Here is a 55,896-nt window from a genome sequence, read left to right on the forward strand (position 1 = left end):
AGCGAGCGACGGCGGCTCCGAGGGGATGGCTTGGCCGGACCCCATGATCAATTTTGCTGAACTTGACGCACAGAACTGCCGCGAGAACGCGGACTCACATCCGTTACTTGAATCGGACGTAGGATGGGTAGAGCGAGGCGAAACCCATCATTCGCGCGGCTTGCTCCATCGCGATGGGTTTCGCTTCGCTCTACCCATCCTACGGGTCCGCTGTTTGAAATTTGAATCAGAACCCATCCCCATGCGCGCATGACGACTGTGGAGAGAGTGTGCGACACACCGCTTTTCCGGCGCCGATTGATGCGCCCTCTCCCCTTGTGGGAGAGGGCTACTCCGGCGCCCGCAACGAACTCACTTGGGTGAGGGGTCTCTCTCCACGCGCACCGTCGCCCGCGGAGACGACCCCTCATCCGTCGCGCATTTCATGCGCGACACCTTCTCCCACAAGGGGAGAAGGGAAGAACGCGCGTCACCCACGCAACCTAAATCGGCTTGCCCGTATACGGCATCGATGCCGTGAGACCGCCGTCGACCGGGATCGCCTGGCCGTTGACGTAGGATGCCTCATCGCTCGCAAGGAACAATCCCATCGCGGCGAGCTCGTGCGGCTGGCCGGGGCGCTTGAGTGGATTGAGCTGGCCGATCTTGTCGGAGGTGCCGCGCTCCTTGGCGCGGTCGAACACCGGCTTGGTCATGCCGGTCTCGATCAGGCCGGGGCAGACCGCGTTGATGCGCACGCCGGTGCCGGACAGCGAATAGGCGGTGGTCTGCACCAGGCTGATGACGCCGGCCTTGCTCGCGCCGTATGGATGGCCGCTGGCACCGGCCTTCAGTCCTGCCACCGATGCGGTGCAGATGATCGAACCATAACCCTGCTTGGTCATATGCGGGATCGAATGCTTGATCGCGAGGAACGGTCCGATCAGATTGATGCGCAGCACCTCCTGCCAGTGCTCGACTGTCTGGTCGGCGAGCGGCACCAGGCCGCCGCTGATGCCCGCATTGGCCCAGATCGCGTCGAGCTTGCCGTATTTCGAAAGCGCCTTGTCGATGAAACCCTTCACGTCGGATTCGGAGCCTGCATCCGCTGTCACCGCTTCGACAGCGCCGCCGGCATCGCGGACCAGCTTTGCGGTCTCGTTCACGCCCTCGGTGCGGTCGACGGCGATCAGCTTGGCGCCTTCCTTCGTGAACAACAGGGAGGCAGCGCGCCCGATGCCGCTTCCGGCGCCAGTAATGATGACGGATTTGCCTTCGAGGCGGCCCATATGTTTCTCCCTGATAGCTTTGCGTGTCGGCGCCTGCCGCTTCGCGGAATTCAAACAAGATTTCAAACGCCAGAGTCACTTCAGACAAGTCGCTTGAGACGTTATGTACTCTGACGTACGACACACGCACACTATTCAAGGGGTCTTGTGATGTCCAATGCCGACAAGTCAAAGGTGGCCACGACACGGTGGTGGTGGGTGCGGCATGCGCCGGTGCGCAGCGACGGCGGCAATATCTACGGTCAGAAGGACATTGAATGCGACACCAGCGATCGCGAAGTGTTCGATGCGGTCGCGAAGATCCTGCCGCGCACCGCAGTCTGGTACGCAAGCAACCTCATGCGCACGCATCAGACCGCGGAGGCGATCTGGGCTGCCGGCTTTCCGAAGCCGGTTAGCATGACGAAGGAAGCCGCCTTCGCCGAACAGCATCTCGGCCGGTGGCAGGGCATGAACCGCGCCGCGTTCCTCGCCAGCCGCCCGGTCGGCAGCCATTGGTTCGCCGACATCAACGAACCCGCGCCCGACGGCGAGAGTTTCATGGATCTCTACACCCGTGTCTGCCGTGCGATCGTGCGGATCAATGTCGCGGAAGCCGGCAAGGACGTGATCGCGGTCGGTCATGGTGGCACGATCAAGGCCGCCGTCGGTCTGGCACTCGGCGGCCAGCCGGAGAGGGGGCTTGCCTTCGACATCGACAATTGTTCGGTGACGCGGCTCGATCATATCGCAAGCGCGGACACCAGCCTCTGGCGGTTGCCGATGGTGAACCAGCAGCCGTGGATCGCGGACGCAAAGCATGCCGCGATGCATCAGCCGGCCGGCCCGGAAGTCGTGCCGGAGAACAAGCTCGCCTGACCCGATGATATCGGTGACGGTGAACGCTGCTTAGCTCGAGACCAATATCAAGACTTCACATCTGGGAGAGAAACATGAGCTTGTTCGACATGAAGGGAAAAGTCGCCGTCATCACCGGCTCGACGCGCGGTATCGGCCGCGCCATTGCCGAGCGCATGGCCGAGCATGGCGCCAAGGTGGTGATCTCCTCGCGCAAGGCCGATGTCTGCGACGACGTGGCGAAGGAGATCAACGGCAAGTTCGGCAAGGGCACCGCAGTCGCGGTCGCGGCGAACATCTCGAGCAAGGAGAACCTTCAGAACCTTGTCGACGAAAGCAACCGCGCCTTCGGCAAGATCGATGTGCTGGTCTGCAACGCGGCGTCGAATCCCTATTACGGTCCGCTGGCCGGCATCTCCGACGACCAGTTCCGCAAGATCCTCGAGAACAACATCGTCGCCAACAACTGGCTGATCTCGATGGTGGTGCCGCAGATGATCGAGCGAAGGACGGCTCGATCATCATCGTGTCCTCGATCGGCGGCCTGAAGGGCTCGACCATCCTTGGCGCCTACGCGATCTCGAAGGCGGCCGACATGCAGCTCGCGCGCAATCTCGCCTGCGAATACGGCAAGCACAATATCCGCGTGAACTGCATCGCTCCCGGCCTGATCAAGACCGACTTTGCGAAAGCGTTGTGGGACAATCCGGAGAACCTGAAGGCCTCGACCGCGCGCTCGCCGCTGCAGCGCATCGGTATCCCCGACGAGATCGCCGGCTGCGCGGTGCTGATGGGATCGAAGGCCGGTGACTTCATGACCGGCCAGACGGTCGTGATCGACGGCGGCGCGACGATCAGTTGAGGCCTTCTTCGTCATTCTGGGGCGCGCGCAAGCGCGAACCCGGAATCCAGAAGTTGCGGATCGAGATTCCGGGTTCAGCCCTCGCGGGCTGCCCCGGAATGACGGCGTCAATCCAGCGCCGCGTACACGCCGTTCCTGACCAGCGTGCGGGTATAGTCGCGCTGGCCTGGGCCCTGCGACATGAACACCGCAAACAGCTCCTCGACCGGATCGATCCAGAAGAAGGTGCCGGCGACGCCGCTCCAAAAGAACTGCCCGACCGAGCCCGGAAATGGCGCGATGCCCTGATGGGTGCGCACCGCAAAGCCGAGACCGAAGCCGTGCCCGGGCGGCACCAGCGTGCCCTGGATCTTCACGTGCGGACCGAGGTGGTCCGACGCCATCAGCTGCAACGTCTTGCGGCCGATGATCCTGTTGCCGTCGAGCGAGCCGCCGCTCAGCAGCATCTGCGAGAAGCGGGCATAGTCCATCGTGGTCGACACCAGCCCGCCGCCGCCGGATTCCATCGCCGGCTGCTCCAGCATGTTGAAGAGCTGCACCTTCTCGCCGCTCCAGGGATCGCTCGGGAACGCCTCGGCAAGCCGGGTTGCATTCTCCTCGCCGGTGTAGAAGCCGGTCTCGGTCATCTGCAGCGGCGCCAGGATGCGCTCGGTCAGGAAGGAGCCCAGCGTCTTGCCGCTGACGACTTCGATGATGCGGCCGAGGATGTCGGTGGAGCGGCTGTAGTTGAACTCGGCGCCGGGCTGGCAGATCAGCGGCATGCTGGCGAGCAAGGTCGCGTGCTCGGCGTTGGTGATCTTGCGGCTGCGCAGCCGCGACTGCTGGTAGAGCTGCTGCACCAGGCCGTTGCCGGTGTGGTCGTAAGTGAGACCGGAGGTGTGGCGGAGCAGGTCCTGGATCGTCATCTGGCGGCTCGCCGGCACCAGCTCGAGCTTGCCGCCACTCTCGACGCCGACCTTGGTCTCGGCGAATTCCGGGATGAATTTCGAGACGGGATCGCTGAGCAGGAAGTGGCCGTCCTCCAGCAGCATCATGATGCCGACCGAGACGATCGGCTTGGTCATCGAGAAGATGCGGAAGAGGGTGTCATGCGCCATCGGCGCCCCCTCGGGGGCCTGCTGGCCGATGGTGTCGAACCAGCCGATCTGGCCGCGGCGGGCCACCAGCACGGTGGCGCCGGGGATGGTTCCCTTGTCGACCTCGCGCTTGAAGGTGTCGGACATCCGCTGCAGCCGGACGCTGGAGAGGCCGAGCTGCTCGGGCTTGGCGGAGGGCAGGGGTGGCGTCTGCGGGGCGGATGTCGGCCTGGTGGCGGTTTGCGCGGTCATGGTCTCTCCCGTTGCTTCTTGTTGTCGCGGCGACGGGGCGAAGTCTGGCCGAGAAGTGCAATCTTGAACAGGGCGTTTACCGCTTCACCCTTGCATTCGGGGCATGCCCTGTGCTTCAAACGGCGCGAACCGGCGGCGACGCTTCGGTTCCTTAGGAGTGTAGCTCAATTGGTAGAGCACCGGTCTCCAAAACCGGGGGTCGCAGGTTCGAGCCCTGCCACTCCTGCCAGCGTGCGCATATCTTGACCTTTCACCACTGCCGCAGTACATACCCGCCACCTGCAGCCGGCCCGCGATTAAAAGGCGGATATCCGGCGCGGCTTTGATATCCCCCGAACAACCGAGCCTGTTAACCGGCTCATCCTTCGCGAGAGGGCTGGGCACTCAAGGACTGTTCGGATTCCTGAAACACTTGAATCGTCTGACGACGGACGCGGACTTTAAAGAATGGCTTTCAGCCCGTTCAAATTCCTGCAGGAAGTGCGCTCGGAGACCGCCAAGGTCACCTGGCCGACCCGTCGTGAGACGACGATCACCACGATCATGGTGTTCGTGATGGTCGCGCTGGCGTCGATCTTCTTCTTCGCCGCGGACCAGATCATCCGCTATCTTATTACCCTCATCCTGGGTATCCACTGATGAGCACGTTAACGCAATCCATGGACAAGCGCTGGTACATCGTCCACGCCTACTCGAACTTCGAGAAGAAGGTGGCGGAATCGATCCGCGAACAGGCTAAGCAACGTGGGCTGGAGGAACTGTTCGAGCAGGTGCTGGTGCCGACCGAGAAGGTCACCGAGGTTCGCCGCGGCCGCAAGATCGACGCCGAGCGCAAGTTCTTCCCCGGCTACGTGCTGGTGAAGATGAAGCTTACCGACGAAGCCTTCCACCTGATCAAGAACACGCCGAAGGTGACGGGCTTCCTGGGCGCCGAAAACAAGCCGATGCCGATCTCGGAATCCGAGGCCATGCGGATCCTGCACCAGGTGCAGGAGGGCGTGGAACGGCCGAAGGCGTCGGTGTCGTTCGAGATCGGCGAGAATGTGCGGGTGGCCGACGGGCCGTTCGCCTCGTTCTCGGGCGTGGTGGAAGAAATCGACGAGGCGCGCTCGCGCGTGAAGGTCGCGGTCTCGATCTTCGGCCGCGCCACCCCGGTCGAACTGGAATTCGGTCAGGTCGAGAAGGTCTGATTGTGTCGTCATTGCCGGGCTTGACCCGGCAATCCATCTGCCTTTGAAGGAAGGCTTCTTGCGAAGATGGATGGATGCCCGGGTCGAGCCCGGGCACGACAAGAATGGAGGCGGAGACGCTTCCGAAAGGACGTGGGAGGACGGGCGCGGTCGCCAGCCGCACCGGGTCCGAACCACGGAACCTGAACCCGCCGGACAATGTCCGGCACAACAGGAGTGATACATGGCAAAGAAAGTGACCGGATACCTGAAGCTTCAGGTCCCGGCCGGTGCGGCGAACCCGTCGCCACCGATCGGTCCCGCGCTTGGTCAGCGCGGTCTCAACATCATGGAATTCTGCAAGGCCTTCAACGCCCAGACGCAGAAGGAAGAAAAGAACACCCCGATCCCGGTGGTCATCACCATCTATGCGGATCGTTCCTTCACCTTCGAGATGAAGACGCCGCCGATGTCTTACTTCTTGAAGCAGGCTGCCAAGATCCAGTCCGGCTCGAAGGCGCCGGGCCGCGACAAGGCCGGCCAGGTGACCAAAGCGCAGGTGCGCGAGATCGCCGAGAAGAAGATGAAGGATCTCAATTGCGGCACTGTCGAAGCGGCCATGAAGATGGTCGAGGGCTCCGCCCGTTCGATGGGCTTGGAAGTTGCGGGGTAAGGCGCCATGGCAATCGGAAAGCGTTTGAAGAAGGCCCGCGAAGGTATTGACCGCGAAAAGCTTTACCCGCTCGCGGACGCCATCAAGCTGGTCAAGGAGCGGGCCAAGTCGAAGTTCGACGAAACCATCGAGGTCGCGATCAATCTCGGCGTCGATCCGCGTCACGCCGACCAGATGGTGCGCGGCGTGGTGACCCTGCCGAACGGCACCGGCCGTACGCTCCGCGTCGGCGTGTTCGCTCGCGGCGCCAAGGCGGATGAGGCCAAGGCGGCGGGTGCCGACGTCGTCGGCGCCGAGGACCTGGTCGAGAAGGTGCAGGCCGGCAATATCGACTTCGACCGCTGCATCGCCACCCCCGACATGATGCCGCTGGTCGGCCGTCTCGGTAAGGTGCTCGGTCCGCGCGGCATGATGCCGAACCCGAAGATCGGCACCGTGACCATGGACGTCACCGGCGCCGTGAAGGGCGCCAAGGGCGGCTCGGTCGAGTTCCGCGTCGAGAAGGCCGGTATCATCCAGGCCGGCGTCGGCAAGGCCTCGTTCGCCGAGGACAAGCTGGTCGAGAACATCAAGGCGCTCGCGGACGCCGTGGTCAAGGCCAAGCCGGCCGGCGCCAAGGGCACTTACGTCCAGCGCGTGGCGGTATCCTCCACCATGGGCCCGGGCGTGAAGGTCGAGCCGGGCACGCTGCTCGGCTAACCACCGGCAAGGCCTACTAATATAGAGAGGGCGGGATCGGGCAGCCGGTTCCGCCTTTTGCTTATGCGGCGTGGCGCAGCTTTCCAGGGAAGAACAACAATGCCGGATAAAGTCCTGATCTATTCGCGCTTTCCCAAAGCCCAGCTCCAGCGCTTCGGTGAGCGCTATGAACTGCTGAACGCGGCCGGCAAGCGGCCGAACGAGGCGTTCTCGGCCGCGGAACTCGCCGACATCCGGGCGCTAATCACCGCGGGCGGCAGCGGGCGGCTCGGGGCCGACGCCATGGACATGATGCCGAAGCTGGGCGCGATCATCTGCTACGGCACCGGTTATGACGGCATCGATCTTGCTGCCGCGGCGAAGCGCAACATCGCGGTCGGCAACAGCCCCGGCGCGAATGCGGCCTCGGTGGCCGACATCGCGATGACGCTGATGCTGGCGGCGGTCCGCCGGCTGCCGGTCGCCGACAATTACGTGCGGAGCGGCGACTGGGCGGAGGCAAAACCATCGCCGATGATGCGGCCGCAGGCGGGCATGCGCGGCCGCAAGGTCGGCGTCTACGGCATGGGCGAGATCGGCCGCAAGATTGCCGCGCGCGTCGCCGCCTTCGAGACCGAGGTCGGCTATTTCAGCCGAAGCCGGCACGACGTGCCGTATCGGTATTTTTCGAGCCTCGAGGCGCTGGCCGACTGGTGCAGCGTCCTGATGATTGCGGTGCGAGCCGGGGCGGACAACAACCACGCCGTCAATGCCGACATCCTGCGTCGGCTCGGCAGCGACGGTCTGGTCGTCAACATCTCGCGCGGCTCCGTGATCGACGAGGCCGCGCTGGTTGCGGCACTGTCGGACCAGATCATCGCCGGCGCCGGCCTCGACGTCTACGCGATCGAGCCGCATGCGCCGGACGCGCTCACTGCGCTACCGAACATCGTGCTGACCCCACATATCGGCGGCCACACCCTGGAATCGCATGTGGCGATGCAGGACTGCGTGCTGGCCAATCTCGAGGCATTTTTCGCCGGCAAACCGCTGCCTTATCAGGTTCAGCTCGCCTGATCTGTCCGCGGCCCGAATTTTGCTCTTGGCAAGTGAGGGCGGAGCCGCTAAGAAACTGTTTCCGGGCGTGCTGGCGGTTGCTGGCGTGCCTGTGCTCGCATTCCGAAAACTTGGCTCAATAGGAGAGTTTTCCTTCCAGGCGTCCACTTGGATTGCTCGAAAGGAAGCGAACCCGTCGGCCCGGTTGGGATGAGGGCAGGGGCTTTGGCTTGAGCCTTAGCCTTGATCCTGTCCGAGACTGCAGGCGCCCGCGACAAACTTCGGTTTTTCAACGGCTTAATCGTATGGCCTGCATAGACGGGTGAAAACTGGATTTTGCTTCGCGCAGAGCCTTAAGCGGGCCTTGCGGAAGCTGGTTTGGTTCGAACCTCGACAGCCCGCGGTCGAAAGGCCGACGGGAGGGCAGGCTTCTAAGAATGTCGTCTTGCCCGGCGTGTCCCTCGGACTTCGGTCCCGAGGCATAAGGTTTGGGTGGGACGATGGGTGCAACCCGGCGGTCCCGCGCAAGCGAAGGCCGCCAACCGGAGAGAGCTTGCTGTGGAACGAGCGGCAAAGAAAGAGGCGGTCGAACAGCTCAACGAGGTCTTCAAGACCACGAGCGTTGCGATCGTTGCTCACTATTCCGGCCTCACCGTCGCCCAGATGCAGACCCTGCGCAAGCAGATGAAGCAGGCGGGCGCGTCGGTGAAGGTCTCGAAGAACCGTCTCGCCAAAATTGCTCTTGAAGGCACTGACGTCGCTGCCATCGGCACCCTCCTCAAGGGGCCGACCGTGATCGCTACCTCCAACGATCCGGTTGCGGCGCCAAAGGTTGCCATCGATTTCGCCAAGGCGAACGAGAAGTTCGTCATTCTTGGCGGCTCGATGGGTAAAACCGTCCTGAATGTCGATGGCGTCAAGGCGCTTGCCTCGCTGCCGTCGCTGGACGAACTGCGCGGCAAGATCGTCGGCCTCATCGTGGCCCCGGCGACCAAGCTCGCCCAGCTCTCCAATGCGCCCGCGGCCAAGCTCGCGCGCGTCATTCAGGCTCATGCCTCAAAGGGCGAAGCGGCCTGACCCTTCGCAAAACTCAAACCCTGGTTCGAACCAAACGTTTAAGGAAACAGATCAATGGCTGACTTGCAGAAAATCGTCGACGACCTCTCGAGCCTCACCGTGCTCGAAGCGGCCGAACTCGCAAAGCTCCTGGAAGAGAAGTGGGGCGTGTCCGCCGCTGCCGCCGTTGCGGTGGCCGGTCCCGCCGCTGGTGGCGCTGCCGCGGCTCCGGCTGAAGAGAAGACCGAGTTCACGGTCGTGCTCGCTGCCTCCGGTGACAAGAAGATCGAGGTCATCAAGGAAGTCCGCGCCATTACTGGCCTGGGCCTGAAGGAAGCCAAGGACCTCGTCGAAGGCGCTCCGAAGCCGGTCAAGGAAGGCGTCAACAAGGAAGAAGCCGACAAGATCAAGGCCCAGCTGGAGAAGGCTGGCGCGAAGGTCGAGCTCAAGTAACCCGAGGGTTACTGAGCGAAAATCCCGGGCGGCCGCGCGCAATCCGGGACAGGCCATGCAAAAGATGTGCGACGGGTTGTCGCGTTATGCGTGGTACACAAAAAAGTGTGGGGATTCGTGGGTTTAACCCTCGAATCTCCATGATCGCCGTCCCATATCGGGGTGGCAGCGGAAACACGGTTGGCGGCGGGGGCGGCAGGGCTTCCACGGGAACCGTTGGGAGACAGGCAGATTTCGGGCTTTTTCAGTCCGTGAAGCGACGAGTTTTGACGGGCGGGTGCGTCAAGCGCCCCGCGCGTTCTTTTGCGTTTTGTAAGGTCACAAGAACGAATTGAGGATTTGGTTCCTGAATTTGGCCCTTGTTCCTTCCAGGCGAATCGAAATTCAACCCGGGTGCGGTGGCAATCGCGGTCCGGAAGGTACGCCCCAAAAGGGCGGCGAAAATGAGAGGCCCCGATGGCGCAGCAGACATTCACCGGTCGCAAACGCGTACGCAAGTTCTTTGGTCACATCAAGGAAGTCGCGGAGATGCCGAACCTCATTGAGGTTCAGAAGGCGTCCTATGATCAGTTTCTGATGGTCGATGAGCCCCAGGGCGGGCGGCCGGACGAAGGCCTGCAGGCCGTGTTCCGTTCGGTGTTCCCGATCTCGGACTTCTCCGGCACCTCGATGCTGGAGTTCGTGCGCTACGAGTTCGAGCCGCCGAAATATGACGTCGACGAGTGCCGCCAGCGCGGCATGACCTTCGCTGCGCCGCTCAAGGTGACGCTGCGCCTCATCGTGTTCGATATCGATGAGGAGACCGGTGCCAAGTCGGTCAAGGACATCAAGGAGCAGGACGTCTACATGGGCGACATCCCGCTCATGACCATGAACGGCACCTTCGTCGTCAACGGCACCGAGCGCGTCATCGTCTCCCAGATGCACCGTTCGCCGGGCGTGTTCTTCGACCACGACAAGGGCAAGACCCACTCCTCGGGCAAGCTCCTGTTCGCGGCGCGCGTGATCCCCTATCGCGGCTCCTGGCTCGACATCGAGTTCGACGCCAAGGACATCGTGTTCGCGCGCATCGATCGCCGCCGCAAGATTCCCGTGACCTCGCTGATGTACGCGCTCGGTCTCGACGGGGAACAGATCCTTTCGACCTTCTACAAGAAGATCAGCTACAAGCGTACCAAGGAAGGTTGGCGCGTGCCGTTCGACGCCAACCGTTTCCGCGGCTATTCCACGGTCAACGACCTGATCGACGCCGATACCGGCAAGGTCGTGCTCGAGGCCGGCAAGAAGCTCACCGTTCGCCAGGCCCGCCTGCTGCAGGAGAAGGGCCTCAAGGCGTTGCGTCTGTCGGATGAGGAGTTGGTCGGCAATTACCTCGCCGAGGACCTCGTCAATCCGAAGACCGGCGAGATCTACGCCGAAGCCGGCGAGGAGATCACCGAGAAGCTCCTGAAGTCGCTCAACGAGCAGGGCTACAAGGACCTGCCGCTGCTCGACATCGACCACGTCAACGTCGGCGCCTATATCCGCAACACCCTGTCGGCTGACAAGAACATGACGCGCGAGGACGCGCTGTTCGACATCTACCGCGTGATGCGTCCGGGCGAGCCGCCGACGCTGGATTCGGCGCAGGCCATGTTCCAGTCGCTGTTCTTCGACTCCGAGCGCTACGACCTCTCCGCGGTCGGCCGCGTCAAGATGAACATGCGCCTCGAGCTCGATGCGCCCGACACCCATCGCACGCTGCGCAAGGAAGACATCCTTGCCGTCATCAAGACGCTCGTCGACCTGCGCGACGGCAAGGGCGAGATCGACGACATCGACCATCTCGGCAACCGTCGTGTGCGCTCGGTCGGCGAACTCATGGAGAACCAGTACCGCATCGGCCTGCTCCGCATGGAGCGCGCGATCAAGGAGCGCATGTCGAGCGTCGATATCGACACCGTCATGCCGCAGGACCTGATCAACGCGAAACCGGCGGCGGCCGCGGTGCGCGAATTCTTCGGCTCCTCGCAGCTCTCGCAGTTCATGGACCAGACCAACCCGCTCTCGGAGATCACCCACAAGCGGCGCCTGTCGGCGCTTGGCCCGGGCGGTCTGACCCGCGAGCGCGCCGGCTTCGAGGTGCGCGACGTGCACCCGACGCATTACGGTCGTATCTGCCCGATCGAGACGCCGGAAGGTCCGAACATCGGCCTGATCAACTCGCTCGCGACGTTTGCGCGCGTCAACAAGTACGGCTTCGTCGAGACGCCTTACCGGAAGATCAAGGAGGGTCGCGTCACCGACGAGGTGGTGTACCTGTCGGCGATGGAGGAGGGGCGCTACCGCGTCGCGCAAGCCAACGTGCCGCTGGATCCGAAGGGCCGCTTCACCGAGGACCTCGTGGTCTGCCGTCACGCCGGCGAAGTGTTGCCCGTGACCCCTGACAAGGTCGACTACATGGACGTGTCGCCGAAGCAGCTCGTTTCAGTGGCCGCCGCGCTGATTCCGTTCCTCGAGAACGACGACGCCAACCGCGCGCTGATGGGCTCGAACATGCAGCGCCAGGCGGTGCCGCTGGTTCGCGCCGAGGCGCCGTTCGTCGGCACCGGCATGGAAGGTGTGGTTGCCCGCGACTCCGGCGCCGCGATCGCGGCCCGCCGCTCGGGCGTGATCGACCAGATCGACGCCACCCGCGTCGTCATCCGCGCTACGGAAGATCTCGATCCGACCAAGTCGGGCGTCGATATCTACCGTCTGATGAAGTACCAGCGCTCCAACCAGTCGACCTGCATCAACCAGCGTCCGCTGGTGAAGGTCGGTGACATCGTCAAGAAGGGCGACATCATCGCTGACGGTCCGTCGACCGATCTCGGCGAGCTCGCGCTCGGCCGCAACGTGTTGGTCGCGTTCATGCCGTGGAACGGCTACAACTTCGAAGACTCGATCCTGCTCTCCGAGCGGATCGTGAAGGATGACGTCTTCACCTCGATCCACATCGAGGAGTTCGAGGTGATGGCGCGCGACACCAAGCTGGGTCCTGAGGAAATCACGCGCGACATTCCGAACGTTTCGGAAGAGGCGCTGAAGAACCTCGACGAAGCCGGCATCGTCTATATCGGCGCGGAAGTGCGCGCCGGCGACATCCTGGTCGGTAAGATCACGCCGAAGGGCGAAAGCCCGATGACGCCGGAAGAGAAGCTGCTCCGCGCCATCTTCGGCGAAAAGGCTTCCGACGTCCGCGACACCTCCCTCCGCGTGCCTCCGGGCGTGCAGGGCACGATCGTGGAAGTGCGCGTGTTCAACCGCCACGGCGTCGACAAGGACGAGCGTGCGCTGGCGATCGAGCGGGAGGAGATCGAGCGCCTCGCCAAGGACCGTGACGACGAGCAGGCGATCCTCGACCGCAACGTCTACAACCGTCTCGCCGAGCTGCTGGAGAACCGCCAGGGCATCTCCGGTCCGAAGGGCTTCAAGAAGGACACCAAGATCACCCGCGCGGTGCTCGATGAGTATCCGAAGTCGCAGTGGTGGCTGTTCGCCTCGCCTAACGACAAGCTGATGGCCGAGATCGAGGCGATGCGGAAGCAGTACGACGAGTCGAAGAAGGGGCTCGAGCAGCGCTTCCTCGACAAGGTCGAAAAGCTGCAGCGCGGCGACGAACTGCCGCCCGGCGTGATGAAGATGGTCAAGGTCTTCGTCGCGGTGAAGCGCAAGATCCAGCCCGGCGACAAGATGGCCGGCCGCCACGGCAACAAGGGCGTGGTGTCCAAGATCGTTCCGATCGAGGACATGCCGTTCCTTGAGGACGGTACGCATGCGGACATCGTGCTGAACCCGCTCGGCGTGCCCTCGCGCATGAACGTCGGCCAGATCCTCGAGACGCATCTCGGTTGGGCCTGCGCCGGCCTCGGCAGGCGCATCGGCCAGACCATCGACGCCTATTATCAGAAGCAGGATCTCAAGCCGCTGCGCGAGACCCTGAAGAGGATCTATGGCGACGATGAAACCATCCGCTCGCTGAACGACAACGAGTTGATCGAGCTCGGCCGCAATCTGAGTCACGGCGTGCCGATCGCGACTCCGGTGTTCGATGGCGCCAAGGAGGCCGACATCGAGGAGATGCTGAAGCTTGCCGGCTTCGACGCCTCCGGCCAGTCGACCGTCTATGACGGCCGCACCGGCGATCCCTTCGATCGCAAGGTGACGGTGGGCTACATCTACATGCTGAAGCTGCACCATCTGGTGGACGACAAGATCCACGCCCGCTCGATCGGCCCGTACTCGCTGGTTACCCAGCAGCCGCTGGGCGGCAAGGCGCAGTTCGGCGGCCAGCGCTTCGGCGAAATGGAGGTGTGGGCGCTGGAAGCCTATGGCGCGGCCTACACGCTGCAGGAGATGCTGACCGTGAAGTCGGACGACGTCGCCGGCCGTACCAAGGTGTACGAGGCGATCGTGCGCGGCGACGACACGTTCGAGGCCGGTATCCCGGAGTCGTTCAACGTGCTGGTCAAGGAAATGCGCTCGCTCGGCCTCAACGTCGACTTGCACAATTCCAAGGTGGGACCGGCACCGACGTCGGAAGCGGCCGAGTAATTTCGTGAAGGCGGCGGTGACGCCGCCTTCGCCGCCGTCATCGTCCGCCAACGGGTCCGGCCAAACGCCGGTCCGGTGACAAGCTCCGGCGGACGATCCAGTAACCCGCGGCTGCGGTGATTACTGGATGCCCCGCCTTCGCGGGGCATGACAGAAAAGGAATGCATGGGCCGACGAAAGTCGGCAGACGGAGAAGACCATGAACCAAGAGATTATGAATCTTTTCAATCCGACGACGCCGGCCCAGGTCTTCGACCAGATCCGGATTTCGATCGCGTCCCCGGAGAAGATTCTGTCCTGGTCCTACGGCGAGATCAAGAAGCCGGAGACCATCAACTACCGCACTTTCAAGCCGGAGCGGGACGGGCTGTTCTGCGCCCGCATCTTCGGGCCGATCAAGGACTACGAGTGCTTGTGCGGCAAGTACAAGCGGATGAAGTACAAGGGCATCATCTGCGAAAAGTGCTCGGTCGAAGTCACGCTGTCGCGCGTCCGGCGCGAGCGCATGGGCCATATCGAGCTCGCGGCGCCCGTCGCCCACATCTGGTTCCTGAAGTCGCTGCCGTCGCGCATCGGCCTTCTGCTCGACATGACGCTGAAGGATCTCGAGCGCATCCTGTACTTCGAATACTACGTCGTGCTCGAGCCGGGTCTGACCGCGCTCAAGGACCGTCAGCTCCTGTCGGAAGATGAGTACCTGAAGGCGCAGGACGAATACGGCCAGGACAGCTTCACCGCCATGATCGGCGCCGAGGCGATCCGTGAATTGCTGAAGGGCCTCGAGCTGGAGAAGCTCGAGCTCTCGCTGCGTGCCGAGATGCAGGAGACCGACTCCGACATCAAGCACAAGAAGCTCGCCAAGCGGCTGAAGATCGTCGAGGCCTTCCGCGTCTCCGGCAACAAGCCGGAATGGATGATCATGACGGTCATTCCGGTGATCCCGCCGGACCTGCGCCCGCTGGTGCCGCTCGATGGCGGCCGCTTCGCGACGTCTGACCTCAACGACCTCTACCGCCGCGTCATCAACCGCAACAACCGCTTGAAGCGGCTTATGGAGCTGCGCGCGCCCGACATCATCATCCGCAACGAGAAGCGCATGCTGCAGGAGGCCGTCGATGCGCTGTTCGACAACGGCCGCCGCGGCCGCGTCATCACCGGCGCCAACAAGCGCCCGCTGAAGTCGCTCGCCGACATGCTCAAGGGCAAGCAGGGCCGCTTCCGCCAGAACCTGCTCGGCAAGCGCGTCGACTATTCGGGCCGTTCGGTGATCGTGGTCGGTCCCGAGCTGCGCCTGCATCAGTGCGGCCTGCCGAAGAAGATGGCGCTCGAACTGTTCAAGCCGTTCATCTATTCGCGGCTTGACGCCAAGGGCCTGTCGACGACCGTGAAGCAGGCGAAGAAGCTGGTCGAGAAGGAGCGGCCCGAGGTCTGGGATATCCTGGACGAGGTGATCCGCGAGCATCCGGTGCTCTTGAACCGCGCGCCGACGCTGCATCGTCTGGGCATCCAGGCGTTCGAGCCGGTGCTGATCGAGGGCAAGGCGATCCAGCTTCACCCGCTGGTCTGCGCCGCGTTCAACGCCGACTTCGACGGCGACCAGATGGCCGTGCACGTTCCGCTCTCGCTCGAAGCGCAGCTCGAAGCGCGCGTCCTGATGATGTCGACCAACAACATCCTGCACCCCGCGAACGGCCAGCCGATCATCGTGCCCTCGCAGGACATCGTGCTCGGCCTCTACTACGTCTCGATCATGCGCGAAGGCCTGCCCGGCGAGGGCAAGGTGTTCGGCGACATGGCCGAGCTCGAGCATGCCCTGCACTCGAAGGTCATCCACCTCCACACCAAGATCAAGTACCGGTGGGAGGGCCTCGACGAGGAAGGCAAGAAGAGCAAGCGCTGGATCGAAACCACCGCGGGCCGCGTCATGCTCGGCAACCTGCTGCCGAAGCACCCGAGGACTTCGTACGACATCATCAACAAGCTGATGACCAAGCGCGAGATCTCCGGCGTGATCGACCAGGTCTACCGGCACTGCGGCCAGAAGGAGACGGTGATCTTCTGCGACCGCATCATGGCGCTCGGCTTCTACAACGCCTTCAAGGCCGGCATCTCGTTCGGCAAGGACGACATGGTCGTGCCGGCGTCGAAGTGGAAGATCGTCGACCAGACCCGTACGCTGGCGAAGGATTTCGAGCAGCAGTACAATGACGGCCTGATCACCCATGGCGAGAAGTACAACAAGGTCGTCGACGCCTGGTCGAAGGCTGGCGAAGAAGTCGCCAAGGCGATGATGAAGGAGATCTCCTCGACCAAGAAGACGGCCAGCGGGGCGGATGCCGACATCAACTCGATCTACATGATGGCGCATTCCGGCGCGCGTGGTTCGCCGGCGCAGATGCGCCAGCTCGCGGGCATGCGCGGCCTGATGGCGAAGCCGTCGGGCGAGATCATCGAGACGCCGATCATTTCCAACTTCAAGGAAGGCCTCTCGGTGCTCGAGTACTTCAACTCGACCCACGGCGCCCGCAAGGGCCTCGCGGACACCGCGTTGAAGACCGCGAACTCCGGGTACCTGACCCGCCGTCTGGTCGACGTGGCGCAGGACTGCATCATCACGTCCAGCGACTGCGGCACCCATCTCGGCATCAAGATGCGCGCCATCATCGATGCCGGCACGGTGGTCGCCTCGCTCGGCTCGCGCATCCTGGGCCGCGTGGCCTGCGATGACGTGCGCGATCCCGCGACCAACGAGGTCCTGATCGCGCGCGGAACGCTGATGGAGGAGTCCCATGTGGACGCCGTCCAGAAGGCCGGCATCCAGGAGGTGAAGATCCGTTCGGCGCTGACCTGCGAGCTCATCAACGGCATCTGCGCCAAGTGCTACGGACGCGATCTCGCCCGCGGCACCCCCGTCAACCACGGCGAGGCGGTCGGCGTGATCGCGGCGCAGTCGATCGGCGAGCCGGGCACGCAGTTGACGATGCGCACGTTCCACATCGGCGGCGCGGCGCAGATCAACGAGCAGTCGTTCGTGGAGTCGAACTTCGACGGCAAGATCGTGATCAGGAACAAGGCAATCGCCCGCAACAGCGAAGGCCACCTGGTCGCGATGGTCCGCAACATGGTGGTTGCGATCGTCGATGCCGACGGCACCGAGCGTGCGACCCATCGCATCCAGTACGGCTCGCGCATGCATGTCGACGAGGGCGATATGGTCAAGCGCGGGCAGCGCATCGCCGAGTGGGATCCTTACACCCGTCCGGTGCTGACCGAAGTCGAGGGTACGATCGGGTTCGAGGACCTGGTCGAGGGCCAGTCGATCTCGGAGACGCTGGACGAATCCACCGGTATCGCCAAGCGCGTCGTCATCGACTGGCGATCGACGCGTGGCGGCGCCGATCTGCGCCCGGCCATCGTGGTCAAGGGCAAGGACGGCAAGGTGATGAAGCTCGCGCGTGGCGGCGATGCCCGCTACATGCTGTCGGTCGACGCGATTTTGTCGGTCGACGTCGGTGCGCAGGTGAAGCCCGGCGACATCCTGGCGCGTATCTCGACCGAGAGCGCCAAGACCCGCGACATCACCGGCGGTCTGCCGCGCGTTGCTGAACTGTTCGAGGCGCGCAAGCCGAAGGATGCGGCGATCATCGCGGAAGTGGCGGGCACCATCCGCTTCGGCCGCGACTACAAGAACAAGCGCCGCATCTCGATCGAGCCGACCGACAAGACCGAGGAGCCGCGCGAGTACCTGATCCCGAAGGGCAAGCACATCCACCTGCAGGACGGCGACATCGTCGAAAAGGGCGACTTCATCGTCGAAGGCAATCCGGCACCGCACGACATCCTGGCGATCAAGGGCATCGAGGAACTCGCTGCCTATCTGGTCAACGAAATCCAGGAGGTCTACCGGCTGCAGGGCGTGCTCATCAACGACAAGCACATCGAGGTGATTGTCCGTCAGATGCTGCAGAAGGTTGAGGTCACCGATCAGGGCGACACCGACATGATCTCGGGTGAGCAGGTCGACAAGATCGAGTTCGACGCGCTCAACACCAAGGCCAAGGAAGAGGGCAAGAAGCCCGCGACCGGAACGCCGGTGCTGCTCGGCATCACGAAGGCGAGCCTGCAGACCCGCTCGTTCTTCTCGGCGGCCTCCTTCCAGGAGACCACTCGCGTGCTCACCGAAGCCGCGGTCAACGGCAAGGTGGACCCGCTGGAAGGCCTCAAGGAGAACGTCATTGTCGGCCGGCTGATCCCGGCAGGCACGGGCGCCTCGATGGCGCGGATCCGCGAAGTCGCCATGAAGCGCGACAAGCTGATCCTCGACGAGCGCGAGAAGCAGGCGGCGATCGTGCCGTCCGCGCCCGAAGCGGAGCCGCTGGCGCTGCCGCCGGCGGAGTAATACCCCGCAAAACTACGGTACTCACGAAAAGGCCGGCTTTTTGCCGGCCTTTTTGCTGCTCTCCTCTTGTGCTGCGCTGCAGGAATGCGCTTTGTTCATCTTTCCTTCAGACAGAAAAGCGCTTCTGCTAAGAGCGGCTACGGCCGGGTGCTTCGCCCGCCCGGAAGAACGGAATCCCCATGCTTGATCTCGCAATCGTTGGTGGCGGCCCCGGCGGGCTGATGAGCGCCTGGTACCTGAAGAGGAAGCTCGGCGACCTCTGCCGCGTCACCATTTACGAGGCGTCGGACCGGCTCGGCGGCAAGATCGTCACGCGCAAATTCAATACCGCATCCGCGACCTACGAGGCCGGCGTCGCCGAGATCTACGATTATTCGATGACCGGCCCGGATCCGCTGCGCGAACTGATCCAGCATTTCGGCCTGCAGACCATCCCGATGGATGCCGAGCAGGTCCAGCTCGACGGCGAGCTCTTGAACGACGTGCGGGGCATGCGCCGCAAATATGGCGCGACGACCGCCGAGGCGATCGAAGCGTTCCGCAAGCGCTGCACCGAGATGATCTCGCCGGTCGAATACTACGAAGGCGTCGGCGCGCATGACAACGAGCATCCCTGGGCCCACAAGACCTGCGAGCAACTCCTCGACGAGGAGGTCGAGGATCCGACCGCCAAGCGCTTCTTCAAGGTGATGGCCCGCTCCGACATCGCGACCGAGAGCCACAACACCAACGGGCTCAATGCGCTGAAGAATTTCGTGATGGATATCGACGGCTATATCGGCCTGTACTCGATCCAGAACGGCAATGAGCAGCTCATCGAATGCCTGCGCTCGGAAGTCGATGCCGACATCCAGCTCAATCACCGGGTGCTGAAAGTCGGCAAGGCCGGCAACGGCCGCTACCGCCTCAACATGATGAACGGGAAAGGGCCGGAGACGCGCGACTTCGACCTCGTGCTGGTCTGCCTGCCGCATTCCTGGCTCGCCACGCTCGGCTGGGACGGCGAGGAGTTGCGCCAGTCGATGGTCAAGCACATCGCCTATTTCGACCGCCCGGCGCACTACCTGCGCGTCTCGATCCTGTTCGACGAGCCGTTCTGGGGCGAGAAGATCCCGGGCTCCTGGTTCATGTCGGAAGCGTTCGGCGGCTGCTGCGTCTACAACGAAGGTTCGCGCCATGATGTTGGCCGGCACGGTGTCCTGAACTGGCTGATCGCGGGCTCGGACGCGCTGGCCTTTGCCAATCTGACCGACCAGGAACTGATCGATGCTGCGTTGAAATCGCTGCCGGCTTCCCTCGGCAATGCGCGCGAGCATTTCCTCGAGGGCAAGATCCACCGCTGGCTGAGCTCGGTGAACGCGCTGCCCGGCGGCCTGCCGGCGCGCGACGTCATGACCAACCATCGTCCCGAGCCCAAGGAGCATCCCGGCATCGTCGTGGTCGGCGATTATCTGTTCGATTCCACGCTGAACGGCCTGCTCGATTCGTCCGATGCGGCGACCGACATCATCCTGACCGAGATGATCCGGCTGCGCCATGCCCGCGCCCAGGCCGAGCGGCCGCTGTCGGACAAGATCGACCGCGGTTATTTCGAGAATTATCGCGGGCAGGGCCCCTACAGCGAGGCGTGGCGCCACTTCACCGATCCCGCGCTGCTGATGGAGATGATCCAGATCGTCTGGGGCGAGGCGAAGGGCTACAAGCTCCTGGTGGCGGGCTCGGCGAGCGGCGAACTGGTCGGCGCGCTGCGCGAGCGCGGGGTCGATGCCTGGGGCGTCGAGAACAACCGCTTCATCCACGGCAAGACACCGAAGGCGCTGCAGGAGTACAACAAGCTCGGCTCGGTCGTCGACCTGCCGTTCGAGGACAACGAATTCGACTTCGTGTTCGAGACCAGCCTCTGCCATCTCGGCGGAAAGCAGGTGGTGCGCGCGGCGCGCGAATTGCATCGCGTGGTCAAGACCGGCCTCGTGTTCGGCTCGGTGACTTCGGACCTCGCGCCCGGCCTGATCGACCGCTACGATCTGTTGCGTGGCGTCAAGAAGCTCGCCACCTGGTGGGAGTGGTCGGAACTGTTCTTCGGCAACGGTTTTGATCTCGCCGCCCATCGTCGCGACTGCACCGAGGCGCTGTGGACCGCGGCGCGCGCCGCCAACAAGGGGCCCGGCCACTGGTACGGCGACTCCGACGCGTTGCGCTATTCGTTCTTCGATAAGGTCGAGGACGAGGATTGACCCAAGGATTGACCTGAAGATTGACCGGTGCACCGGCCGGTTCAATTGCTTTGCCCAATCCTTGCTGATCGCATAGAATCGTTGGCATAGCGCGTATCGCGCTGTCGCGCTCGATTTGCGGTCATGCCGGCCGTGCAGTATCGGTTGGTTTCATGGCATCGAAGCCCCCATCATCTGACGGTCACAATCCGGTTGCGACGGATGAACTCGAGCTGAAAAAGAAGCTCGGGGCGAATGCCGATTCCGCTACGTCCAGGCCCGGCGGCAAGCCTTCGTCGACATCACCGCTTCCCGACGATGATGACGAAGCCGACGCCGAGAACGAAATCGAGCTCGATGACGATGATGAGGACGAGGACCTCGTCGTCTTCACCGCCAAGGAAGCCGCCGGCGCGCTTGCCACGATCTACGGCTTCGTCAAGCCGTATCTGGCCAACTACAAGCGGATGCTGGTCTTCGTCAGCTTCGGCCTCGTGGTCGAGACGTTGTTCAACGTCATCATGCCGCTCAGCCTGAAGTTCCTGATCGACGATGCGCTCGGCGAGGAAGACTTCCAGGCGCTCTACAAGATCCTCGGCGTGCTTGCCGCCGCCGGGATCATCACCTCCATCATCGCGGTCTGGTACGAACGCTGGGACGCGCGGCTTGCCGCCTGCATTATCTCCGACGCGCGGACCAAACTGTTCGAGCACGTCCAGAACCTGCCGTCGTCCTATTTCGCCCGCACCAAGCGCGGCGAGATCCTGTCGCGCTTCTCGATCGACCTTTCGGCCTTCGAGGGCTCGGTCAAGAGCTTCGCCAACAGCGCCGCCCTGCCGTTCCTGGAGCTCATTGCCGGCATCATCCTGATGCTGTTCCTGAGCTGGCAGCTTGCCGTGGTCGCGCTACTCGTGTTTCCGATCACCCTGATCGGGCCGCGGATCCTGACCCCGAAGGCGGTGCAGGCCAATTACGAGCAGAAGCTGAACGAGGCCGCGCTGCTCGGCACCGTGCAGGAGAATGTCGCGGCCCAGGCCGTGGTGAAGGCGTTCAACCTGCAGCGCCGCGCGCTCGGCTGGTTCACGATGCGCAACAACGACGTGCGGCGGAAGGCAGCTTCCGCCATGTTCCTGTCGACCATGGTGGAGCGCACGGTCACCATCGCGGTGCTGCTGTTGCACCTCGTGGTGCTCGCGATCGGCGCCTATCTCGCCACCAAGGGCCAGATCACCATCGGCACCTTCGTCACCTTCGAAAGCGCATTCTGGGAGGTGTCCTACAACATCGCGCACCTGATGCACTTCATCCCGGTATCGATCCAGTCGGCGGCGGCGGTGCAGCATATGCAGGAACTCCTGGACGAGCCGACGCGCGGCGCCGACCGGCCGGGCGCGCCGGACCTGCCGCGCATCACCAATGACATCACCTTTGAGCGCGTGACGTTCCAGTACGAGGGCAGTCAGGAGCCGGTGCTCGATAATTTCAGCCTCAAGCTCAAGGTTGGTCAGCGCATCGCGATCGTCGGCCCCTCGGGCTCCGGCAAGAGCACGCTGCTCAATCTGATCCTGCGGCTTTACGTGCCGGACGAGGGCCGCGTCACCATCGACGGCGTCGATATCCGCAAGGTGACGCGTGAATCGCTGCGGCGAAGCATGGCGGTCGTGTTCCAGGAGAACATGCTGTTCAACATGTCGATCCGGGAGAACATCCGCCTCGGGAAGGAAGGCGCGAGTGACGAAGAGGTCGTGGACGCCGCGCGCAAGGCCGAAATCCATCGCTTCATCATGAGCCTGCCGCAGAAATACGACACCGTGGTCGGCGAGCGCGGCGACACGCTCTCAGGCGGCCAGCGCCAGCGCATCGCGATCGCGCGTGCCATCATCCGCAATCCGTCCGTGCTGCTGCTCGACGAAGCGACCTCGGCCCTCGACCAGACCACGGAGGCCGCGATCAACAGCACGCTGTTCAGGGTTGCCGCGGGCCGCACCATGATCTGGTCGACGCACCGGCTGACGTCGGTGGTCGACATGGACGAGATCATCGTGATCTCCGGCGGCAAGGCGATCGAGCGCGGCACCCATGCCGAGCTGCTCGCCGCAAACGGCGTCTACCGCAAGCTCTGGGACGATCAGGGCCACGTCGCACACAATGCCGCTGCGCAGGCCGACGACGATGAAGACGATGATGAGGACGACGACGAGGAGTGATCCCTCAGCTTGATGTCGCGATCCGGCCTTGCCGGCCGGGGCGAAACGCGCCGGCGGTGGAGTAGCGGACGCCCTGCGCGAAGCGGACCACGAAGCGGCCCCAGCGTCCGGCGCGCCAGGTCAGGCCATGGTCGATCGACAGCGAGCGAAGGTGGTAGGCCTTGGCAAGCGATCGTGCCTCGCAGGCCTGCTTGACCGGATCGTCGTAGAACGCCTGGATCTTCGGCACGTCCATGCCGTCGCTCGAAAGCCACGCCGGGATGTGGACGTTGCACAGCCGCTCGACGTCGGTGAAGACCTTGTCGCTACCGGTGCCGGCGGCTGGGCAGGAGGTCGAGAACGCGTCGCCGACCAGCACGATACCGGGCTGCAGATATCCTTCGGTGACGTAGAGGTCGGCGGGCCTGATCCTGATCGGCCCGGAGACCATGAAGCCGCCGGTCATGCGGGCAAGCCCCGGCATCGTGGCGAGCATGGTGGCTTCCGGCGCCTGCCTGAACTGCTGCAGCCACGGGTCGGTCATGTCGCGGTAGACCATGAGGTTGGCGCGCATCGTTCCGCCGATCGGGAACAATGTAAGATAGGCCATGCGCGCGCTCGGCCGGCCCGGCCAATAGGTCAGTGCCGGAAAATCGAACGCCGCGCGGCCGACCGGCATGACATCGAAGCCAAGCGTGATTGAATGGCACGCGCTGATGATGCGGCGCTGCATGCCGAGCGTGTGGCGCAGGCCGGTGTTCAGGCCGTTAGCGAGCACGATGAGCCGTGCCGAGATCTCCTCATTGTTCGACAGCACGATCTTCTGCCGGTCGGCGCTGTTTGAAACAGCGTAGGCCTTGGCATGGATGATCTCGACATCGCCTGGAATCTGCGCGCGCATGGTGTTGACCAGCGTGTCATAGAGGATGCCGTGCTGATCGCTGGGCTTCTTGGCGACGACGTAGCCGAACCGCGCCTCCCACACCTGGCCGTCCAGCGTCGTGGCGCGCAGCGTCTCTTCGGCAAGGCCGGTCCTGCGCAACAGCTCGAGTTGATCTCCGCCGAGCTTCTCGCAGCGCAGCTCAGGTGGATAGCTCAGATGCGGGTCGATCAGGCACGCCGAGATGCCCGCGCGTCCGAGCATCGCCGCGGCGGTCGAACCGGCGAGCCCGCCGCCGATGATGGCAACATCCGTGTAGCGCATGCGTCTTGCCTCTGATCGCAAGGCTCCATGCATGGCCGAGAATCGCAAAGGAACCCTGAACTGGTGCTTCACAATCCAGTCAGTCCCGCGTCCGCTTAATTGAAAAGCAATGTCCCGCAAACACGATGGCGCGCGGTCGAAGGGTCGGATTTCGATGATCTTGGTAACGATTGATTCACCCAGCCTGGACATCGCCCCGCAATGGGACGATCTGGTGCGGCGTGCGTCGTCGAACGTGTTCATGAATCCGGCCGCGCTTGCGGCGGCCGTTGCGACCGACTTTGCCAGGATCCACGTGCTGCTGGCCTGGGAGCAGGGCGCTTCGCAGCGGAGGCTCGTAGGCATCTGGGCGCTACAGGTGCGGCAGGCCGTGCGATTGTGGCCAAAGGTGTCGGAAGCGCTGCCCTACACTTATGCTTTTCTCTCCAGCCCGGTCGTCGATCCGGCCTTCGCCGATCAGGTCATTCCCGCATTCCTCGCCGCCATCGAACAAGACCCGCTGCTGCCCGATGTCCTCAGCCTCACGTCGTTCGACGGGGAGTGCCCGAGCTACGCGGCCATGTCAAAATGGCTGGCCGCGCGTGGCATCGAGCCGTTGATCGTTGCAACGAGCAGCCGGCCTTTCGTGACGAAGGAATTCGGCGTGAAGCGTAGCGGCTCGACGCGGAAAAAGCTGCGTCAGGACTGGAACAGACTGTCGGCGCTTGGCGCCGTCGATGTCGTCAACGACCGGTCGCCTGGCGCGGTCCGCCAGGCGTTCGAGACGTTTCTGGCGATGGAAAAGGCAAGTTGGAAGGGTGAGCAGGGCACGGCGGTGTTATCGGATGCCCGCGATGCCGCCTTCACCAGGCAGTTGGTGCACAATCTGGCCGACCGCCAAGCCTGCTCCGTCGCCTTGCTGCAGGTCAACGGCGAGGTCGCGGCTGCGCAGGTGCTGATGTATGGCGGCGCGACCGCCTACACTTGGAAGACCGCATACGATGCCCAGTTCGCGCGATATTCACCCGGGCATCTCCTCGTCGACAAGGTGACCGATCAGCTGTTCGCGCAGCCCGAGATCGAGGCGATCAATTCCTGCGCCGCCGAAGACAGCTTCATGGCCCAGCTATGGACCGGCCGCCGCACCATGCTCGATCTGCTCTTCGATGTCAGCGGAACGAAGTCGCTGGGCTACCGGATGGAAGCGGGCCGGCTGCTCGGCTACCATTTTCTGCGGCGTCTGCGGGACCGCCTGCGGCAGCGTCGTCGGACATCCTCCGCCAAGGCGCCGCAGGGCACCGCGAGCAAGCCGGAAAAGGAAGCGGGCGCCGCGCTGCGCGCGCCAGCAAAGGCTGGGGTCCGTCGACACCAGGCGGAAGTCGAGGGCCTTGGCCATTGACCAGGGCCTGTAAGCCTTCTTGGCAGGACGGAATCGTTACTCGTCAGAACACATCCAGTGTCATGACCATTCCGCCGATCTTTTCGAGACGGGCAAAATAGGCTGCGGGCTCGAGGAGCTGATAGGGAAAGTAGAGGCCAGGGGGAGTTGCCGGATTGCCGTCGAGTCCGACGAGCCGTTCGAGAACCATGGCGACGCCTAGCCCCGTCAGTGGCATCTGTCCCTCAGGATGGACAATCGCATGACGGGTGCGGAGCAGTCGGCCCGCTTGATCCTCACCGGCAAGTTCGATGACGATCTCGGTCGACATCGGCTCTCCTCGGCGGCGAGTGGAGCTCACTCCAATCGCGAGACTGAACTGAACGTTTGGCGCGCCGGTCGCGGTCGCAAGGCCGACAACGTCATAGGGGGAGAGTGCGGAGGCCTCCATCAGGGTGCCGTCGACGGCGCGGAACTTGGCCTTGGCATCGCCGCCAACGCGCCAGAGGTAGGCGCCGTCCCGACGAGCAAGCGCCGCCGGCATGGTCTTCGTTTGGCGCTCCAGGTCGGCGGCTGCCGCCGGACCGAAGGCATCCTGCTCATCGAGCAGCGCGCCGATAGCGATGTCGTGGACCCGACCGAACGCCTTGGCGAATTCGAGCGTGGGGACCGTCGTCGCGCCGACGAGCCATTCCGTGCCCAGAATGACCGGCGCGGCGTCCGGGTCGTGGATGTAGGCCGCTACTTCGGGGCCCATCTCGATAATGCCTGGAGAAATGCTGATGTGCGGCACGCCGCGCGACTGAGCGAAACGGAGCCCGGCGATCCTTTCGTCCGTAAAAAAGACGGCGACGGCGCTGACCGGGCGCTCACCGAGTCCAAGGCCATCAACGGCCAGGTCGAGCACCACACCCTCCGCACCGCCAATTTCGGTCGCGACTTTCTTGGCCTTAGCGAGATCGCGGCCGCCGATCAGTAGCGGCTGATCGGGATGGGCGACGCGCAGGAATCGGGCCGTCCAGCGGCCGACAATGCCGGAGCCGCCGATCAGGAGAATGGGAGCTGGCGACATTGCGGTGCCTCTCATCCTAGCGAACATAACCTAACGTCGGTAAGTTACCATTAGTAAGTTACTGATGGTAGGTATTGCAAGGGGGAGATCCGGACCGTGAAACACTCTTTGAGACCGAAAGCGCATAAGGCGCTTTCCGGTCGGCTCTCGAAGGCGGATCGACGGCGCCAGTTGCTCGATATGGCCCTCGTCATTATCCGCGAGGAAGGGGCCGATCGGCTGACACTGGGACACCTGGCCGCTCGTGCCGGGGTCTCCAAGCCAATCCCGTACGAACACTTCGGCACACGATCGGGGTTGTTGATCGAACTCTACAAGTCGCTCGACAGGGAGCAGGCGAATGCCCTGCGTGAAGCGTTAAGAAGCGTTCAGCGGAACTTGGGGGATACTGCCGACATCCTCGCCACCGCCTATATCCACTGTTCCGCAGATACGAGTGGCGAATGGCACGCGGTGGGCGCGGCGCTGTCGGGCAGCGGGAAGATGGGCGCGGTGCACCAGGAGCTGATAGATGGGTACGTCCAGCTGTTCGTATCGGCGCTTGAGCCGTACAGCACGTTGCCGCCCGATGAACTACAACGGCGCTGTGTCGGCCTTGTCGGGGCGGGCGAAGCGCTCTCGGTCATGATGATCGGTGGTCATTGCAGCGAGAAGGAAGCTGCTGAAGCATTTTCCTCGCTGATTCGAGGCGGACTTTGCGCACCTTCGCCGCAACCGTAACGCGATCGGGGTGAAGCTTTTTTTGACTTGTCGCGGCAGCGCGAGCGACAGACCTTGGGCGACGTGGATATCAACGCACGCGCCTTGGTTGGATCGCAAGCTGCCTCGGTCCGCGCGAATCGCTCGATCGGTGCGCCGCCGCCAGCTTCTCGAAGCGGAAATCTGGCGGACAGACATCCTGCAAATCGACCGGGATGGTCGAATGCCGGCCGGCCAAGCATCGCGGCTGCCGTGGAGTTGGCCACTCGCTGCCGATGATCGCAAGGCGGTACAGGGCAGGGGCTAAGCGCGTTCTTTGCGCCCGAAATGGCAAACAAGGCTTATTTTGCGCGAATCTTTGGTTGAGAGCCGCCTAAGAGCTGCTTCAGGCTATTTATGTCCGGATAAAATAGTCGGCCGACTCGCTCGGAAAGTGGGGCAGTAGACTTTGCGATTTTCACTCGCGCTGAGCGCGCGAAAGTGCCAAATCCATATGCAGCAGAGGCGTTTCTCGTATTGTCGTTTTGCTTGACTTCACTATCTACCGCTTATACAAGGCGCGAACTTAACGACAGGCGGTGAGCTACGCCAGCGTCGGAACGGAACACCCTATCAGACCTACTGGACTGAGGCGGGCACCAACCTCGACGAATGCCGCTCAAACGCTGTCGATGATAGCTAGGCAATGCCAGGGCGATTTTTGTTCTCTTGAGCGCGTTCTCTTGAGAGTGAACTCGGACGCATGACCTCGGTTTTCAGCCGGACAGCGAGAGCTGATCGGTCGTGATCGCGGTCCTCTGTGGCGTCAAGCGCTTTCCGCTCAGCAATGAGTGGTAGGCGCGATTTCGTTTTGCGCGAACGGTTTTCGTGTGAGGCGGCCGGACGGGCGGTTCGTTCCCGTGAAGAATTTGCGGAGCCAGTGAGGTTCCGCGCGAACTTGAAGGGTGAAGGCTGACATGCCGACGATCAACCAGCTGATCGCAAAACCACGGGAAGTGCAGAAGTCGCGCAAGAAGGTGCCGGCGCTGCAGCAGTCGCCGCAGAAGCGCGGCGTGTGCACGCGCGTCTACACGACGACCCCGAAGAAGCCGAACTCGGCGCTTCGTAAGGTCGCCAAGGTGCGTCTGACCAATGGGTTCGAGGTGATCGGTTACATCCCGGGTGAGGGCCATAACCTTCAGGAGCACTCGGTGGTCATGATCCGCGGCGGCCGCGTCAAGGACTTGCCGGGCGTGCGCTATCACATCCTCCGCGGCGTGCTGGATACCCAGGGCGTCAAGAACCGTAAGCAGCGTCGTTCGAAGTACGGCGCCAAGCGTCCGAAGTAAGCGGGAACAGGTAAGATGTCGCGTCGTCACTCTGCAGAAAAGCGTGAAGTGCTTCCGGACCCGAAGTTCGGGAACATCATCATCACCAAGTTCATGAACTCGGTCATGTACGCCGGCAAGAAGTCGGTCGCCGAGAACATCGTCTATGGCGCGCTCACCATGATCGAGGCCAAGACCAAGCAGAACCCGCTCGGCGTGTTCGAGCAGGCGCTTGAGAACGTCATGCCGACCATCGAGGTGCGTTCCCGTCGCGTCGGTGGTGCGACCTATCAGGTGCCGGTGGAAGTCCGCTCGGTGCGCCGGCAGGCGCTCGGCATCCGCTGGCTGATTTCGGCCGCGCGCGAGCGCAACGAGAAGACCATGACGGAGCGGCTCTCGGCGGAGCTGCTTGATGCGTCGAACAACCGGGGGAACGCCGTCAAGAAGCGTGAAGACGTGCACCGGATGGCGGAAGCCAACCGCGCCTTCTCGCACTATCGCTGGTAAGGCGAATTACGGAATTTAAGGAACAGCCCCATGCCACGCCAACATGCCATCGAGGACTATCGCAACTTCGGTATCATGGCGCATATCGACGCCGGTAAGACCACGACGACCGAGCGCATCCTCTATTACACCGGCAAGAGCCACAAGATCGGCGAAGTGCACGAAGGTGCCGCGACGATGGACTGGATGGAGCAGGAGCAGGAGCGTGGCATCACCATCACCTCCGCCGCGACCACCGCGTTCTGGAACGGTAAGCGGCTGAACATCATCGACACCCCCGGCCACGTCGACTTCACCATTGAAGTTGAGCGCAGCTTGCGCGTGCTCGACGGCGCTGTGTGCGTGCTCGACTCCAACCAGGGCGTCGAGCCGCAGACCGAGACCGTCTGGCGCCAGGGTGACAAGTACAAGGTTCCGCGCATCGTCTTCGCCAACAAGATGGACAAGACCGGTGCCGACTTCTTCAAGTGCTTGTCCGACATCGTCGACCGCCTCGGCGCCAAGCCGATCGCGATCCAGCTTCCGATCGGTGCCGAGAACAACTTCAAGGGTCTCGTCGATCTCGTGAAGATGAAGGGCATCGTCTGGAACGATGAATCCCTCGGTGCGAAGTTCGACTATGTCGACATTCCGGAAGACCTCGTCGACCAGGCCAAGGAATACCGCGAGAAGATGGTGGAAGCCGCCGTCGAGCTCGACGACGACGCATTGGCCGCCTTCCTCGATGGCAACGAGCCCGACGAAGCGACGCTGAAGCGGCTGATCCGCAAAGCGGTGCTGACCGGCGCGTTCTATCCGGTGCTGTGCGGCTCCGCGTTCAAGAACAAGGGCGTGCAGCCGCTGCTTGACGCCGTCGTCGACTACCTGCCGTCGCCGATCGACGTGCCCGCGATCAAGGGCACCGACGAGGACGGCAACGAAGTCGTGCGCAAGGCGGACGACAAGGAGCCGCTGGCGCTGCTCGCGTTCAAGATCATGGACGACCCGTTTGTCGGCACCATCACCTTCTGCCGCATCTATTCGGGCATCCTGCAGAGCGGCACCGGCGTGATCAACTCGACCCGCGAGAAGAAGGAGCGGATCGGGCGCATGCTGTTGATGCATGCGAACAACCGTGAGGACATCAAGGAAGCCTATGCCGGCGACATCGTCGCGCTGGCGGGCCTCAAGGAAGCGCGCACCGGCGACACGCTGTGCGATCCGAACCACCCGGTGATCCTGGAAAAGATGGAGTTCCCGGATCCGGTGATCGAGATCGCGATCGAGCCGAAGTCGAAGGCCGACCAGGAAAAGCTCGGTGTCGCGCTCGCGAAGCTCGCGGCGGAAGATCCGTCGTTCCGGGTGACGACCGACCACGAGTCCGGTCAGACCATCCTGAAGGGCATGGGCGAACTGCATCTCGACATCAAGGTCGACATCCTGAAGCGCACCTACAAGGTCGACGCCAACATCGGTGCGCCGCAGGTGGCGTTCCGTGAGCGCGTGACCAAGCGGGTCGAGCACAGCTACACCCACAAGAAGCAGACCGGCGGCACCGGCCAGTTCGCGGCCGTGACGCTGATCGTCGAGCCGAACGAGGCCGGCAAGGGCTACGAGTTCGAATCGAAGATCGTCGGTGGCGCGGTGCCGAAGGAATACATCCCCGGCGTCGAGAAGGGTCTCGAGAGCGTGCTGGGCTCGGGCGTCGTCGCGGGCTTCCCGATCGTCGACGTCAAGGTGCAGCTCATCGACGGCAAGTATCACGACGTCGACTCGTCGGCACTGGCCTTCGAAATCGCAACGCGGGCCTGTTTCCGCGAGGCGCTGCAGATGGGCAAGTCCGTCCTGCTCGAGCCGATCATGAAGGTCGAGGTGGTGACGCCGGAAGACTACACCGGTTCCGTCATCGGCGACCTGAACTCCCGGCGCGGCCAGATCCAGGGCCAAGACATGCGCGGCAACGCCAACGTCATCAACGCGATGGTGCCGCTCATGAACATGTTCGGTTACGTGAACAACCTGCGCTCGATGAGCCAGGGTCGCGCGACCTTCACCATGCAGTTCGATCACTACGCCGAAGCGCCGGCGAACGTGTCGGCTGAAGTCCAGAAGAAGTTTGCCTGATTATCGTTGGTTGGCAGCTAACGATTGAACGGAGAGTCAAATGGCCAAAGCAAAATTTGAGCGTAACAAACCGCACTGCAACATCGGCACCATCGGTCACGTCGACCATGGCAAGACCTCGCTGACCGCCGCGATCACCAAGATCCTGGCGGAAACCGGCGGTGCGACGTTCACCGCCTACGACCAGATCGACAAGGCCCCGGAAGAGAAGGCGCGCGGCATCACGATCTCGACCGCTCACGTCGAGTACGAGACCAAGAACCGCCACTACGCCCACGTCGACTGCCCCGGCCACGCCGACTACGTGAAGAACATGATCACCGGCGCCGCCCAGATGGACGGTGCGATCCTCGTCGTGTCGGCTGCCGACGGCCCGATGCCGCAGACCCGCGAGCACATCCTGCTCGCCCGCCAGGTCGGCGTTCCCGCGCTCGTCGTGTTCCTCAACAAGTGCGACATGGTCGACGATCCGGAGCTGCTCGAGCTCGTCGAGCTCGAAGTGCGCGAGCTGCTCTCGAAGTACGACTTCCCCGGCGACAAGATCCCGATCGTCAAGGGGTCGGCGCTGGCCGCTCTGGAAGACAGCGACAAGAAGCTCGGCCATGACGCGGTTCTTGAGCTGATGCGCAATGTCGACGAGTACATTCCGCAGCCGGAGCGTCCGATCGACCAGCCGTTCCTGATGCCGGTCGAAGACGTGTTCTCGATCTCGGGCCGCGGCACCGTGGTGACCGGCCGTGTCGAGCGCGGCATCGTCAAGGTCGGCGACGAAATCGAGATCGTCGGTCTGCGCGACACTCAGAAGACCACCGTCACCGGCGTCGAAATGTTCCGCAAGCTGCTCGATCAGGGCCAGGCGGGCGACAACATCGGTGCGCTGCTCCGCGGTACCAAGCGTGAGGAAGTGGAGCGTGGTCAGGTGCTGTGCAAGCCGGGTTCGGTCAAGCCGCACACCAAGTTCAAGGCTGAGGCGTACATCCTCACCAAGGAAGAGGGCGGCCGTCACACCCCGTTCTTCACCAACTACCGCCCGCAGTTCTACTTCCGCACCACCGACGTGACCGGTGTCGTGCATCTGCCTGAGGGCACCGAGATGGTGATGCCTGGCGACAACATTGCGATGGAAGTGCACCTGATCGTGCCGATCGCGATGGAGGAGAAGCTGCGCTTCGCGATCCGCGAAGGCGGCCGCACCGTCGGCGCCGGCGTCGTCGCCTCGATCCTCGAGTAAGAAGCGAACAGGGAATGGCGAGTGGCGAATAGGAATTTCTATTCGCTACTCGCTACTCGCCACTCACCAAAGAAAGTACGGCAATGAACGGCCAGAATATCCGCATCCGTCTCAAGGCGTTCGACCATCGTATCCTCGATACGTCGACCCGCGAGATCGTGAACACGGCGAAACGTACCGGTGCCCAGGTTCGCGGTCCCATTCCGCTGCCGACTCGCATCGAGAAGTTCACCGTCAACCGTTCGCCGCACGTCGACAAGAAGAGCCGCGAACAGTTCGAGATGCGCACCCACAAGCGCCTTCTCGACATTGTCGATCCGACCCCGCAGACCGTCGATGCTCTCATGAAGCTCGATCTGGCCGCCGGTGTCGACGTCGAGATCAAGCTCTAAGTTTTTTGGATTGAAGTCCGCGCGAGCGGACGAAAGAGAACAGGAACCACGCCGATGCGCTCCGGAGTGATCGCACAAAAGGTCGGGATGACGCGGGTCTTCACAGAGGCCGGCGAGCATATCCCCGTGACCGTGCTGAAGCTCGGCAACTGCCAGGTGCTGGGCCACCGCACCACTGAAACGAACGGTTATGTCGCGCTGCAGCTCGGCTCGGGCTCGCGCAAGACCGTCTACATGCCGAAGGCCGAGCGCGGCCAGTTCGCCGTCGCCAAGGTCGAGCCGAAGCGCAAGGTCGCGGAATTCCGCGTTTCTGAGGATGCGCTGATCCCGGTCGGCGCCGAGATCCAAGCCGATCACTTCGTGGTCGGTCAGTTCGTCGACGTGACCGGCACCTCGATCGGTAAGGGCTTTGCCGGCGGCATGAAGCGCTGGAATTTCGGCGGTCTGCGCGCCACCCACGGCGTGTCGATCTCGCACCGTTCGATCGGTTCGACCGGTGGCCGTCAGGATCCCGGCAAGACCTGGAAGAACAAGAAGATGCCCGGCCACATGGGTGTCGATCGCATCACCACGCTCAACCTTCGCGTCGTCCAGACCGATGTCGAGCGTGGCCTGATCCTGGTCGAAGGCGCCGTTCCCGGCTCCAAGGGCGGCTGGATCAGGGTGCGCGACGCCATCAAGAAGCCGCTGCCGAAGGAAGCTCCGAAGCCCGGCAAGTTCAAGGTTGCGGGCGAGCAGGCTGCCGAAGCGCCGGCCGAGCAGGAGGGTGCGTGAGATGGAACTGAAAGTCACCACCCTGGAGGGCAAGGAAGCTGGCTCGGTCCAGCTTTCCGACGCCATTTTCGGCCTCGAGCCGCGCGCGGACATCATTCAGCGCTGCGTGCAGTGGCAGCTCAACAAGCGCCAGGCGGGCACGCACAAGGCCAAGGGGCGCGCCGAGATCTGGCGCACCGGCAAGAAGATGTACAAGCAGAAGGGCACTGGCGGTGCCCGTCACGGCTCGGCGCGCGTGCCGCAGTTCCGTGGCGGCGGCCGCGCCTTCGGTCCGGTGGTTCGCTCGCATGCGACCGACCTGCCGAAGAAGGTGCGTGCGCTGGCGCTCAAGCATGCTCTGTCGGCCAAGGCCAAGGACGGCGGCCTGGTCGTGCTCGACAGCGCTGATATCAAGGAAGCCAAGACCAAGGCGCTGGTCGGTCACTTCTCCGGCCTCGGGCTGACCAATGCGCTGATCATCGACGGCGCCGAGCTCAACAACGGTTTCGCGGCCGCGGCCCGCAACATTCCGAATATCGACGTGCTGCCGATCCAGGGCATCAACGTCTACGACATCCTGCGGCGCCAGAAGCTGGTCCTGACCAAGGCGGCCGTCGATGCGCTGGAGGCGCGCTTCAAATGAAGAATATCGATCCGCGCCACTACGACGTCATCGTCGCGCCCGTTGTGACCGAAAAGGCGACGCTCGCCTCGGAGCACAACAAGGTGCTGTTCAAGGTCGCTTCCAAGGCCACCAAGCCGCAGATCAAGGAAGCGGTCGAGAAGCTCTTCGACGTCAAGGTCAAGAGCGTGAACACGCTGGTGCGCAAGGGCAAGACCAAGGTGTTCCGCGGCAATTTCGGCTCGCAGTCGGACACCAAGCGCGCGATCGTGACCCTGGAAGAGGGCCACCGCATCGACGTGACTACCGGACTATAAGGGCGTAACGACGATGGCATTGAAAACTTATAATCCAACGACGCCGGGCCAGCGCCAGCTGGTCATGGTCGATCGTTCGGCGCTCTACAAGGGCAAGCCGGTCAAGGCGCTCACCGAGGGCAAGCAGTCGAACGGTGGCCGCAACAACACCGGGCGCATCACCGTGCGCTTCCGTGGCGGTGGCCACAAGAAGGCCTATCGCAACGTCGACTTCCGCCGCGACAAGGTGGACGTGCCGGCGATCGTCGAGCGGCTGGAATACGACCCGAACCGCACCGCCTTCATCGCGCTGATCAAGTATCAGGACGGCGAGCAGGCCTACATCCTGGCGCCGCAGCGGCTCGCCGCGGGTGACACGGTCGTGGCCGGCAGCTATGTCGACGTCAAGCCGGGCAATGTGATGCCGCTCGGCAACATGCCGGTCGGCACCATCGTCCACAACATCGAGCTGAAGATCGGCAAGGGCGGTCAGCTTGCGCGCTCCGCCGGCACCTATGCCCAGATCGTCGGCCGTGACCAGGACTACGTCATCATCCGCCTGAACTCGGGCGAACAGCGCCTGGTGCACGGCCGTTGCCGCGGCGCCATTGGCGCGGTGTCGAATCCGGATCACATGAACATCTCGATCGGCAAGGCCGGTCGTACCCGCTGGCTCGGCTGGCGCCCGCACAACCGCGGTGTCGTCATGAACCCGATCGACCACCCGCATGGCGGCGGTGAAGGCCGCACCTCGGGCGGCCGCCACCCGGTGACCCCGTGGGGCAAGCCGACCAAGGGCAAGAAGACGCGGTCGAACAAGTCGACCAACAAATTCATTCTCCTAAGCCGCCACAAGCGGAAGAAGTAAGGAACGCCGGACATGGTTCGTTCAGTCTGGAAAGGCCCGTTCGTCGAGGCATCGCTGCTCAAGAAGGCAGATGCTGCGCGCGCGTCCGGCCGTCACGACGTCATCAAGATCTGGAGTCGCCGCTCGACCATCCTGCCGCAGTTCGTGGGCCTGACCTTCGGCGTCTACAACGGTCAGAAGCACGTGCCGGTTTCGGTGAACGAGGAAATGGTGGGTCACAAGTTCGGCGAGTTCTCGCCGACCCGTACCTTCCACGGCCACTCTGGCGACAAGAAAGCCAAGAGGGCTTGAGGATTAAGCGATGAGCAAACCAAAGCGCGAACGTGTCCTCGCGGACAATGAGGCCAAGGCCGTCGCCCGGATGCTGCGCGTCAGCCCGCAGAAGCTCAACCTGGTGGCGCAGATGATCCGTGGCCGCAAGGCATCGGCCGCACTTGCCGACCTGCAGTTCTCGCGCAAGCGGATCGCGGTCGACGTCAAGAAGTGCCTGGAATCGGCGATTGCCAATGCCGAGAACAACCATGACCTCGAGGTCGACGATCTCGTCGTCGCCGAGGCGCATGTCGGCAACGGCCTCGTCATGAAGCGTTTTGCCCCGCGCGGCCGTGGCCGTTCGGGCCGTGTCTACAAACCGTTCTCGCATCTCACGATCGTGGTTCGTGAGGTCGAGGCCGAGGCGAGCGCTTAAGAGAAGCGCGGGAGAACAAGATGGGTCAAAAGATCAATCCGATCGGGCTGCGTCTCGGCATCAACCGGACTTGGGATTCGCGTTGGTTCGCCGGCAAGGCCGAATACGGCAAGCTGCTGCACGAGGACGTCAAGATCCGCGAGATCCTGCACAAGGAGCTCAAGCAGGCGGCGGTGGCGCGCATCGTGATCGAGCGCCCGCACAAGAAGTGCCGGGTGACGATCCACTCGGCGCGTCCGGGCGTCGTGATCGGCAAGAAGGGCGCGGACATCGACAAGCTGCGCAAGAAGGTCGCCGACATCACGGCTTCCGACGTCGTCATCAACATCGTCGAGATCCGCAAGCCGGAGCTCGATGCGACGCTGGTCGCCGAATCGATCGCGCAGCAGCTCGAGCGCCGCGTTGCGTTCCGGCGCGCCATGAAGCGCGCGGTGCAGTCGGCGATGCGCCTCGGCGCCGAAGGCATCCGCATCAACTGCTCGGGTCGGCTCGGCGGCGCTGAAATCGCGCGCATGGAATGGTACCGCGAGGGCCGGGTGCCGCTGCACACGCTGCGCGCCGACGTCGACTACGGCGTTGCCACCGCATTCACCACCTTCGGCACCTGCGGCGTCAAGGTCTGGATCTTCAAGGGCGAGATCCTCGAGCACGATCCGATGGCCCAGGACAAGCGGATGGCCGAGGGCGACAGCAGCCCGCGGTCGCGCCGCGACGCCGCCTAACGGCAAATGAGAATTTGAGGGCTTAACGCCATGATGCAACCAAAGAAAACGAAGTTCCGGAAGGCGCATAAGGGCCGGATCCACGGCGTTGCGACTTCGGGCGCGACGTTGTCCTTCGGCCAGTTCGGCCTGAAGGCGCTCGAGCCGGAGCGCGTCACTGCGCGCCAGATCGAGGCCGCCCGCCGCGCGCTGACCCGCCACATGAAGCGCGCCGGCCGCGTCTGGATCCGCGTGTTCCCTGATTTGCCGGTGTCGAAGAAGCCCGCCGAAGTGCGCATGGGCTCGGGCAAGGGCGCGCCGGAATTGTGGGTGGCCCGCGTCAAGCCCGGTCGTGTGCTGTTCGAGATCGACGGCGTCACCAACCAGGTCGCGCGCGAGGCGCTGACCTTGGCCGCCGCCAAGCTGCCGATCAAGACGCGCTTCGTCGCGCGCATCGCGGAGTAACCGAGATGGCCCAGATGAAAGTCGAGGATATCCGCGCGATGAGCGAGGACCAGAGGGAGGACGCGATCCTCAATCTGAAGAAGGAGCGCTTCAACCTGCGCTTCCAGCGCGCCACCGGCCAGCTCGAGAACACCTCGCGGCTGAAGGAAGCGCGCCGCGACATCGCCCGTATCAAGACCATCGCCGCGCAGCAGCGCGCGAAGAAGAAGTAAGAGGCCGGACATGCCGAAACGTACGCTGCAGGGCGTGGTCGTCAGCGACAAGCAAGCCAAGACGGTGGTGGTGCGCGTCGATCGCCGCTTCACCCATCCGATCTACAAGAAGACGATCCGCCGTTCGAAGAACTATCACGCGCACGACGAGAGCGACCAGTTCAAGCCGGGCGACACGGTGTGGATCGAGGAAAGCAAGCCAATCTCGAAGTTGAAGCGCTGGATCGTGATCCGGGGCGAGCAGAAGCAAACGGCCTGACGCACATCCGGCTTCGAAGCCGGAGAATGTCAGGAAAATTTTGAGCGCGAGTGAAGCGCAGAAAGAGGACGAGGTGCATCAATGATTCAGATGCAGACCAACCTCGACGTGGCCGATAATTCAGGCGCACGCCGTGTCATGTGCATCAAGGTGCTTGGAGGCTCCAAGCGCCGCTATGCCACTGTGGGCGACATTATCGTTGTGTCGATCAAGGAAGCCATTCCGCGTGGCAAGGTGAAGAAGGGCGACGTCATGAAGGCGGTCGTGGTGCGGGTCCGCAAGGACATCCGCCGCCCCGACGGCTCCGTCATCCGCTTCGACCGCAATGCCGCCGTGCTGGTCAACAACCAGTCCGAGCCGGTCGGCACCCGTATCTTCGGGCCGGTGCCGCGCGAGCTGCGCGCCAAGAACCACATGAAGATCATCTCGCTTGCGCCGGAGGTGCTGTGATGGCTGCCAAGATCCGCAAGGGTGACAGGGTCATCGTGCTGACCGGCCGCGACAAGGGACGCACCGGCGAAGTGTTCGAGGTGCGTCCGGCGGAAAACACCGCGCTGGTGCGCGGCGTCAACATGGTGAAGCGTCACCAGAAGCAGACCCAGAACCAGGAGGGCGGCATCATCTCCAAGGAGGCGCCGGTCCACCTCTCCAACGTCGCGTATGTCGGCAAGGACGGAAAGCCGACCCGCATCGGGTTCAAGATTCAGGCTGATGGCAAGAAGGTTCGCATTGCCAAGAGCTCGGGAGCAGAGATCGATGGCTGAGACCGCTTATGTGCCGCGCTTGCGCACGGAATACGACAGGAACATTCGCGGCCTGCTGACCGAGAAGTTCGGCTACGAGAACGCGATGCAGGTGCCGCGGCTGGACAAGGTCGTGCTCAACATGGGCGTCGGCGATTCCGTCAACGACCGCAAGAAGGCCGAGACCGCTGCCGCCGAGCTGACGCAGATCGCCGGCCAGAAGGCGATCGTGACTTATTCGCGGGTTGCCATCGCGACCTTCAAGCTGCGCGAGAACCAGCCGATCGGCTGCAAGGTCACGCTGCGCAAGGCCCGCATGTACGAGTTCATCGATCGCCTGGTCACCGTCGCGCTGCCGCGCGTGCGCGACTTCCGCGGGCTGAACCCGAAGAGCTTCGATGGCCGCGGCAACTATTCGCTCGGCATCAAGGAGCACATCATTTTCCCCGAGATCGACTTCGACAAGGTCTCGGAAGCGCGGGGCATGGACATCACCGTGTGTACCACGGCCAAGACCGACGACGAGGCTCGCGCCTTGTTGACCGCTTTCAATTTCCCGTTCCGGCAGTGAGACGCTGACGAACAGCCTCTCAAACGCGGAAACGTAAGGAGCCACGCATGGCAAAGAAGAGTGCAGTCGAGAAGAACAACCGGCGCAAGCGGATGGCCAAGAACGCCGCCGCCAGCCGCGCCCGGTTGAAGGCGATCATCGCCGACAAGACCAAGCCGATGGAAGAGCGTTTCGCGGCGACCCTGAAGCTTGCGGAAATGCCGCGCAACTCGTCGCCGACCCGGATCCGGAACCGTTGCGAGCTCACGGGCCGTCCGCGCTCGAACTATCGCAAGAACAAGCTGTCCCGCATCGCGCTGCGCGAGCTCGGCTCCAAGGGCCTGATCCCGGGCCTCGTGAAGTCGAGCTGGTAAGGAGGGTCGGAAGATGTCAACGCACGATCCGATCTCAGATCTCATCACCCGCATCCGCAACGCGCAGATGCGCTCGAAGTCCAAGGTCACGACCCCGGGCTCGAAGATGCGCCAGAACGTGCTCGAGGTGCTGAAGGCGGAAGGCTATATCCGCGGCTACGCCAGCGTCGAGCATTCGTCCGGCCGCAGCGAGCTCGAGATCGAATTGAAGTATTTCGACGGCGAGCCGGTCATCCGCGAGATCGAGCGCGTGTCGAAGCCGGGCCGCCGGGTCTACACGTCGGTGAAGAACCTGCCGCGCGTGAACAACGGTCTCGGCATCTCCGTTTTGTCGACGCCGAAGGGAATTATGGCTGACCACGAAGCGCGCGACGCGAATGTGGGCGGCGAAGTTCTCTTCACGGTGTTCTGAGGAAGGATTGAGCCATGTCACGTATTGGCAAGAGGCCTGTGGCGATCCCGTCGGGTGTGACGGCGACTGTCGACGGGCAGACGGTGAAGGTGAAGGGGCCGAAGGGCCAGCTTCAGTTCGTCGTGCATGACGACGTCGAGGTGAAGTTCGAGAACGGCCAGGTCAAGGTCGCTCCGCGTGTGAAGACCAATCGCGCGCAGGCGATGTACGGCACCGCGCGTGCCCAGGTCGCCAACCTGGTCGAAGGCGTCACCAAGGGCTTTGAGAAGAAGCTCGAGATCACCGGCGTCGGCTACCGCGCCGCGATGCAGGGCAAGAACCTGCAGCTCGCGCTCGGTTACAGCCACGACGTCGTCTACCCGATCCCGGAGGGCATCTCGATCGCGGTGCCGAAGCCGACCGAAATCACGGTCTCGGGCATCGATCCGCAGCGCGTGGGGCAGGTCGCGGCCGAGATCCGCGCCTATCGTCCGCCGGAGCCCTACAAGGGCAAGGGCGTGAAGTACGCCAACGAATTCATCTTCCGCAAGGAAGGCAAGAAGAAGTAACGGAGCCGGTCATGTCACTGAAGGTTACCAATGCCCGGCGCAAGCAACGCGTGCGCTTGGCGCTGCGCCGTTCCGGGGGCGGGCGTCCGCGTCTGTCGGTGTTCCGCTCGTCCAAGCACATCTACGCCCAGGTGATCGACGATCAGAAGGGCGAGACGCTGGCGTCGGCCTCTTCGCTGGAGAAGGCGATGCGCGATGGCGGCAACACGGGTGCGAATATCGACGCAGCCAAGGCCGTCGGCAAGCTGCTTGCCGAGCGTGCCACGCAGAAGGGCGTCAAGGAAGTCGTGTTCGACCGTGGCGCCTATCTCTATCACGGGCGCGTCAAGGCGCTTGCCGATGCAGCCCGCGAAGGCGGACTGAGCTTCTGAGCAGGTTTCGAGCGGATATTAGGACTGAGGCATAAGCCTTTCTAGAGATTGGAAAACACCATGGCAGAACGCGAACGCGGCGGACGCGAACGGAGCAGGGAGCGCGAGGAGCGCGACAGCGAGTTCGTCGACAAGCTCGTGCACATCAATCGCGTGGCAAAGGTCGTGAAGGGCGGCAAGCGCTTCGGCTTTGCGGCGCTGGTCGTGATCGGCGACCAGAAGGGCCGGGTCGGTTTCGGCCACGGCAAGGCGCGCGAAGTGCCGGAAGCGATCCGCAAGGCGACCGAATCCGCCAAGCGCAACCTGACCCGCGTGGCGCTGCGCGAAGGCCGCACGCTGCATCACGACATCGCCGGCCGTCACGGCGCCGGCCGCGTCTACCTGCGTGCCGCGCCGGCCGGTACCGGCATCATCGCCGGCGGCCCGATGCGTGCGGTGTTCGAGACGCTCGGCATCCAGGACGTGGTCGCGAAGTCGATCGGTTCGTCGAATCCGTACAACATGGTCCGCGCCACCTTCGACGCGCTGAAGAACCAGGATTCGCCGCGCTCGGTCGCTGCGCGCCGCAACATCAAGGTGTCCACGCTGCAGGCCCGCCGCGTCGGTGGCGATGCCGAAGTGGTGGCTGAATAACTCGCGCTAAACCAGCGCGCTATCTGGAGTTTTAAGAGATGGCCCAGGCCGCAAAGACGATCAAGGTCGAGCAGATCGGCAGCCCGATTCGCCGCCATCATTCGCAGCGTTCGACGCTGATCGGCCTCAAGCTCAACAAGATCGGCCGGGTTGCCGAGCATCAGGACACCCCTGAGGTTCGCGGCATGATCAGCAAGGTTCAACACCTCGTCCGCGTCGTCGGCGAGGGTTAAGACAGACAAGGAGAAGGGCGATGAAGCTCAGCGAGATCGCCGACAATCCCGGTTCGCGCAAGAAGCGCATGCGCATCGGCCGCGGTATCGGTTCGGGCAAGGGCAAGACCGGCGGCCGTGGCGGCAAGGGCCAGACCGCGCGTACCGGTGTGCGCATCAAGGGCTTTGAAGGCGGCCAGATGCCGCTGCATCGCCGCCTGCCGAAGCGCGGGTTCAACAACATCTTCAGGCTCGATTTCGCCGAGATCAATCTCGATCGACTGCAGCAGGCGGTCGACGCCAAGCAGATCGACACTGGTGCGGTCGTGAACGCGGAAGCGCTGGTGAAGTCGGGCGTGCTGCGCCGCGCCAAGGACGGCGTGCGGCTGCTCGGCCGCGGCGAGCTCACGGCCAAGCTCAACATCGAGGTGCATGGCGCTTCCAAGTCCGCGATTGCGGCGGTGGAGAAGGCCGGCGGTACGGTGAAGATCCTGGCGCCCGCCAAGAAGGAAGACGGCGAGGCGGCGTAACATCTGCGTCATTGCCTGGCTCGCGCAGGCAGGGACGGCAGAGAACGTTGGACTTATCGAAGCCGAGCACCAAATAATGTCCGGTGTCCGCCGATGATCCCACGGGGACGTCGGCGGGGCCTCCGGGAGAAAGCCGAAACATGGTCTCAGCAGCGGAACAACTCGCGTCCAACCTCAATTTCGCAGCGCTCGGCAAGGCCGAAGAGCTGAAGAAGCGCATCTGGTTCACGCTGGGTGCGCTGCTTGTTTATCGGCTCGGCACCTACATCCCGCTACCCGGCATCGACCCCAACGTGTGGGAGCAGGTGTTCCGCTCCCAGGCCGGCGGCATCCTCGGCATGTTCAACATGTTCGCCGGCGGCGGCATCCACCGCATGGCGATCTTCGCGCTGAACATCATGCCGTACATCTCGGCATCGATCATCATCCAGCTCCTGACCACCGTCTCGCCGCAGCTCGAGGCCCTGAAGAAGGAAGGCGAGGCCGGCCGCAAGATCCTGAACCAGTACACGCGCTATCTCACCGTGATCCTGGCCGCGTTCCAGTCCTACGGCATCGCGGTGGGGCTCGAGGGCGCCGGCAACGTCGTCACCGACCCCGGCATGTTCTTCCGCCTTTCGACCGCGATCACGCTGACCGGCGGCACCATGTTCTTGATGTGGCTCGGCGAGCAGATCACCTCGCGCGGCATCGGCAACGGCATTTCGCTGATCATTCTGTCCGGTATCGTCGCGGAACTGCCGTCGGCGCTGGCCAACATGCTCGAACTCGGCCGCCAGGGCGCAATGTCGACCGGGCTGATCCTGGTCGTGATCGTGATGGCGGTCGCCGTGATCGCCTTCATCGTGTTCATGGAGCGCGCCCAGCGCCGGCTCCTGATCCAGTATCCGAAGCGCCAGGTCGGCAACAAGATGTTCGAGGGCCAGTCCTCGCATCTGCCGCTCAAGCTCAACACCTCGGGCGTGATTCCGCCGATCTTCGCGTCCTCGCTGCTGTTGCTGCCGACCACGGTAGCGAACTTCAACGCCGGCTCGGGCCCGGAATGGATGCAGTGGATCACCACCCAGCTCAGCCATGGCCGGCCGCTGTTCCTGATCCTCTATCTGGCGCTGATCGTGTTCTTCGCCTTCTTCTACACGGCGATCGTGTTCAACCCGACCGAGACCGCGGACAATCTGAAGAAGCATGGCGGCTTCATCCCCGGCATCCGGCCCGGCGAGCGCACCGCAGAATATATCGACTATGTGCTGTCGCGCATCACTGTGGTTGGCGCGATCTATCTTGCGATCGTATGTCTCATCCCGGAGATTCTGATTTCCTACGCCTCCGTGCCGTTCTACTTTGGCGGTACCTCGCTTCTGATCGTGGTCAGCGTGACCATGGATACGGTGGCACAGGTTCAGGGCTATCTGCTCGCCCATCAGTATGAAGGGCTGATCAGAAAGTCCAAGCTCAGGGGCCGTCGCCGCTGATAGAGCGGAACGCGGGCGGCGCAAAAGTCAAAACCAAGGGTGTGCGGATCGCGCTCACCAAGCCGGGGGGCGAAAACTCATGAGATTGATCCTTTTGGGGCCGCCGGGCTCGGGCAAGGGGACCCAGGCCCAGCGGCTGGTTCAGAAGCACGGTATTGTCCAGCTCTCGACCGGCGAGATGTTGCGCGCCGCGGTTGCCGCCGGCACGCCGATCGGGCTGCAGGCCAAGGACATCATGGCCGCGGGCGGGCTTGTGCCCGACGAGATCGTGGTCGGCATCATCTCCGATCGAATCGATCAGGCCGATGCTAAGAACGGCTTCATCCTCGACGGTTTTCCGCGCACGGTTCCGCAGGCCGAGGCGCTGGATGACCTCTTGAAGAAGAAGCGCCTCAAGCTCGATGCTGTGGTCGAGCTTCGCGTCAATGAGAGTGCGCTACTCGAGCGGGTAGAGAAGCGCGCCGCCGAGACGCGGGCGCGCGGCGAGGAAGTCCGCGCCGACGATACGCCGGAAGTGCTGACCAAGCGGCTGGCGAGCTACCGCGTCCAGACCGAACCCCTGATTCACTATTATTCCGAGCGCCGCAAGCTGCTTACCGTAGATGGTATGATGACCATCGAGCACGTTACGAGCGAGATCAACCGGATCCTGGAAGCGCTCGGCGCCACGGAACCCAAGGCTGGACGGCGTGCCGCTCCAGCGAAGCGTTCTGGGTCTGGAACCGCCCGGAAGGGAACCAAGGCGCCTGCCAAGAAGGCGGCCGCCAAGACCAAGGGGACTGGCAAGGTCAAGGAGGGGGCCGGCAAGGGAACCAAAAAGGCCGCCACCTCGGCCCGGAAGGCCCGCAAAACGGTCTCAAAGGCCGCCAAGGCGAGGGGCGTCGGCAAGGCCAAGAAGACGGTAAGGCAGGCCGCCAAACGGCCCGCAAAAAAGCTCACGAAAAAGCGAGCTAAGCGCTAGGAGCGGTTGACGAAACCGACATGAATCCTTTAATAAGCCTCGCATCCAAGTCGGATAGTTTTATGACGATGCCGGGCCCCGAAGGAACGAGGGGAGGGCGTCGTGTTGGCGTTTGTGGACACCTGCCCGAGATAGCAGAGATCTAGGAAGCACCGATCCCAGGGGATCGGCGACAGGAGAGAAGGCCGTGGCCCGTATTGCCGGCGTGAATATCCCAACCAACAAGCGCGTGCTGATCGCGCTTCAGTACATCCATGGCATCGGCCAGAAGAACGCGGCCGACATCGTGGAGAAGGTCAAGATCCCGCTGGACCGTCGCGTCAGCCAGCTCACCGACCAGGAAGTGCTGCAGATCCGCGAAGTGATCGACCGCGACTACGTTGTGGAAGGCGACCTTCGCCGCGAGACCGGCATCAACATCAAGCGGCTGATGGACCTCGGCTGCTATCGCGGCCTGCGCCATCGCCGTGGCCTGCCGGTGCGCGGCCAGCGCACCCACACCAATGCGCGTACGCGCAAGGGGCCGGCCAAGGCGATCGCCGGCAAGAAGAAGTAAGTTTGCGAATAGCGATTGGCGTTGGCGAAGAGAATCATTCGCCATGCGCCATTCGCGTTTTGAGGTGTAGCCGCTGGCATTACGGCGGCGTTGAGATCATAGGAAAGGTTTGGAATGGGCAAGGAAGCCACCCGCGTACGCCGCCGCGAACGCAAGAACATCGCCTCCGGCATCGCGCATGTGAATTCGTCGTTCAACAACACCACGATCACCATCACCGACGCGCAGGGCAACACCATTGCCTGGTCTTCCGCGGGCACGATGGGTTTCAAAGGGTCGCGCAAGTCGACTCCGTATGCCGCACAGGTCGCGGCGGAGGACGTTTCCAAGAAGGCGCAGGAACACGGTATGCGCACACTGGAAGTCGAAGTCGCCGGTCCCGGTTCGGGCCGCGAGTCGGCGCTCCGCGCGCTGCAGGCCGCGGGCTTCACCGTCACCTCGATCCGCGACGTGACGACGATCCCGCACAATGGTTGCCGTCCGCGCAAGCGCCGGCGCGTCTGATTGTTGGTCGCGGGGCGGCTTTGCCGTCTCGCGATTGTTTTTGGAATTGACCGCGCGGACTAATCCGCGACGCCAGTAAGTTGATGTCGACTGGCCCAAATCGACTCACCAATGGGTGACACAGTGACGATCCAGAAGAATTGGCAGGAACTTATCCGACCAAACAAGCTGCAGGTGACGGCCGGCTCCGATGCCGCGCGGTTTGCGACCATTGTCGCCGAGCCGCTTGAGCGCGGCTTCGGCCAGACGCTCGGCAACGCGCTGCGCCGCATCCTGTTGTCCTCGCTGCAGGGCGCTGCCGTGCAGTCAGTGCACATCGATGGAGTGCTGCACGAGTTCTCCTCGATCGCGGGCGTCCGTGAGGACGTCACCGACATCGTCCTCAACATCAAGGACATCTCGATCAAGATGCAGGGCGAAGGCCCCAAGCGGATGGTCGTGAAGAAGCAGGGTCCGGGCGTTGTGACCGCCGGCGACATCCAGACCGTCGGCGACGTCGTGGTGCTCAATCCGGATCTCGTGCTCTGCACGCTGGATGATGGCGCGGAGATCCGCATGGAGTTCACGGTCTCGACCGGCAAGGGTTATGTGCCCGCCGAGCGCAACCGTCCCGAGGACGCGCCGATCGGCCTGATTCCGGTCGACAGCCTGTTCTCGCCGGTCCGCAAGGTCTCCTACAAGGTCGAGAACACCCGCGAGGGCCAGATCCTCGACTACGACAAGCTGACGATGACGATCGAGACCAACGGCGCGATCACGCCGGATGATGCCGTGGCCTATGCCGCGCGCATCCTGCAGGATCAGCTCAACGTGTTCGTCAACTTCGAGGAACCGCGCAAGGAAGTCGCGCAGGAGATCATCCCCGATCTCGCCTTCAACCCGGCGTTCCTCAAGAAGGTCGACGAGCTCGAACTGTCGGTGCGTTCGGCCAACTGCCTGAAGAACGACAACATCGTCTATATCGGCGACCTCGTGCAGAAGTCGGAAGCGGAAATGCTCCGCACCCCGAACTTCGGCCGCAAGTCCCTGAACGAGATCAAGGAAGTGCTGGCCCAGATGGGGCTGCATCTCGGCATGGAAGTGCCGGGCTGGCCGCCGGAGAACATCGACGAACTCGCCAAGCGCTTCGAGGATCATTACTGATCCGGGATCATTACTGAGTTTTCGTCGTTCCGGGGCGATGCGGGAGCATCTAACCCGGAACCTCGAGATTCCGGATCGCCGCTTCGCGACGTCCGGAATGACTTGGGGCGAACACAGGAAGCCCACCTGGAAACATGTCCGACGAACCGTCGTGGCACAGAGAGTTAAGGAATAGATCATGCGTCACGGAAGGGTTCATCGGAAGCTCAATCGCACGGCCGAGCATCGGCGCGCGATGTTCGCCAACATGGCTGCGGCCCTGATCAAGCACGAGCAGATCGTCACCACGCTGCCGAAGGCCAAGGAGCTGCGCCCGATCGTCGAGAAGCTGGTCACGCTCGGCAAGAAGGGCGGGCTGGCGCTGCGCCGCCAGGCGATCTCGGAGCTGCGCGACGTCGACATGGTCAAGAAGCTGTTCGACACGCTGGCGCCCCGCTACAAGGATCGTCAAGGCGGCTACACCCGCATCATCAAGGCCGGCTTCCGCTACGGCGACAACGCCGCGATGGCCGTGATCGAGTTCGTCGACCGCGATGTCGACGCCAAGGGCAAGGATTCCGGCCCGGTGCAGGAAAAGGAAGCCGAGGCGGCGTAAGCCTTCTCCGGCCTGGTTTTCAGAAAGCGGCGCCACCGAGCGCCGCTTTTTCATTTCGGTCCGTAGGATGGGTAGAGTGCAGAGAAACCCATCATTCGCTCGGCTTGTTTCGTCGCGATGGGTTTCGCTGCGCTCTACCCATCCTGCGATTCTACGATTCCGCTCGGCGACGCTTTTCATTTTTGCACGGATACGTTGGCCCGACGTCAGCCATGCTGCATCAGGCAATTGCGTCCGTATCTCGGGCTCCCGATATCTCGGTGATCGAATTTACGGAGATACAGCATGAAGATCGATCTTTCGGGAAAGACCGCGCTCGTCACGGGCTCGACTGCCGGCATTGGACTGGCCATTGCCCGCGGCCTGGCGGCAACCGGCGCGGAGGTGATCGTCAACGGCCGCAACCAGCCCAAGATCGATGCCGCCGTCGCCGCGATTCAGAAGGCGGTCGCAGGCGCCAAGGTGCGCGGCATCGCCGCCGACGTTTCCACAGCCGCGGGATGCAAAGCATTGCTATCGGCACAGCCCGATGTCGATATCCTCATCAACAATGCCGGCATCTTCGAACCGAAGAACTTCTTCGAGATTCCAGACGAGGACTGGACCCGCTTCTTCGAGGTCAACGTGATGTCAGGCGTGCGCCTGTCCCGTGGCTATATGCAGGGCATGCTGAAGCGCAACTGGGGCCGCATCGTCTTCATCGCCTCCGAATCTGCGCTCAGCATTCCGAAGGAGATGATCCAGTACGGCATGACCAAGACCGCGCAGCTTTCGATCTCGCGCGGGCTCGCTGAGCTGACCCGCGGCACGGCGGTGACCGTCAATTCGGTGATGCCCGGGCCGACCTTATCGGAAGGCGTGGACACCTTCGTCAAGGATCTCGCCAGGCAGAATGGTGAGCCGGAGGACGAGGCGATTGCGAACTTCGTCAAGCAGCACCGCCCGACCTCGCTCCTGCAGCGCTTCGCCAGCGTCGACGAGATCGCCAACATGGTGGTCTATGTTGCTTCGAAGGAAGCCTCCGCCACCAACGGCGCCGCGCTTCGCGTCGAAGGCGGTATCATCAACACCATCTGAGGGGGCTCGCGCTCCGTCATTGCGGGCGTAAGCGAAGCAATCCATAGTACCGCTTACTGAGGCATGGATTGCTTCGTCGCTGTCGCTCCTCGCAATGACGAGGGAGAGGGCGCGGGCTCAGTTATAGGGTGGGCAAAGCGTAGCGTGCCCCACCATGACGAGCACGGCGATAGAAGGAGGGCACGCTTTACGGATCCGCACTTTTGCCGGAGGCCCGGATTGCGTAAAACCGTTCCATGAAGTTGACCCTGTCCACCCGCCACCAGCGGCTGGTTAAGATCACCTCGGCGCGCTGGCAGCGACGTGCGATCTTTCTGCTCGGTGGCATCGTTGTTGGCGCGGCTGCGGTGCTGCTGGCACAGCTCGCCGATCTGGCGCAGCAGGCTTTCGCGATGCTGCTGTCCAAGTCGCGTTATGCATCGCTTCTGGTCACGCCGATCGGCTTTGGGCTGTCGGCGTTGCTGACGGCGAGGCTGTTTCCGAACGCCCAGGGCAGCGGCATTCCGCAGGCGATCGCCGCGCGTCATCTCACCAACCAGCAGGCGAGGGAGCGGCTCGTATCCATCCGGATCGCGGTCGGAAAGATCATCCTGACCCTCTTTGGCCTGCTATGCGGGGCTTCGATCGGCCGTGAAGGGCCAACGGTCCAGGTCGGTGCGTCCATCATGTTCGCAGTCGGACGCGTGTCGCCGCGGCGGCAGCCGGGATTGATCCTGGCCGGTGCCGCGGCCGGTGTTGCGGCCGCCTTCAACACGCCGCTCGCGGGCATCGTGTTTGGCATCGAGGAGATGAGCCGCGCTTTCGAAACGCGTACCAGCAGCCTGATCATCGCCGCGGTGATTGCTGCAGGCCTGACGTCGCTCGCCCTGGTGGGCAGTTATGACTATTTTGGTACGACCGCGGTGACGTTGAACCGGGGCATCGACTGGCTCGTCGTTCCCGTTTGCGGAGTCGTCGGCGGATTGATGGGCGGACTGTTTAGTCGCATCGTCATTATCATGGCGCGCGGCCTTCCCGGCTCTGTCGGACAGGCGATACGACGCCGTCCGGTGCCATTTGCGGTGCTGTGCGGCCTCGCGGTCGCGCTGTGTGGACTTGTTTCCGGCGACACCATCTATGGCACGGGCTACTCGGAGGTGAAGGCTGCACTTGAGAGCAGCGCGCCATTGCCTGACGACTTCGGATTATTGAAGTTCCTGGCCACCGCCTTGGCAGCCGTCAGCGGCATTCCGGGCGGCATCTTTTCGCCCTCGTTGGCGGTGGGCGCCGGACTGGGCTCGAACGTGGCGTCCTTCTTTCACGAAACGCCACTGGCGGCGATCATGCTGCTCGGCATGGTCTCGTATTTCGCCGGTGTCGTGCAAGCCCCCATCACGGCGTTCGTCATCGTCACCGAGATGACCGGCGATCACACCATGGTGGTGCCGCTGATGACCGCGGCGTTGATTGCCTACGGCACCTCGCGATTGGTCTGCGAGGAAGGAATCTACCACGCGCTCGCCAAAGGCTTCATCGAGCGCTCAACGCCGGCTGCGGACGCGGCGCGTCCGCCGGTTCAGCCATGAGATGAGCGGACGCCCAGGCGCAAGGCTACCACCCCTCCAGCACGATCTTGCCGCGCGACTTGCCGCTTTCGAGCAGCGCATGCGCGCGCTTCAGATTGGCCGCGTTGATGGTGCCGAACGTCTCGGCGAGCGTGGTGCGCAATACGCCCTTGTCGATGAGGTCGGCGACATCGTTCAGCAGATGGTGCTGCGCGATCATGTCCGGCGTCTGGAACGAGGAGCGCGTGAACATCGATTCCCAGTGCACCGAGATCGCCTTGCCCTTGAACGCACTGACATTGAATTCCGGCGGGTCGTCGATCAGGCCGTACTTGCCCTGCGGCGCCATGAAGTCGGCGATCGCCTTGTAGTGCTGGTCGGTATAGGTGAGACTGGCGACGAGGCCGACCGGCGGCAGCTTCAATTTCTCGAGCTGCTCCTTCATCGGTTTGCCATGATCGACCACCGCATGCGCGCCGAGCTCGAGGCACCATTTCTGCGACTCCGGCCGCGTCGCGGTCGCGACCACCGTCAGGCCGGTCAGCCGCCGCGCAAGCTGGATCAGGATCGAGCCGACGCCGCCGGCGCCGCCGACGATCAGCAGCGATCGCGGATCGAGGCTCTTGCCGGGCACGGCGCCCAGCCGGTCAAACAGCAGTTCCCAGGCCGTGATCGAGGTCAGGGGCAGGGCGGCGGCCTGAGCGAACGACAGCGTCTTCGGCTTCGCGCCGACGATCAGCTCATCGACAAGATGGAATTCCGAATTGGTGCCCTGGCGCAGGATCGAGCCCGCATAGAAGACCTCGTCCCCTCGCTTGAACAGGCTGACGTCGGGGCCGACAGCGTCGACTACGCCGGCCGCGTCGAAGCCCAGAATCTTGACCTCGCCCTCGGGCGGGGCGGCGCGCTTGCGCACCTTGTAGTCGACGGGATTGGCGGATATCGCCTTCACCGCGACCCGGATGTCGCGCCCTTTGGGCTCCGGTTTGGCGGCATCGAAATCGAACAGCGATTCTGCGTCCTCGATCGGCAGGGATTTCTTGTATCCGACGGCCTTCATTGCCTTCTCCCTTGTCTGGCTGCGATCTAACTCTCGCGCTGGCGCTCAGTTGGCAAGTACGGTAAATTCAGGGAACTAGTCCCTGTTTGGATACTATTGGAAGAAAGCCCATGAAACGGCGGAATTTTGCCCATCGGCCGGGCTGCGCGGTCGAGGCGACGCTCGACCTGATCGATGGCAAATGGAAGGGGGTCATCCTGTTCCATCTGTTGTCCGGGACCCAGCGGTTTGGCGAGTTGCGGCGGCGGATGCCCGGCATCACCCAGCGCATGCTGACCAAGCAACTCCGTGCGCTCGAAGAGGACAAGCTCATCATCCGCAAGGTTTATGCCGAGGTGCCGCCGCGGGTCGAATACACCGTGTCCGACATCGGCGAGAGCCTGCGGCCGGTGATCGAGATCCTGAAGCAATGGGGCGAGACTCACCGGGCGCAGCTGTCCTGTGCTCCCGCGCCCGATCCCATCGAAGCGGCGCAGACCGCCGCCTGAACGCAGCAATCGCTTCTCTCGCCACTGGCTCACGCCTATATCACGACGATCAATTCCCGGGATTCTTGCATGATGCTCATTCGCCTAGCCGCCCTGTTGTTGATGTCTGCTGTCGCCGCGACACCGGCGCTGGCGCAGGACCGCCGCGTGCCGTCTTCGCCGGCCGAGCTGAAAATGTCCTACGCGCCGATCGTGCAGCGCGTGCAGCCGGCGGTCGTCAACGTCTACGCCGCCAAGACGGTGCAGACCCGCAATCCGTTCCTGGATGACCCGATCTTCCGCCGCTTCTTCGGCGTGCCCGGCCAGCCCGAGCAGATGCAGCGCTCGCTTGGCTCCGGCGTGATGGTCGATCCCTCCGGCCTCGTCGTCACCAACAACCACGTCATCGAGGGCGCCGATCAGGTGAAGATCTCGCTCGCCGACAAGCGCGAGTTCGAGGCCGAGATCGTGCTCAAGGACAGCCGCACCGACCTCGCGGTGCTGCGCGTGAAGGACTCGAAAGAGAAATTCGCGACGCTTGATTTCGCCAATTCCGACGAACTCTTGGTCGGCGACGTCGTGCTTGCGATCGGCAATCCCTTCGGCGTCGGCCAGACCGTGACGCATGGCATCATTTCGGCGCTCGCGCGTACGCAAGTCGGCATCACCGACTACCAGTTCTTCATCCAGACCGATGCGGCCATTAATCCCGGCAATTCCGGCGGCGCGCTGGTCGACATGACCGGGCGGCTCGCCGGCATCAACACCGCGATCTTCTCGCGCTCTGGCGGTTCGCAGGGCATCGGCTTTGCGATTCCCGCGAACATGGTGCGTGTTGTGGTGGCCTCCGCCAAGAGCGGCGGCAAGGCGGTGAAGCGGCCATGGCTTGGCGCGCGGCTGCAGGCGGTGACGCCTGACATCGCCGAGACGCTCGGGCTGAAGCTGCCAAACGGCGCACTGGTCGCGAACGTCGCGCCAAACAGCCCGGCATCGCATGCGGGGCTGAAGCCGTCGGACCTGATCGTTGCGATCGATGGCCAGACCATCGATGATCCCAACGCCTTCGACTACCGTTTTGCAACGCGTCCGCTCGGCGGCACCGCCCAGATCGACGTGCAGCGCGGCGGCAAGACCATCAAGCTCACCGTGCCGCTGGAGACCGCACCCGATACGGGGCGCGACGAGATCGTGCTGACCGCGCGCTCGCCGTTCCAGGGCGCCAAGGTCGCAAACATCTCGCCGGCGCTTGCGGACGAGCTGCATCTCGATGCCGGGGTCGAAGGCGTGGTGGTTACCGACCTCGCCGATGACGGCACGGCTGCCAATGTCGGCTTCCAGAAGGGAGACATCATCCTCGCCGTCAACAACCAGAAGATCGCGCGCACCGGCGATCTCGAGAAGGCCTCGAAAGCGACGTCGCGGATCTGGCGCATCACGCTGGTGCGAGGCGGCCAGCAGATCAACGTGACTCTCGGCGGATGAACGCGAAGCGTCAGCGCGAACCCAGCACCAATCTCTTTGCCGCGGCAGGGATGGAGCAGGATGCGCCGCGTCCGCTCCCCGATCGGCTCCGTCCGCACCAGCTTTCCGACGTCGTCGGCCAGGATCACATCCTCGGCCCCGATGGCGCGCTGACGCGCATGCTGGAGACGCGCACGCTGGGCTCGCTGATCTTCTGGGGCCCGCCGGGCACTGGCAAGACCACGGTGGCGCGGCTTTTGGCCGATGCGACCGAACTGCATTTCGAGCAGATTTCCGCGGTGTTTTCCGGGGTTGCCGATCTGAAGAAAGCGTTCGACGCGGCGCGCGCGCGGCGCGAGACCGGCAAGGGCACGCTGTTGTTCGTCGACGAGGTCCATCGCTTCAACCGCGCCCAGCAGGATTCCTTCCTGCCCGTGATGGAAGACGGCACGGTGGTGCTGGTCGGCGCGACCACCGAAAATCCGTCGTTCGAACTCAACGCCGCGCTCCTGTCGCGGGCACGCGTGCTGGTGTTCCATTCGCTCGACGCCGAAGCGATCGAAAAGCTCTACGCCCATGCCGAAGAGGTCGAAGGCAGGAAGCTGCCGCTGGATGCGGAGGCGCGCGCCGTGCTGGTGCGGATGGCCGACGGCGACGGCCGCGCCGCGCTGACACTGGCCGAAGAGGTCTGGCGCTCTGCGCGGAAGGACGAGGTCTTCAACCCCGCCCAGTTGCAGGACATCCTGCAGCGCCGCGCGCCGATCTACGATAAATCCGCCGACGGCCATTACAACCTGATCTCGGCGCTGCATAAATCTGTGCGCGGCTCCGATCCGGACGCGGCGTTGTATTATTTCGCGCGCATGCTTGATGCCGGCGAGGATCCGCTGTTCCTGGCGCGGCGCGTGGTACGCATGGCGGTCGAGGACATCGGCCTTGCCGATCCGCAGGCGCTGGTGATCGCCAATGCCGCCAAGGACGCCTATGATTTTCTCGGCTCGCCCGAGGGCGAACTCGCGATCGCGCAGGCCGTGGTCTATGTCGCGACCGCGCCGAAATCGAATGCCGTCTACACCGCATTCGGTGCGGCGAAGCAGGTCGCGAAGGAGGGGGGCTCCCTGCTTCCGCCCAAGCACATCCTGAACTCCCCGACCAAATTGATGAAGTCGGAAGGCTACGGCGCCGGCTACCAGTACGACCACGATGCGCCCGACGCCTTCTCCGGCCAGGACTACTTTCCGGAAGCCCTGGGCCGTCAGACCTTTTACGATCCGCCCGACCGCGGCTTCGAGCGCGAAATCCGCAAGCGGCTGGACTATTGGGCAAGGCTGAGGAAAGAGCGGGGCGGGACGTAAGACCGCCCCGACTCTCAAATCGCTAGCTTGCCTTGGCGGGTGCGCCGGCACGCATCCAGCCGAGGATGGTTTCGAGACGCGCGACCACATCCGGGATCTCCAGGATCTGTTGCATCTTTTCGATGCCGACCTCCAGGACCTGGGCGAGGACGTCGGCGAGCACGCCCGGCTCTCGGGCGTAGCGGTAGAGCGACGGCGGCAGCACGGTGTTAGTGAAGCCTTGATACGCCTCGAAGATTTCGCGCGTGAGCGCGAAGGCTTCGGTATCGACCGCGCGTAGCTCTCCGATTGGGGCCACTTCAGCCGCCAGGAAATCATCCTCGACTGGCCTCACAATGGCGACACGTTCTGCACAAGAGACTTTCACCCGGAAGTCTCCGTTCGGAAGTTGTACGCGATGAATGATGTCCGCTATCACTCCAACCGAATAGAGCGCTTCGAAATCGGGATTGTCATCTTCGGCCCGTTTCTGGGTCACCACGACGATGCGCCCATCATTGGCCACCGCGCGATCGAGCGCCCGCCGCGTCTTGTCGCGTCCGACAAATATCCACGAGATCAATTGCGGAAAAAACACGACGTCGCGCATCGGCGCGACCGGGAAGGCTGCGTTGCCGCTGACGGAAGGCACAGATGATTTTTTCGGTGGGACCGCAACCGGCTGGCTTGACTGGATGGCCGCCGACAGCACGTTCCAGTCATGAAAGCCCAGGGTCTTGGCGACCAGTTCAAGGCTCTCGCTGTGGCTGACGGAAATAGATTTGGTCTTGAGCGCATCGCGCAGCGTCTGCGCCATGGCCTTGGCATCGCGGAAATCGCGCATGGATCGTCCTCTGCTGTAAGCGAACGAGAAATCGTCAGGTGCTTGCGTTGCTGACTCGTTCGCCGGGGCAAAGGAAGCCGGAAGCGGCTCGATACGTTCACCATACCCTGTTCGGGCGCAAGCAGCGGGTCGTATCCACCCGCGGAAAATATGCATGGCGTTCCCGACACTGTCAACGAGTATAGGTGGCTCGTTGCACGCGTCTCGTCAAACCGACGTCACCTTTTGGAGGTTTTGCGCGGGATTTGCGGTGATTTCGCCGTGACGGCCAGCCGCATTTGCGCTACGCAACACTCGACCTCTGGAGCCGAACAGCATGAGCCGCCGCGTCAAGAGACCATTGTCAAAATCGGGCGATCGTGGTGATCGCCCGAAGGGCGCGCGGCCCTTTCGCAATCGTCACGAGGGCGATCGGCCGCCGATGCATCGCGCGGGCGCAAAGCCGCCGCGCTTTGCCCAGCCGCGGCGGGAGAAATCGGCCCCGCCCGTTGCAGCAGAGCCCGCGAAAGCTGCCGCCGAGCTGCCGTTGCCGACAAAAGTCCAGACCGTCACCGTGACCGCTGACGAGAACAACATGCGCGTCGACCGGTTTCTCGAGGCGCGGTTTCCCGGGCTGTCGTTCTCCCATATCCAGCGCATCGTTCGAAAGGGCGAGCTGCGCGTCAATGGCAAGCGCGCCGACAGCAAGGACCGGTTGGAGGAGGGACAGAGCGTACGCATCCCGCCGTTGAAGCTCGATGCCCCGAAGGTGGTTGGTCAGCTCTCCGAGGCCGCGACGAAGACGCTTGCCGCGCTGAAGGAGATGACGCTGTTCGAGGACGCCGACGTGCTGGTCCTGAACAAGCCCGCCGGGCTTGCCGTGCAGGGCGGCTCCGGCACCACGCGCCATATCGACCAGATGCTGGAAGTGATGCGCGACGCCAAGGGCCAGAAGCCGCGCCTGGTGCACCGGATCGACAAGGAGACCTCGGGCTGTCTCCTGGTTGCGAAAACGCGCTTTGCCGCCACGCATCTGA

Annotated in this window: 57 protein-coding genes, 1 tRNA gene and 2 pseudogenes (1 of these 60 only partly in view); 54 read left to right on the forward strand and 6 right to left on the reverse strand. The window is 63.3% G+C overall.

Translation table 11 applies throughout. From position 1 onward, the window contains the following. Positions 1–253, forward strand: a 253-nt coding sequence (locus AC5ZGW_RS30915) for a hypothetical protein (RefSeq protein WP_496114013.1), incomplete at its 5' end; no start/stop codon positions are given. 229 nt (positions 254–482) lie between these two features. On the opposite strand, the gene AC5ZGW_RS30920 is transcribed toward AC5ZGW_RS30915, so the two are convergent. Further along, a complete protein-coding gene (locus AC5ZGW_RS30920; RefSeq protein ID WP_130225573.1) occupies positions 483–1,268 on the reverse strand; it encodes an SDR family NAD(P)-dependent oxidoreductase in 786 nt (261 codons plus the stop codon). 150 nt (positions 1,269–1,418) lie between these two features. Between AC5ZGW_RS30920 and AC5ZGW_RS30925 the strand changes: the two genes are divergently transcribed. Together AC5ZGW_RS30925 and AC5ZGW_RS30930 are read left to right on the forward strand one after the other, a co-directional pair. Further along, the gene (locus AC5ZGW_RS30925) at positions 1,419–2,126 is read left to right on the forward strand and encodes a histidine phosphatase family protein (RefSeq protein WP_130225572.1); all 708 of its coding nucleotides are present in this window, start codon (positions 1,419–1,421) and stop codon (positions 2,124–2,126) included. Positions 2,127–2,200: 74 nt separating this feature from the next. Next, a pseudogene (locus tag AC5ZGW_RS30930) lies at positions 2,201–2,967 on the forward strand (SDR family NAD(P)-dependent oxidoreductase). Between the two features lie 107 nt (positions 2,968–3,074). Here the strand turns inward: AC5ZGW_RS30930 and AC5ZGW_RS30935 are convergent. Continuing rightward, positions 3,075–4,295 (reverse strand): serine hydrolase domain-containing protein, encoded by a 1,221-nt coding sequence (locus tag AC5ZGW_RS30935; protein ID WP_130225571.1) that lies wholly within the window; start codon positions 4,293–4,295, stop codon positions 3,075–3,077. A 153-nt stretch (positions 4,296–4,448) separates the two neighbouring features. On the opposite strand from AC5ZGW_RS30935, the gene AC5ZGW_RS30940 reads away from it, so the two are divergent. From AC5ZGW_RS30940 to AC5ZGW_RS30995, 12 genes are all read left to right on the forward strand, one after another. Further along, positions 4,449–4,524, forward strand: a tRNA-Trp gene (locus tag AC5ZGW_RS30940). Positions 4,525–4,742: 218 nt separating this feature from the next. After that, entirely contained in the window at positions 4,743–4,934 is a 192-nt protein-coding gene (gene secE, locus AC5ZGW_RS30945; protein ID WP_016840554.1) for a preprotein translocase subunit SecE, read from the forward strand. Positions 4,935–4,954: 20 nt separating this feature from the next. Next, positions 4,955–5,485 carry a transcription termination/antitermination protein NusG gene (gene nusG / locus AC5ZGW_RS30950; RefSeq protein WP_028168538.1) on the forward strand — a complete coding sequence of 177 codons (531 nt, stop codon included), beginning with the start codon at positions 4,955–4,957 and terminating at the stop codon, positions 5,483–5,485. Positions 5,486–5,708: 223 nt separating this feature from the next. Beyond that, entirely contained in the window at positions 5,709–6,137 is a 429-nt protein-coding gene (gene rplK / locus AC5ZGW_RS30955) for a 50S ribosomal protein L11 (protein WP_130225570.1), read from the forward strand. A 6-nt stretch (positions 6,138–6,143) separates the two neighbouring features. After that, the gene (gene rplA / locus AC5ZGW_RS30960) at positions 6,144–6,836 is read left to right on the forward strand and encodes a 50S ribosomal protein L1 (protein ID WP_028168540.1); all 693 of its coding nucleotides are present in this window, start codon (positions 6,144–6,146) and stop codon (positions 6,834–6,836) included. A gap of 99 nt (positions 6,837–6,935) precedes the next feature. Next, a complete protein-coding gene (locus tag AC5ZGW_RS30965; RefSeq protein ID WP_130225569.1) occupies positions 6,936–7,892 on the forward strand; it encodes a 2-hydroxyacid dehydrogenase in 957 nt (318 codons plus the stop codon). A gap of 537 nt (positions 7,893–8,429) precedes the next feature. Then, on the forward strand, positions 8,430–8,948 hold the full coding sequence (rplJ, locus tag AC5ZGW_RS30970) for a 50S ribosomal protein L10 (protein ID WP_028168542.1): 519 nt from the start codon (positions 8,430–8,432) through the stop codon (positions 8,946–8,948). Positions 8,949–9,002: 54 nt separating this feature from the next. Then, complete coding sequence (gene rplL, locus AC5ZGW_RS30975; RefSeq protein ID WP_027520973.1) at positions 9,003–9,380, forward strand: 50S ribosomal protein L7/L12; 378 nt, start codon at positions 9,003–9,005, stop codon at positions 9,378–9,380. Positions 9,381–9,836: 456 nt separating this feature from the next. Then, positions 9,837–13,955 (forward strand): DNA-directed RNA polymerase subunit beta, encoded by a 4,119-nt coding sequence (rpoB, locus tag AC5ZGW_RS30980; RefSeq protein ID WP_130225568.1) that lies wholly within the window; start codon positions 9,837–9,839, stop codon positions 13,953–13,955. A gap of 199 nt (positions 13,956–14,154) precedes the next feature. Then, positions 14,155–18,354: a DNA-directed RNA polymerase subunit beta' gene (gene rpoC / locus AC5ZGW_RS30985; protein WP_028168544.1), complete on the forward strand. Its 4,200-nt coding sequence runs from the start codon at positions 14,155–14,157 to the stop codon at positions 18,352–18,354. Positions 18,355–18,533: 179 nt separating this feature from the next. Then, positions 18,534–20,588, forward strand: a complete 2,055-nt coding sequence (locus AC5ZGW_RS30990; RefSeq protein WP_130225567.1) for an FAD-dependent oxidoreductase — start codon at positions 18,534–18,536, stop codon at positions 20,586–20,588. 152 nt (positions 20,589–20,740) lie between these two features. Continuing rightward, positions 20,741–22,774: an ABC transporter ATP-binding protein gene (locus AC5ZGW_RS30995; protein ID WP_130225566.1), complete on the forward strand. Its 2,034-nt coding sequence runs from the start codon at positions 20,741–20,743 to the stop codon at positions 22,772–22,774. Here the strand turns inward: AC5ZGW_RS30995 and AC5ZGW_RS31000 are convergent. Next, positions 22,696–23,957: pseudogene (locus tag AC5ZGW_RS31000) on the reverse strand (FAD-dependent oxidoreductase). The gene AC5ZGW_RS30995 and the pseudogene AC5ZGW_RS31000 overlap by 79 nt on opposite strands. Before the next feature lie 154 nt (positions 23,958–24,111). Here AC5ZGW_RS31000 and AC5ZGW_RS31005 point away from each other — a divergent pair. Then, positions 24,112–25,335, forward strand: a complete 1,224-nt coding sequence (locus AC5ZGW_RS31005) for a GNAT family N-acetyltransferase (protein WP_130225564.1) — start codon at positions 24,112–24,114, stop codon at positions 25,333–25,335. Between the two features lie 43 nt (positions 25,336–25,378). Here AC5ZGW_RS31005 and AC5ZGW_RS31010 read toward each other — a convergent pair whose 3' ends face one another. Continuing rightward, positions 25,379–26,386 (reverse strand): NAD(P)-dependent oxidoreductase, encoded by a 1,008-nt coding sequence (locus AC5ZGW_RS31010; RefSeq protein WP_474418722.1) that lies wholly within the window; start codon positions 26,384–26,386, stop codon positions 25,379–25,381. 96 nt (positions 26,387–26,482) lie between these two features. Between AC5ZGW_RS31010 and AC5ZGW_RS31015 the strand changes: the two genes are divergently transcribed. The 34 genes from AC5ZGW_RS31015 (at position 26,483) to AC5ZGW_RS31180 (ending at position 49,735) form a co-directional block, all read left to right on the forward strand. Beyond that, positions 26,483–27,106 carry a TetR/AcrR family transcriptional regulator gene (locus AC5ZGW_RS31015; protein ID WP_245474679.1) on the forward strand — a complete coding sequence of 208 codons (624 nt, stop codon included), beginning with the start codon at positions 26,483–26,485 and terminating at the stop codon, positions 27,104–27,106. A gap of 935 nt (positions 27,107–28,041) precedes the next feature. Then, positions 28,042–28,413, forward strand: a complete 372-nt coding sequence (gene rpsL / locus AC5ZGW_RS31020) for a 30S ribosomal protein S12 (protein WP_028168167.1) — start codon at positions 28,042–28,044, stop codon at positions 28,411–28,413. Between the two features lie 15 nt (positions 28,414–28,428). Beyond that, the gene (gene rpsG / locus AC5ZGW_RS31025; RefSeq protein ID WP_028168166.1) at positions 28,429–28,899 is read left to right on the forward strand and encodes a 30S ribosomal protein S7; all 471 of its coding nucleotides are present in this window, start codon (positions 28,429–28,431) and stop codon (positions 28,897–28,899) included. A gap of 30 nt (positions 28,900–28,929) precedes the next feature. Further along, positions 28,930–31,002: an elongation factor G gene (fusA, locus tag AC5ZGW_RS31030; RefSeq protein WP_130225563.1), complete on the forward strand. Its 2,073-nt coding sequence runs from the start codon at positions 28,930–28,932 to the stop codon at positions 31,000–31,002. A 40-nt stretch (positions 31,003–31,042) separates the two neighbouring features. Then, positions 31,043–32,233, forward strand: a complete 1,191-nt coding sequence (gene tuf, locus AC5ZGW_RS31035; protein ID WP_027583251.1) for an elongation factor Tu — start codon at positions 31,043–31,045, stop codon at positions 32,231–32,233. An 83-nt stretch (positions 32,234–32,316) separates the two neighbouring features. Then, positions 32,317–32,625, forward strand: a complete 309-nt coding sequence (rpsJ, locus tag AC5ZGW_RS31040; RefSeq protein ID WP_002712302.1) for a 30S ribosomal protein S10 — start codon at positions 32,317–32,319, stop codon at positions 32,623–32,625. Positions 32,626–32,679: 54 nt separating this feature from the next. Beyond that, complete coding sequence (gene rplC / locus AC5ZGW_RS31045) at positions 32,680–33,399, forward strand: 50S ribosomal protein L3 (protein ID WP_130225562.1); 720 nt, start codon at positions 32,680–32,682, stop codon at positions 33,397–33,399. Between the two features lies 1 nt (position 33,400). Further along, positions 33,401–34,021 (forward strand): 50S ribosomal protein L4, encoded by a 621-nt coding sequence (rplD, locus tag AC5ZGW_RS31050; RefSeq protein WP_028168162.1) that lies wholly within the window; start codon positions 33,401–33,403, stop codon positions 34,019–34,021. Continuing rightward, a complete protein-coding gene (locus tag AC5ZGW_RS31055; RefSeq protein ID WP_028168161.1) occupies positions 34,018–34,317 on the forward strand; it encodes a 50S ribosomal protein L23 in 300 nt (99 codons plus the stop codon). Before rplD ends, AC5ZGW_RS31055 begins: the two co-directional genes overlap by 4 nt. A 13-nt stretch (positions 34,318–34,330) precedes the next feature. Then, entirely contained in the window at positions 34,331–35,164 is an 834-nt protein-coding gene (rplB, locus tag AC5ZGW_RS31060; protein WP_028168160.1) for a 50S ribosomal protein L2, read from the forward strand. A gap of 12 nt (positions 35,165–35,176) precedes the next feature. Further along, a complete protein-coding gene (rpsS, locus tag AC5ZGW_RS31065) occupies positions 35,177–35,455 on the forward strand; it encodes a 30S ribosomal protein S19 (protein WP_027583256.1) in 279 nt (92 codons plus the stop codon). Positions 35,456–35,465: 10 nt separating this feature from the next. Then, the gene (rplV, locus tag AC5ZGW_RS31070; RefSeq protein WP_028168159.1) at positions 35,466–35,852 is read left to right on the forward strand and encodes a 50S ribosomal protein L22; all 387 of its coding nucleotides are present in this window, start codon (positions 35,466–35,468) and stop codon (positions 35,850–35,852) included. 20 nt (positions 35,853–35,872) lie between these two features. Then, on the forward strand, positions 35,873–36,574 hold the full coding sequence (rpsC, locus tag AC5ZGW_RS31075; RefSeq protein WP_028168158.1) for a 30S ribosomal protein S3: 702 nt from the start codon (positions 35,873–35,875) through the stop codon (positions 36,572–36,574). A 30-nt stretch (positions 36,575–36,604) separates the two neighbouring features. After that, positions 36,605–37,018 (forward strand): 50S ribosomal protein L16, encoded by a 414-nt coding sequence (gene rplP, locus AC5ZGW_RS31080; RefSeq protein ID WP_028168157.1) that lies wholly within the window; start codon positions 36,605–36,607, stop codon positions 37,016–37,018. 5 nt (positions 37,019–37,023) lie between these two features. Then, on the forward strand, positions 37,024–37,230 hold the full coding sequence (gene rpmC / locus AC5ZGW_RS31085) for a 50S ribosomal protein L29 (protein ID WP_028168156.1): 207 nt from the start codon (positions 37,024–37,026) through the stop codon (positions 37,228–37,230). A 10-nt stretch (positions 37,231–37,240) separates the two neighbouring features. Then, complete coding sequence (rpsQ, locus tag AC5ZGW_RS31090) at positions 37,241–37,489, forward strand: 30S ribosomal protein S17 (RefSeq protein WP_027583261.1); 249 nt, start codon at positions 37,241–37,243, stop codon at positions 37,487–37,489. Positions 37,490–37,570: 81 nt separating this feature from the next. Next, entirely contained in the window at positions 37,571–37,939 is a 369-nt protein-coding gene (gene rplN / locus AC5ZGW_RS31095; protein ID WP_028168155.1) for a 50S ribosomal protein L14, read from the forward strand. Then, the gene (gene rplX / locus AC5ZGW_RS31100; RefSeq protein WP_028168154.1) at positions 37,939–38,253 is read left to right on the forward strand and encodes a 50S ribosomal protein L24; all 315 of its coding nucleotides are present in this window, start codon (positions 37,939–37,941) and stop codon (positions 38,251–38,253) included. The genes rplN and rplX overlap by 1 nt, the downstream gene beginning before the upstream one ends. Continuing rightward, complete coding sequence (gene rplE / locus AC5ZGW_RS31105) at positions 38,246–38,803, forward strand: 50S ribosomal protein L5 (protein WP_028168153.1); 558 nt, start codon at positions 38,246–38,248, stop codon at positions 38,801–38,803. The genes rplX and rplE overlap by 8 nt, the downstream gene beginning before the upstream one ends. A gap of 47 nt (positions 38,804–38,850) precedes the next feature. Beyond that, entirely contained in the window at positions 38,851–39,156 is a 306-nt protein-coding gene (gene rpsN, locus AC5ZGW_RS31110; protein ID WP_028168152.1) for a 30S ribosomal protein S14, read from the forward strand. Between the two features lie 13 nt (positions 39,157–39,169). Continuing rightward, positions 39,170–39,568, forward strand: a complete 399-nt coding sequence (rpsH, locus tag AC5ZGW_RS31115; protein WP_028168151.1) for a 30S ribosomal protein S8 — start codon at positions 39,170–39,172, stop codon at positions 39,566–39,568. Between the two features lie 14 nt (positions 39,569–39,582). Beyond that, a complete protein-coding gene (gene rplF, locus AC5ZGW_RS31120) occupies positions 39,583–40,116 on the forward strand; it encodes a 50S ribosomal protein L6 (RefSeq protein WP_130225561.1) in 534 nt (177 codons plus the stop codon). Positions 40,117–40,127: 11 nt separating this feature from the next. Then, the gene (gene rplR, locus AC5ZGW_RS31125; RefSeq protein ID WP_028168149.1) at positions 40,128–40,487 is read left to right on the forward strand and encodes a 50S ribosomal protein L18; all 360 of its coding nucleotides are present in this window, start codon (positions 40,128–40,130) and stop codon (positions 40,485–40,487) included. A gap of 60 nt (positions 40,488–40,547) precedes the next feature. After that, positions 40,548–41,120, forward strand: coding sequence for a 30S ribosomal protein S5 (rpsE, locus tag AC5ZGW_RS31130; protein WP_027583269.1), 573 nt, complete (start codon positions 40,548–40,550; stop codon positions 41,118–41,120). 38 nt (positions 41,121–41,158) lie between these two features. Continuing rightward, the gene (gene rpmD / locus AC5ZGW_RS31135) at positions 41,159–41,353 is read left to right on the forward strand and encodes a 50S ribosomal protein L30 (protein WP_028168147.1); all 195 of its coding nucleotides are present in this window, start codon (positions 41,159–41,161) and stop codon (positions 41,351–41,353) included. Positions 41,354–41,373: 20 nt separating this feature from the next. After that, a complete protein-coding gene (gene rplO, locus AC5ZGW_RS31140) occupies positions 41,374–41,862 on the forward strand; it encodes a 50S ribosomal protein L15 (protein ID WP_130225560.1) in 489 nt (162 codons plus the stop codon). A 140-nt stretch (positions 41,863–42,002) separates the two neighbouring features. Beyond that, the gene (gene secY, locus AC5ZGW_RS31145; protein WP_028168145.1) at positions 42,003–43,334 is read left to right on the forward strand and encodes a preprotein translocase subunit SecY; all 1,332 of its coding nucleotides are present in this window, start codon (positions 42,003–42,005) and stop codon (positions 43,332–43,334) included. A 79-nt stretch (positions 43,335–43,413) separates the two neighbouring features. After that, entirely contained in the window at positions 43,414–44,295 is an 882-nt protein-coding gene (locus AC5ZGW_RS31150) for an adenylate kinase (protein ID WP_130225559.1), read from the forward strand. 187 nt (positions 44,296–44,482) lie between these two features. Further along, a complete protein-coding gene (rpsM, locus tag AC5ZGW_RS31155; RefSeq protein ID WP_028168143.1) occupies positions 44,483–44,851 on the forward strand; it encodes a 30S ribosomal protein S13 in 369 nt (122 codons plus the stop codon). Between the two features lie 114 nt (positions 44,852–44,965). Then, positions 44,966–45,355, forward strand: coding sequence for a 30S ribosomal protein S11 (gene rpsK / locus AC5ZGW_RS31160; RefSeq protein ID WP_006021048.1), 390 nt, complete (start codon positions 44,966–44,968; stop codon positions 45,353–45,355). 111 nt (positions 45,356–45,466) lie between these two features. Continuing rightward, a complete protein-coding gene (locus tag AC5ZGW_RS31165) occupies positions 45,467–46,498 on the forward strand; it encodes a DNA-directed RNA polymerase subunit alpha (protein WP_035692244.1) in 1,032 nt (343 codons plus the stop codon). Positions 46,499–46,676: 178 nt separating this feature from the next. After that, the gene (gene rplQ / locus AC5ZGW_RS31170; RefSeq protein ID WP_028168141.1) at positions 46,677–47,093 is read left to right on the forward strand and encodes a 50S ribosomal protein L17; all 417 of its coding nucleotides are present in this window, start codon (positions 46,677–46,679) and stop codon (positions 47,091–47,093) included. 285 nt (positions 47,094–47,378) lie between these two features. Continuing rightward, entirely contained in the window at positions 47,379–48,170 is a 792-nt protein-coding gene (locus AC5ZGW_RS31175; protein ID WP_130225558.1) for an SDR family NAD(P)-dependent oxidoreductase, read from the forward strand. 236 nt (positions 48,171–48,406) lie between these two features. Next, positions 48,407–49,735: a chloride channel protein gene (locus AC5ZGW_RS31180; protein WP_130225557.1), complete on the forward strand. Its 1,329-nt coding sequence runs from the start codon at positions 48,407–48,409 to the stop codon at positions 49,733–49,735. Between the two features lie 25 nt (positions 49,736–49,760). Here the strand turns inward: AC5ZGW_RS31180 and AC5ZGW_RS31185 are convergent, their stop codons facing one another. Next, on the reverse strand, positions 49,761–50,774 hold the full coding sequence (locus AC5ZGW_RS31185) for a zinc-binding alcohol dehydrogenase family protein (RefSeq protein WP_130225556.1): 1,014 nt from the start codon (positions 50,772–50,774) through the stop codon (positions 49,761–49,763). Positions 50,775–50,884: 110 nt separating this feature from the next. Between AC5ZGW_RS31185 and AC5ZGW_RS31190 the strand changes: the two genes are divergently transcribed. The 3 genes from AC5ZGW_RS31190 to AC5ZGW_RS31200 all read left to right on the forward strand — a co-directional run bounded on the left by AC5ZGW_RS31190 (position 50,885) and on the right by AC5ZGW_RS31200 (position 54,057). Next, a complete protein-coding gene (locus AC5ZGW_RS31190; protein WP_130225555.1) occupies positions 50,885–51,262 on the forward strand; it encodes a winged helix-turn-helix transcriptional regulator in 378 nt (125 codons plus the stop codon). 69 nt (positions 51,263–51,331) lie between these two features. Next, positions 51,332–52,723, forward strand: coding sequence for a DegQ family serine endoprotease (locus tag AC5ZGW_RS31195; protein WP_130225554.1), 1,392 nt, complete (start codon positions 51,332–51,334; stop codon positions 52,721–52,723). Beyond that, entirely contained in the window at positions 52,720–54,057 is a 1,338-nt protein-coding gene (locus AC5ZGW_RS31200; RefSeq protein WP_474418721.1) for a replication-associated recombination protein A, read from the forward strand. The genes AC5ZGW_RS31195 and AC5ZGW_RS31200 overlap by 4 nt, the downstream gene beginning before the upstream one ends. A gap of 22 nt (positions 54,058–54,079) precedes the next feature. On the opposite strand, the gene AC5ZGW_RS31205 is transcribed toward AC5ZGW_RS31200, so the two are convergent. Then, a complete protein-coding gene (locus tag AC5ZGW_RS31205) occupies positions 54,080–54,880 on the reverse strand; it encodes an LON peptidase substrate-binding domain-containing protein (RefSeq protein WP_130225553.1) in 801 nt (266 codons plus the stop codon). Positions 54,881–55,196: 316 nt separating this feature from the next. Here AC5ZGW_RS31205 and AC5ZGW_RS31210 point away from each other — a divergent pair, with 316 nt between their 5' ends. Further along, a protein-coding gene (locus AC5ZGW_RS31210) for an RluA family pseudouridine synthase (protein WP_028168135.1) crosses the window boundary here: on the forward strand, positions 55,197–55,896 show its 5' portion. 506 nt of this gene lie beyond the right edge of the window; 700 of the gene's 1,206 nt are visible here — the first part of the coding sequence; the start codon lies at positions 55,197–55,199; its stop codon lies beyond the right edge, outside the window.

This window comes from Bradyrhizobium sp. Crot121, assembly GCF_059512385.1.

Bases quoted from the DNA above. Each gene is read 5' to 3' on its own strand.
- rpsG (WP_028168166.1), top strand. From the start codon at position 28,429: ATGTCGCGTCGTCACTCTGCAGAAAAGCGTGAAGTGCTTCCGGACCCG.
- AC5ZGW_RS31190 (WP_130225555.1), top strand. From the start codon at position 50,885: ATGAAACGGCGGAATTTTGCCCATCGGCCGGGCTGCGCGGTCGAGGCG.
- secE (WP_016840554.1), top strand. From the start codon at position 4,743: ATGGCTTTCAGCCCGTTCAAATTCCTGCAGGAAGTGCGCTCGGAGACC.
- secY (WP_028168145.1), top strand. From the start codon at position 42,003: ATGGTCTCAGCAGCGGAACAACTCGCGTCCAACCTCAATTTCGCAGCG.
- fusA (WP_130225563.1), top strand. From the start codon at position 28,930: ATGCCACGCCAACATGCCATCGAGGACTATCGCAACTTCGGTATCATG.
- rpsQ (WP_027583261.1), top strand. From the start codon at position 37,241: ATGCCGAAACGTACGCTGCAGGGCGTGGTCGTCAGCGACAAGCAAGCC.
- AC5ZGW_RS31185 (WP_130225556.1), bottom strand. From the start codon at position 50,774: ATGAAGGCCGTCGGATACAAGAAATCCCTGCCGATCGAGGACGCAGAA.
- rplB (WP_028168160.1), top strand. From the start codon at position 34,331: ATGGCATTGAAAACTTATAATCCAACGACGCCGGGCCAGCGCCAGCTG.
- AC5ZGW_RS30935 (WP_130225571.1), bottom strand. From the start codon at position 4,295: ATGACCGCGCAAACCGCCACCAGGCCGACATCCGCCCCGCAGACGCCA.
- rplV (WP_028168159.1), top strand. From the start codon at position 35,466: ATGAGCAAACCAAAGCGCGAACGTGTCCTCGCGGACAATGAGGCCAAG.
- rplA (WP_028168540.1), top strand. From the start codon at position 6,144: ATGGCAATCGGAAAGCGTTTGAAGAAGGCCCGCGAAGGTATTGACCGC.
- rplQ (WP_028168141.1), top strand. From the start codon at position 46,677: ATGCGTCACGGAAGGGTTCATCGGAAGCTCAATCGCACGGCCGAGCAT.
- rplE (WP_028168153.1), top strand. From the start codon at position 38,246: ATGGCTGAGACCGCTTATGTGCCGCGCTTGCGCACGGAATACGACAGG.
- rplN (WP_028168155.1), top strand. From the start codon at position 37,571: ATGATTCAGATGCAGACCAACCTCGACGTGGCCGATAATTCAGGCGCA.
- rplO (WP_130225560.1), top strand. From the start codon at position 41,374: ATGAAGCTCAGCGAGATCGCCGACAATCCCGGTTCGCGCAAGAAGCGC.
- rpsS (WP_027583256.1), top strand. From the start codon at position 35,177: ATGGTTCGTTCAGTCTGGAAAGGCCCGTTCGTCGAGGCATCGCTGCTC.
- rpsL (WP_028168167.1), top strand. From the start codon at position 28,042: ATGCCGACGATCAACCAGCTGATCGCAAAACCACGGGAAGTGCAGAAG.
- rpoB (WP_130225568.1), top strand. From the start codon at position 9,837: ATGGCGCAGCAGACATTCACCGGTCGCAAACGCGTACGCAAGTTCTTT.
- rplR (WP_028168149.1), top strand. From the start codon at position 40,128: ATGTCACTGAAGGTTACCAATGCCCGGCGCAAGCAACGCGTGCGCTTG.
- rplL (WP_027520973.1), top strand. From the start codon at position 9,003: ATGGCTGACTTGCAGAAAATCGTCGACGACCTCTCGAGCCTCACCGTG.
- rpsJ (WP_002712302.1), top strand. From the start codon at position 32,317: ATGAACGGCCAGAATATCCGCATCCGTCTCAAGGCGTTCGACCATCGT.
- rpsC (WP_028168158.1), top strand. From the start codon at position 35,873: ATGGGTCAAAAGATCAATCCGATCGGGCTGCGTCTCGGCATCAACCGG.
- rplF (WP_130225561.1), top strand. From the start codon at position 39,583: ATGTCACGTATTGGCAAGAGGCCTGTGGCGATCCCGTCGGGTGTGACG.
- AC5ZGW_RS31165 (WP_035692244.1), top strand. From the start codon at position 45,467: ATGGGTGACACAGTGACGATCCAGAAGAATTGGCAGGAACTTATCCGA.
- AC5ZGW_RS30925 (WP_130225572.1), top strand. From the start codon at position 1,419: ATGTCCAATGCCGACAAGTCAAAGGTGGCCACGACACGGTGGTGGTGG.
- AC5ZGW_RS31150 (WP_130225559.1), top strand. From the start codon at position 43,414: ATGAGATTGATCCTTTTGGGGCCGCCGGGCTCGGGCAAGGGGACCCAG.
- AC5ZGW_RS30920 (WP_130225573.1), bottom strand. From the start codon at position 1,268: ATGGGCCGCCTCGAAGGCAAATCCGTCATCATTACTGGCGCCGGAAGC.
- AC5ZGW_RS31205 (WP_130225553.1), bottom strand. From the start codon at position 54,880: ATGCGCGATTTCCGCGATGCCAAGGCCATGGCGCAGACGCTGCGCGAT.
- rplK (WP_130225570.1), top strand. From the start codon at position 5,709: ATGGCAAAGAAAGTGACCGGATACCTGAAGCTTCAGGTCCCGGCCGGT.
- AC5ZGW_RS31010 (WP_474418722.1), bottom strand. From the start codon at position 26,386: ATGTCGCCAGCTCCCATTCTCCTGATCGGCGGCTCCGGCATTGTCGGC.
- AC5ZGW_RS30990 (WP_130225567.1), top strand. From the start codon at position 18,534: ATGCTTGATCTCGCAATCGTTGGTGGCGGCCCCGGCGGGCTGATGAGC.
- rpsH (WP_028168151.1), top strand. From the start codon at position 39,170: ATGTCAACGCACGATCCGATCTCAGATCTCATCACCCGCATCCGCAAC.
- rplP (WP_028168157.1), top strand. From the start codon at position 36,605: ATGATGCAACCAAAGAAAACGAAGTTCCGGAAGGCGCATAAGGGCCGG.
- AC5ZGW_RS31055 (WP_028168161.1), top strand. From the start codon at position 34,018: ATGAAGAATATCGATCCGCGCCACTACGACGTCATCGTCGCGCCCGTT.
- nusG (WP_028168538.1), top strand. From the start codon at position 4,955: ATGGACAAGCGCTGGTACATCGTCCACGCCTACTCGAACTTCGAGAAG.
- AC5ZGW_RS31005 (WP_130225564.1), top strand. From the start codon at position 24,112: ATGATCTTGGTAACGATTGATTCACCCAGCCTGGACATCGCCCCGCAA.
- rpsK (WP_006021048.1), top strand. From the start codon at position 44,966: ATGGGCAAGGAAGCCACCCGCGTACGCCGCCGCGAACGCAAGAACATC.
- rplX (WP_028168154.1), top strand. From the start codon at position 37,939: ATGGCTGCCAAGATCCGCAAGGGTGACAGGGTCATCGTGCTGACCGGC.
- AC5ZGW_RS30965 (WP_130225569.1), top strand. From the start codon at position 6,936: ATGCCGGATAAAGTCCTGATCTATTCGCGCTTTCCCAAAGCCCAGCTC.
- AC5ZGW_RS31195 (WP_130225554.1), top strand. From the start codon at position 51,332: ATGATGCTCATTCGCCTAGCCGCCCTGTTGTTGATGTCTGCTGTCGCC.
- AC5ZGW_RS31180 (WP_130225557.1), top strand. From the start codon at position 48,407: ATGAAGTTGACCCTGTCCACCCGCCACCAGCGGCTGGTTAAGATCACC.
- rpmC (WP_028168156.1), top strand. From the start codon at position 37,024: ATGGCCCAGATGAAAGTCGAGGATATCCGCGCGATGAGCGAGGACCAG.
- AC5ZGW_RS31175 (WP_130225558.1), top strand. From the start codon at position 47,379: ATGAAGATCGATCTTTCGGGAAAGACCGCGCTCGTCACGGGCTCGACT.
- rpsN (WP_028168152.1), top strand. From the start codon at position 38,851: ATGGCAAAGAAGAGTGCAGTCGAGAAGAACAACCGGCGCAAGCGGATG.
- rplC (WP_130225562.1), top strand. From the start codon at position 32,680: ATGCGCTCCGGAGTGATCGCACAAAAGGTCGGGATGACGCGGGTCTTC.
- AC5ZGW_RS30995 (WP_130225566.1), top strand. From the start codon at position 20,741: ATGGCATCGAAGCCCCCATCATCTGACGGTCACAATCCGGTTGCGACG.
- rpmD (WP_028168147.1), top strand. From the start codon at position 41,159: ATGGCCCAGGCCGCAAAGACGATCAAGGTCGAGCAGATCGGCAGCCCG.
- rpsE (WP_027583269.1), top strand. From the start codon at position 40,548: ATGGCAGAACGCGAACGCGGCGGACGCGAACGGAGCAGGGAGCGCGAG.
- rpoC (WP_028168544.1), top strand. From the start codon at position 14,155: ATGAACCAAGAGATTATGAATCTTTTCAATCCGACGACGCCGGCCCAG.
- tuf (WP_027583251.1), top strand. From the start codon at position 31,043: ATGGCCAAAGCAAAATTTGAGCGTAACAAACCGCACTGCAACATCGGC.
- AC5ZGW_RS31200 (WP_474418721.1), top strand. From the start codon at position 52,720: ATGAACGCGAAGCGTCAGCGCGAACCCAGCACCAATCTCTTTGCCGCG.
- rplD (WP_028168162.1), top strand. From the start codon at position 33,401: ATGGAACTGAAAGTCACCACCCTGGAGGGCAAGGAAGCTGGCTCGGTC.